At 41.5% G+C, this 57,671-nt stretch carries 53 protein-coding genes (1 of these 53 running past the window's edge); 18 read left to right on the top strand and 35 right to left on the bottom strand.

What is annotated here, in order from left to right:
- From metH to D0T84_RS04225, 7 genes are all read right to left on the bottom strand, one after another.
- Nucleotides 1-2,595, bottom strand: partial view of a methionine synthase gene (gene metH, locus D0T84_RS04250; protein WP_163306360.1) — the 5' portion only. Its footprint begins 1,098 nt before the window's first position; the window shows 2,595 of its 3,693 coding nt (coding positions 1-2,595); it begins with the start codon at nucleotides 2,593-2,595; the stop codon falls past the left edge of the window.
- 105 nt (nucleotides 2,596-2,700) lie between these two features.
- Complete coding sequence (gene smpB, locus D0T84_RS04245) at nucleotides 2,701-3,153, bottom strand: SsrA-binding protein (protein ID WP_163306358.1); 453 nt, start codon at nucleotides 3,151-3,153, stop codon at nucleotides 2,701-2,703.
- Between the two features lie 140 nt (nucleotides 3,154-3,293).
- Nucleotides 3,294-4,607 carry a ribosome biogenesis GTPase Der gene (der, locus tag D0T84_RS04240; protein WP_163306356.1) on the bottom strand — a complete coding sequence of 438 codons (1,314 nt, stop codon included), beginning with the start codon at nucleotides 4,605-4,607 and terminating at the stop codon, nucleotides 3,294-3,296.
- 116 nt (nucleotides 4,608-4,723) lie between these two features.
- Entirely contained in the window at nucleotides 4,724-5,317 is a 594-nt protein-coding gene (locus D0T84_RS04235) for a hypothetical protein (RefSeq protein WP_163306354.1), read from the bottom strand.
- 736 nt (nucleotides 5,318-6,053) lie between these two features.
- Complete coding sequence (locus D0T84_RS22805; protein ID WP_255495182.1) at nucleotides 6,054-6,422, bottom strand: hypothetical protein; 369 nt, start codon at nucleotides 6,420-6,422, stop codon at nucleotides 6,054-6,056.
- Between the two features lie 54 nt (nucleotides 6,423-6,476).
- Nucleotides 6,477-7,667: an alpha-L-fucosidase gene (locus D0T84_RS22800; protein WP_255495181.1), complete on the bottom strand. Its 1,191-nt coding sequence runs from the start codon at nucleotides 7,665-7,667 to the stop codon at nucleotides 6,477-6,479.
- Between the two features lie 94 nt (nucleotides 7,668-7,761).
- Entirely contained in the window at nucleotides 7,762-8,295 is a 534-nt protein-coding gene (locus D0T84_RS04225; protein ID WP_163306352.1) for a hypothetical protein, read from the bottom strand.
- A 157-nt stretch (nucleotides 8,296-8,452) separates the two neighbouring features.
- On the opposite strand from D0T84_RS04225, the gene D0T84_RS04220 reads away from it, so the two are divergent.
- The 8 genes from D0T84_RS04220 (at nucleotide 8,453) to D0T84_RS04185 (ending at nucleotide 18,172) form a co-directional block, all read left to right on the top strand.
- Entirely contained in the window at nucleotides 8,453-8,884 is a 432-nt protein-coding gene (locus tag D0T84_RS04220) for a hypothetical protein (protein WP_163306351.1), read from the top strand.
- An 8-nt stretch (nucleotides 8,885-8,892) separates the two neighbouring features.
- Entirely contained in the window at nucleotides 8,893-9,789 is an 897-nt protein-coding gene (locus tag D0T84_RS04215; protein WP_163306349.1) for an FAD:protein FMN transferase, read from the top strand.
- Between the two features lie 66 nt (nucleotides 9,790-9,855).
- Entirely contained in the window at nucleotides 9,856-11,142 is a 1,287-nt protein-coding gene (rsxC, locus tag D0T84_RS04210) for an electron transport complex subunit RsxC (RefSeq protein WP_255495180.1), read from the top strand.
- Nucleotides 11,129-12,199: an RnfABCDGE type electron transport complex subunit D gene (locus D0T84_RS04205; protein ID WP_163306347.1), complete on the top strand. Its 1,071-nt coding sequence runs from the start codon at nucleotides 11,129-11,131 to the stop codon at nucleotides 12,197-12,199. Before rsxC ends, D0T84_RS04205 begins: the two co-directional genes overlap by 14 nt.
- A gap of 300 nt (nucleotides 12,200-12,499) precedes the next feature.
- The gene (gene recO, locus D0T84_RS04200; protein WP_163306345.1) at nucleotides 12,500-13,252 is read left to right on the top strand and encodes a DNA repair protein RecO; all 753 of its coding nucleotides are present in this window, start codon (nucleotides 12,500-12,502) and stop codon (nucleotides 13,250-13,252) included.
- 342 nt (nucleotides 13,253-13,594) lie between these two features.
- On the top strand, nucleotides 13,595-15,382 hold the full coding sequence (locus D0T84_RS04195; RefSeq protein WP_163306343.1) for a hypothetical protein: 1,788 nt from the start codon (nucleotides 13,595-13,597) through the stop codon (nucleotides 15,380-15,382).
- A 166-nt stretch (nucleotides 15,383-15,548) separates the two neighbouring features.
- Nucleotides 15,549-16,811 (top strand): DUF2851 family protein, encoded by a 1,263-nt coding sequence (locus D0T84_RS04190; protein ID WP_163306341.1) that lies wholly within the window; start codon nucleotides 15,549-15,551, stop codon nucleotides 16,809-16,811.
- A 146-nt stretch (nucleotides 16,812-16,957) separates the two neighbouring features.
- A complete protein-coding gene (locus D0T84_RS04185; protein WP_163306339.1) occupies nucleotides 16,958-18,172 on the top strand; it encodes a DUF6051 family protein in 1,215 nt (404 codons plus the stop codon).
- On the opposite strand, the gene D0T84_RS04180 is transcribed toward D0T84_RS04185, so the two are convergent.
- On the bottom strand, nucleotides 18,150-19,166 hold the full coding sequence (locus D0T84_RS04180; protein WP_163306338.1) for a DUF4349 domain-containing protein: 1,017 nt from the start codon (nucleotides 19,164-19,166) through the stop codon (nucleotides 18,150-18,152). The two genes, D0T84_RS04185 and D0T84_RS04180, sit on opposite strands and share 23 nt — an antisense overlap.
- Before the next feature lie 383 nt (nucleotides 19,167-19,549).
- Between D0T84_RS04180 and ybaK the strand changes: the two genes are divergently transcribed.
- The 5 genes from ybaK to D0T84_RS04155 all read left to right on the top strand — a co-directional run bounded on the left by ybaK (nucleotide 19,550) and on the right by D0T84_RS04155 (nucleotide 23,162).
- Nucleotides 19,550-20,026: a Cys-tRNA(Pro) deacylase gene (ybaK, locus tag D0T84_RS04175; RefSeq protein ID WP_163306336.1), complete on the top strand. Its 477-nt coding sequence runs from the start codon at nucleotides 19,550-19,552 to the stop codon at nucleotides 20,024-20,026.
- 235 nt (nucleotides 20,027-20,261) lie between these two features.
- Nucleotides 20,262-20,492, top strand: coding sequence for a 4Fe-4S dicluster domain-containing protein (locus D0T84_RS04170; protein ID WP_163306334.1), 231 nt, complete (start codon nucleotides 20,262-20,264; stop codon nucleotides 20,490-20,492).
- 148 nt (nucleotides 20,493-20,640) lie between these two features.
- A complete protein-coding gene (locus D0T84_RS04165) occupies nucleotides 20,641-21,723 on the top strand; it encodes a 3-methyl-2-oxobutanoate dehydrogenase subunit VorB (RefSeq protein ID WP_163306332.1) in 1,083 nt (360 codons plus the stop codon).
- Nucleotides 21,724-21,784: 61 nt separating this feature from the next.
- Nucleotides 21,785-22,543 carry a thiamine pyrophosphate-dependent enzyme gene (locus D0T84_RS04160; RefSeq protein ID WP_163306330.1) on the top strand — a complete coding sequence of 253 codons (759 nt, stop codon included), beginning with the start codon at nucleotides 21,785-21,787 and terminating at the stop codon, nucleotides 22,541-22,543.
- 64 nt (nucleotides 22,544-22,607) lie between these two features.
- Nucleotides 22,608-23,162 carry a 2-oxoacid:acceptor oxidoreductase family protein gene (locus D0T84_RS04155; protein WP_163306329.1) on the top strand — a complete coding sequence of 185 codons (555 nt, stop codon included), beginning with the start codon at nucleotides 22,608-22,610 and terminating at the stop codon, nucleotides 23,160-23,162.
- Nucleotides 23,163-23,372: 210 nt separating this feature from the next.
- On the opposite strand, the gene D0T84_RS04150 is transcribed toward D0T84_RS04155, so the two are convergent.
- The 3 genes from D0T84_RS04150 to D0T84_RS04140 all read right to left on the bottom strand — a co-directional run bounded on the left by D0T84_RS04150 (nucleotide 23,373) and on the right by D0T84_RS04140 (nucleotide 25,264).
- On the bottom strand, nucleotides 23,373-24,353 hold the full coding sequence (locus D0T84_RS04150) for a beta-ketoacyl-ACP synthase III (protein ID WP_163306328.1): 981 nt from the start codon (nucleotides 24,351-24,353) through the stop codon (nucleotides 23,373-23,375).
- Between the two features lie 81 nt (nucleotides 24,354-24,434).
- Entirely contained in the window at nucleotides 24,435-24,620 is a 186-nt protein-coding gene (gene rpmF / locus D0T84_RS04145; RefSeq protein WP_163306327.1) for a 50S ribosomal protein L32, read from the bottom strand.
- A gap of 68 nt (nucleotides 24,621-24,688) precedes the next feature.
- Nucleotides 24,689-25,264 carry a DUF177 domain-containing protein gene (locus D0T84_RS04140; protein ID WP_163306326.1) on the bottom strand — a complete coding sequence of 192 codons (576 nt, stop codon included), beginning with the start codon at nucleotides 25,262-25,264 and terminating at the stop codon, nucleotides 24,689-24,691.
- Nucleotides 25,265-26,490: 1,226 nt separating this feature from the next.
- On the opposite strand from D0T84_RS04140, the gene D0T84_RS04135 reads away from it, so the two are divergent.
- Nucleotides 26,491-27,153 carry a hypothetical protein gene (locus D0T84_RS04135; protein ID WP_163306325.1) on the top strand — a complete coding sequence of 221 codons (663 nt, stop codon included), beginning with the start codon at nucleotides 26,491-26,493 and terminating at the stop codon, nucleotides 27,151-27,153.
- A gap of 221 nt (nucleotides 27,154-27,374) precedes the next feature.
- On the opposite strand, the gene D0T84_RS04130 is transcribed toward D0T84_RS04135, so the two are convergent.
- The 14 genes from D0T84_RS04130 to D0T84_RS04065 form a co-directional block, all read right to left on the bottom strand.
- The gene (locus tag D0T84_RS04130) at nucleotides 27,375-28,766 is read right to left on the bottom strand and encodes an NADH-quinone oxidoreductase subunit N (protein ID WP_163306324.1); all 1,392 of its coding nucleotides are present in this window, start codon (nucleotides 28,764-28,766) and stop codon (nucleotides 27,375-27,377) included.
- 85 nt (nucleotides 28,767-28,851) lie between these two features.
- Nucleotides 28,852-30,285 carry a NuoM family protein gene (locus D0T84_RS04125; RefSeq protein ID WP_163306322.1) on the bottom strand — a complete coding sequence of 478 codons (1,434 nt, stop codon included), beginning with the start codon at nucleotides 30,283-30,285 and terminating at the stop codon, nucleotides 28,852-28,854.
- A 16-nt stretch (nucleotides 30,286-30,301) separates the two neighbouring features.
- Nucleotides 30,302-32,176, bottom strand: a complete 1,875-nt coding sequence (gene nuoL / locus D0T84_RS04120) for an NADH-quinone oxidoreductase subunit L (RefSeq protein ID WP_163306320.1) — start codon at nucleotides 32,174-32,176, stop codon at nucleotides 30,302-30,304.
- A gap of 6 nt (nucleotides 32,177-32,182) precedes the next feature.
- A complete protein-coding gene (gene nuoK, locus D0T84_RS04115; protein ID WP_163306319.1) occupies nucleotides 32,183-32,506 on the bottom strand; it encodes an NADH-quinone oxidoreductase subunit NuoK in 324 nt (107 codons plus the stop codon).
- A gap of 3 nt (nucleotides 32,507-32,509) precedes the next feature.
- Complete coding sequence (locus D0T84_RS04110) at nucleotides 32,510-33,013, bottom strand: NADH-quinone oxidoreductase subunit J (RefSeq protein WP_163306317.1); 504 nt, start codon at nucleotides 33,011-33,013, stop codon at nucleotides 32,510-32,512.
- Between the two features lie 109 nt (nucleotides 33,014-33,122).
- Nucleotides 33,123-33,716: an NADH-quinone oxidoreductase subunit I gene (locus D0T84_RS04105; RefSeq protein ID WP_255495179.1), complete on the bottom strand. Its 594-nt coding sequence runs from the start codon at nucleotides 33,714-33,716 to the stop codon at nucleotides 33,123-33,125.
- A gap of 79 nt (nucleotides 33,717-33,795) precedes the next feature.
- Nucleotides 33,796-34,839, bottom strand: a complete 1,044-nt coding sequence (gene nuoH / locus D0T84_RS04100) for an NADH-quinone oxidoreductase subunit NuoH (protein ID WP_163306315.1) — start codon at nucleotides 34,837-34,839, stop codon at nucleotides 33,796-33,798.
- Nucleotides 34,840-34,917: 78 nt separating this feature from the next.
- On the bottom strand, nucleotides 34,918-35,961 hold the full coding sequence (locus D0T84_RS04095) for a 2Fe-2S iron-sulfur cluster-binding protein (protein WP_163306313.1): 1,044 nt from the start codon (nucleotides 35,959-35,961) through the stop codon (nucleotides 34,918-34,920).
- Nucleotides 35,962-36,080: 119 nt separating this feature from the next.
- Nucleotides 36,081-37,439 carry an NADH-quinone oxidoreductase subunit NuoF gene (gene nuoF / locus D0T84_RS04090; RefSeq protein ID WP_163306311.1) on the bottom strand — a complete coding sequence of 453 codons (1,359 nt, stop codon included), beginning with the start codon at nucleotides 37,437-37,439 and terminating at the stop codon, nucleotides 36,081-36,083.
- Nucleotides 37,440-37,444: 5 nt separating this feature from the next.
- A complete protein-coding gene (gene nuoE / locus D0T84_RS04085; protein ID WP_163306309.1) occupies nucleotides 37,445-37,954 on the bottom strand; it encodes an NAD(P)H-dependent oxidoreductase subunit E in 510 nt (169 codons plus the stop codon).
- 162 nt (nucleotides 37,955-38,116) lie between these two features.
- Entirely contained in the window at nucleotides 38,117-39,352 is a 1,236-nt protein-coding gene (gene nuoD / locus D0T84_RS04080) for an NADH dehydrogenase (quinone) subunit D (protein ID WP_163306307.1), read from the bottom strand.
- 15 nt (nucleotides 39,353-39,367) lie between these two features.
- Entirely contained in the window at nucleotides 39,368-39,901 is a 534-nt protein-coding gene (locus D0T84_RS04075; RefSeq protein WP_163306306.1) for an NADH-quinone oxidoreductase subunit C, read from the bottom strand.
- Complete coding sequence (locus D0T84_RS04070; protein WP_163306304.1) at nucleotides 39,901-40,449, bottom strand: NADH-quinone oxidoreductase subunit B; 549 nt, start codon at nucleotides 40,447-40,449, stop codon at nucleotides 39,901-39,903. Before D0T84_RS04070 ends, D0T84_RS04075 begins: the two co-directional genes overlap by 1 nt.
- Before the next feature lie 34 nt (nucleotides 40,450-40,483).
- A complete protein-coding gene (locus tag D0T84_RS04065) occupies nucleotides 40,484-40,852 on the bottom strand; it encodes an NADH-quinone oxidoreductase subunit A (protein WP_163306302.1) in 369 nt (122 codons plus the stop codon).
- A gap of 1,000 nt (nucleotides 40,853-41,852) precedes the next feature.
- Here D0T84_RS04065 and D0T84_RS04060 point away from each other — a divergent pair.
- A complete protein-coding gene (locus tag D0T84_RS04060) occupies nucleotides 41,853-43,835 on the top strand; it encodes a DUF3857 domain-containing protein (RefSeq protein ID WP_163306300.1) in 1,983 nt (660 codons plus the stop codon).
- An 11-nt stretch (nucleotides 43,836-43,846) separates the two neighbouring features.
- The gene (locus D0T84_RS04055) at nucleotides 43,847-45,739 is read left to right on the top strand and encodes a DUF3857 domain-containing protein (RefSeq protein ID WP_163306298.1); all 1,893 of its coding nucleotides are present in this window, start codon (nucleotides 43,847-43,849) and stop codon (nucleotides 45,737-45,739) included.
- 21 nt (nucleotides 45,740-45,760) lie between these two features.
- Here the strand turns inward: D0T84_RS04055 and dnaA are convergent, their stop codons facing one another.
- The 8 genes from dnaA to D0T84_RS04015 form a co-directional block, all read right to left on the bottom strand.
- Nucleotides 45,761-47,161 carry a chromosomal replication initiator protein DnaA gene (gene dnaA, locus D0T84_RS04050; RefSeq protein ID WP_163306296.1) on the bottom strand — a complete coding sequence of 467 codons (1,401 nt, stop codon included), beginning with the start codon at nucleotides 47,159-47,161 and terminating at the stop codon, nucleotides 45,761-45,763.
- 326 nt (nucleotides 47,162-47,487) lie between these two features.
- Entirely contained in the window at nucleotides 47,488-48,372 is an 885-nt protein-coding gene (locus D0T84_RS04045) for an MlaD family protein (protein WP_163306294.1), read from the bottom strand.
- A 44-nt stretch (nucleotides 48,373-48,416) separates the two neighbouring features.
- Entirely contained in the window at nucleotides 48,417-49,607 is a 1,191-nt protein-coding gene (locus D0T84_RS04040) for an N-acetylmuramoyl-L-alanine amidase (RefSeq protein WP_163306292.1), read from the bottom strand.
- 17 nt (nucleotides 49,608-49,624) lie between these two features.
- Nucleotides 49,625-50,632 (bottom strand): 2-hydroxyacid dehydrogenase, encoded by a 1,008-nt coding sequence (locus D0T84_RS04035; protein WP_163306290.1) that lies wholly within the window; start codon nucleotides 50,630-50,632, stop codon nucleotides 49,625-49,627.
- 495 nt (nucleotides 50,633-51,127) lie between these two features.
- A complete protein-coding gene (gene rny / locus D0T84_RS04030) occupies nucleotides 51,128-52,657 on the bottom strand; it encodes a ribonuclease Y (RefSeq protein ID WP_163306288.1) in 1,530 nt (509 codons plus the stop codon).
- Between the two features lie 112 nt (nucleotides 52,658-52,769).
- Nucleotides 52,770-53,075, bottom strand: a complete 306-nt coding sequence (locus D0T84_RS04025; protein WP_163306286.1) for a cell division protein ZapA — start codon at nucleotides 53,073-53,075, stop codon at nucleotides 52,770-52,772.
- 17 nt (nucleotides 53,076-53,092) lie between these two features.
- Nucleotides 53,093-53,389 carry a hypothetical protein gene (locus tag D0T84_RS04020; RefSeq protein ID WP_163306284.1) on the bottom strand — a complete coding sequence of 99 codons (297 nt, stop codon included), beginning with the start codon at nucleotides 53,387-53,389 and terminating at the stop codon, nucleotides 53,093-53,095.
- 175 nt (nucleotides 53,390-53,564) lie between these two features.
- A complete protein-coding gene (locus tag D0T84_RS04015) occupies nucleotides 53,565-53,762 on the bottom strand; it encodes a winged helix-turn-helix domain-containing protein (RefSeq protein ID WP_163306282.1) in 198 nt (65 codons plus the stop codon).
- A gap of 186 nt (nucleotides 53,763-53,948) precedes the next feature.
- Between D0T84_RS04015 and D0T84_RS04010 the strand changes: the two genes are divergently transcribed.
- On the top strand, nucleotides 53,949-54,524 hold the full coding sequence (locus D0T84_RS04010; protein WP_163306280.1) for an RNA polymerase sigma factor: 576 nt from the start codon (nucleotides 53,949-53,951) through the stop codon (nucleotides 54,522-54,524).
- Nucleotides 54,521-55,348, top strand: coding sequence for an energy transducer TonB (locus D0T84_RS04005; protein ID WP_163306278.1), 828 nt, complete (start codon nucleotides 54,521-54,523; stop codon nucleotides 55,346-55,348). Before D0T84_RS04010 ends, D0T84_RS04005 begins: the two co-directional genes overlap by 4 nt.
- On the opposite strand, the gene trmD is transcribed toward D0T84_RS04005, so the two are convergent.
- A complete protein-coding gene (gene trmD, locus D0T84_RS04000) occupies nucleotides 55,345-56,028 on the bottom strand; it encodes a tRNA (guanosine(37)-N1)-methyltransferase TrmD (protein ID WP_163306276.1) in 684 nt (227 codons plus the stop codon). The genes D0T84_RS04005 and trmD overlap by 4 nt on opposite strands.
- Nucleotides 56,029-56,467: 439 nt before the next feature.
- Nucleotides 56,468-57,214 carry a CPBP family intramembrane glutamic endopeptidase gene (locus D0T84_RS03995; RefSeq protein ID WP_163306274.1) on the bottom strand — a complete coding sequence of 249 codons (747 nt, stop codon included), beginning with the start codon at nucleotides 57,212-57,214 and terminating at the stop codon, nucleotides 56,468-56,470.
- Nucleotides 57,215-57,671 lie beyond the last annotated feature (457 nt).

Raw genomic sequence — 57,671 nt, 5'->3', positions numbered from 1 at the left:
GACTGCAGCAGGCGCTTGCGAGGCATCTTTTACATATATTACCGATCCGTTATTATATTTCGGGTCTATCTTTATAGCAGTGTGCAGCTTCGATGTAGTAGCGCCGCCAATCATCAATGGGATGGTAAATCCTGCCTTTTCCATCTCATGTGCCACAATGCTCATTTCTTCCAGAGATGGCGTAATCAGTCCGCTCAGGCAGAGGATATCCGGTTGTTCTTCTTTCACTTTCTGAATAATCACCTCCGGTGGAGTCATTACCCCGAGGTCGATAACCTCATAGTTGTTGCAGGCAAGGATAATGGATACAATGTTTTTGCCAATATCATGCACATCGCCTTTTACGGTGGCTATCACAAGTTTTCCGGCTTTATTGCTTCCTGCCGAGGATGCTTTCTGAGCTTCTAATGTAGGTTGCAGGATAGCTACGGCACGTTTCATCGTGCGGGCTGTTTTTACCACCTGCGGCAGGAACATTTTGCCCGAACCAAACAGGTCGCCAACCTTGTTCATACCATCCATCAGCGGCTTGTCGATAATATCTACAGCCTTCGGATACACTTTGAGCGCTTCTGCCAAGTCTTCTTCCAGATAGTCGCTTATACCTTTAATCAGGGCATACTGAATACGTTCATCCAAGGGGTATGAACGCCATTCTTCTACTTTTTCTTCAGTCTGTCCCGATTTTTCATTTTTAATCCTTTCGGCATATTCTATCAGTTCGTCCGTAGCTTCCGGCCTGCGGTTGAAGATTACATCTTCTACAAGGTTCCTCAATTCCAAAGGGATATCATCGTACACTACAGATTGTCCCGGATTGACAATCCCCATATCCATACCACGCTGAATGGCATAATACAGGAATACGGCATGCATCGCCTCGCGCACGTAGTCGTTGCCGCGGAAAGAGAAAGACAGATTACTTACCCCTCCGCTTATTTTGGCATGCGGCAGGTTTTCTTTTATCCATGTAATGGTTTCCAGAAAGTCTACAGCGTAGTTGCGGTGTTCTTCAATGCCTGTGGCAATAGCCAATATATTAGGGTCGAAGATTATATCCAGAGGATTAAATCCATCATTCACAAGGATTTTATATGCCCTTTCGCATATTTCGATCCGGCGTTGGAAAGTATCAGCCTGTCCTGTTTCGTCAAAAGCCATGACAATGACAGCCGCGCCATATTGGCGGATAAGCCGTGCCTGACGCAGAAATTCCTCCTCTCCGCCTTTCAGGGATATAGAGTTCACGATAGGCTTGCCTTGTACGCATTTCAACCCGGCTTCGAGCACTTCCCATTTGGATGAGTCTATCATTACCGGTACGCGCGATACATCGGGGTCGGATGCCATCAGGTTGAGAAAAGTAGTCATTTCCTTTACTCCATCCAGCAGGCCTTCGTCCATATTCACATCCAGTACCTGCGCCCCGTCTTCCACCTGCTTGTGTGCAATGGTCAGGGCTTCTTCATAGTTTTCCTCTTTAATCAGACGGAGGAATTTGCGGGAGCCCGCCACATTCAGGCGTTCCCCTATATTGATAAAGTTGATTTCGGGTTTAGCTTCCAACAGTTCCAAGCCCGAAAGCCACATATATTTTGGTTTTCCGGTAGACCTGTGAGGCATAGCGCCTTTCACCAAATCAGCATATTTAGCTATGTGGGCAGGTGTAGTACCACAGCAGCCGCCTACTATATTCACCAAGCCTTCGTCTACAAACTCCTTAATCTGACTTGCCATTATCTCAGGTGTCTGGTCGTATTCTCCAAACTGGTTTGGCAGACCTGCATTCGGATGAGCGGAAATAAGGCCCGGAGCTGTCCGTGCTATTTCTTTCAGGAACGGCTTCATCTCTGATGCGCCGAAAGAGCAGTTCAGCCCTACAGAAAGATAATCGATATGGCTTATAGATGCCAGAAAGCCGCCGATTGTCTGTCCCGACAGTGTGCGCCCGGCTTTATCGGACAATGTTACCGATATCATTATCGGCAGATCTATATTCCTTTCTTTGCGCACCTCATCGGCAGCAAAAAGAGCCGCTTTTGCATTCAGCGTATCGAAGATAGTTTCGATCAGCAACAGATCGACTCCGCCATCGGCTAGTCCTTCTATCTGCTCCTTATACGCAGCATGTAAATCATCGAAAGTGACGGCACGGTAGATGGGATTTTCCACCTTCGGGCTCATGGATGCCGTTTTGTTTGTAGGCCCTACAGAACCAGCCACAAAGCGAGGCTTGTCGGGGTTTTGCTTTGTAAATTCCTCAGCCGCCTTTTTTGCGATACGGGCTGCTTCACGGTTTACCTCTTTTACCAGATGGGCTATACCATAATCTTCCATCGATATGGCAGTCCCATTGAATGTATTGGTTTCGATAATATCCGCGCCTGCATCCAGATATTTGCGGTGAATTTCTTCTATTACATCCGGGCGGGTTAGGTTAAGCAATTCGTTATTTCCTTTTTGCAAAATGGTTACATCCCTGAACCGTTCGCCCCGGAATCCTTCTTCGGTTAGTTTATATTGTTGTATAAGACTACCCATTGCCCCATCGAGGACAAGGATTCGTTGTTTTAATATATCTTGTATTTTTTGCATCTACTACCTGTTTCTGTATTGGAAATTCTCTCTGGGTTTTTAAAGACAAGAGCCTGTATATTCCCTGTCGAATGTGAAATCTTTATTGTGTGTGTTTTGATAGAACTAATTCTTCATCGCACGATCCATCGCACGTTTGTCGTCTTTTTCGCGTAGCGACTGGCGTTTATCGTACTGCTTCTTACCACGGGCTACAGCAATGTTGACTTTAGCTAATCCACGCTCGTTCATGAAAATACGTGTGGGAACGATTGTATATCCGGTCTCCTTTACCAGACGTTGTATCTTCTTCAGTTCCTTTTTGTTCAGTAAGAGCTTGCGGTCGCGGCGTGCAGCATGATTGTTGTACGAACCATAAAAATACTCGGCAATATACATATTGCGTACCCATAGTTCGTTTTTCTCAAACATACAGAATGTGTCTACCAGACTGGCTTTGCCCAGTCGAATGGATTTTATTTCCGTCCCGGTAAGGACAATCCCGGCAGTATATGTCTCGATAAATTCGTAATCGAAACTGGCTCTTTTATTCTTTATATTGATATTTGGTTGAGTCATAATTTATAATGTTCTTATCCGAACCTACAAAAATACTAAAATATTGGGTTTATTCTGTTTATCGTCCTCAATATTATAGGAATTTTAAACCGAAAAGGATTCCAAATATTTGGAATCCTTTTATTTTATGTTGAGACAGACTATTTCTCCCTTATTATAATATTAATCGGAGTGCCCGACAAATCCCAGTTGTCACGGATGCGGTTTTCCAGAAAACGTTTGTAAGGGTCTTTAACCCACTGAGGCAGATTACAGAAAAACACAAACGAAGGAACTTGTGTGTTCGGCAACTGAGTGATATATTTAATTTTAATATATTTCCCTTTGTTTGCAGGCGGCGGCGTATGTTCTATAATCGGCAATAATACCTCATTTAGCTTATGTGTAGGTATTTTTGTCTTTCTCCGTCCATACACTTCTTTAGCTGTTTCCAGCACCTTCAATATGCGTTGCTTTGTAAGCGCGGAAGCAAAGATTATCGGGAAATCGGTAAAAGGCGCCAGACGTTGGCGGATAGCATTCTCGAATGTTTTGATAACGATCTGCTCTTTATTCTCTACCAAATCCCATTTATTCACGCATACGACAAGCCCTTTCCGGTTTTTCTGGATAAGAGAAAATATATTCAGGTCCTGGCTTTCGATACCTTGTGTGGCGTCAAGCATCAGCACACATACATCCGAATTTTCGATAGCCTTGATAGAGCGGATTACGGAATAATATTCCAGATCTTCCGTCACTTTTCCCTTCTTGCGTATACCTGCCGTATCCACAAGGTAGAAATCCATATTGAACTTATTGAAACGGGTATATATCGAATCGCGTGTTGTGCCTGCTATATTGGTCACAATGTTGCGTTCCTCGTCCATCAGCGCGTTTACCATAGACGATTTTCCGGCATTGGGGCGACCGACAATAGCGATACGCGGTATTTCTTCCAGCACCTCATCCTCTCCTTTTTTAGAGAATTTTGTGATAATCAGGTCGAGCAGATCACCTGTACCGCCTCCGTTTATTGCCGATATATTGACAGGGTCGCCCAGCCCCAGCGCGTAAAACTCCGCCGACTGATGATGCAGGCTAAAGTTATCAGCCTTGTTCGACACCAGTATGATCGGCTTTTTGGAACGGCGAAGCATATTACCTACTGCCGAATCCAGATCTGTAAGGCCATTCATCACATCTACCATAAATAGAATGACATCGGCCTCTTCTATCGCGATGGATACCTGTTTGTTTATTTCACTTTCGAAAACATCATCCGAATTGACAACCCATCCGCCGGTATCTACAAGCGAGAATTCCTGTCCTCCCCACTCTACTTTCCCGTATTGGCGGTCACGCGTTGTTCCCGATGTCTCATCGACTATAGCCTGACGACTTTCAGTCAATCGATTGAATAAGGTCGACTTGCCTACATTAGGGCGTCCGACTATAGCTACTAAATTTCCCATAATTGTATACTACACTGTAATTTTGTGCAAAGGTACGTATTTTTATTGAAAACGTATTTACATAAAAGGGCTTGCTATAAGAATGCAAGCCCATATTTTGAGAAGATTATATAAATTTATTTATTGAAAACATATTTCACGTTACACCACATCACTGTGTCCGAGATGTCCTTCATATCCTGCAATCCGGAATATCCGGCATATTGAAGGACTTTGTCCAAAGTCTGAACATCGGTATGAACACGCACAGTATCTTTTTCCCTCTGCGAATCCCAGTAACGGGAGATATACCGTGTCCGGTACAGGCTATCCATACTTCCTACGGCAACAAAGCGGGGAACTCCTCCCGTTTTGAATATAAACAGTGAATCTCCCTTAAATTCGTAGGTAGATACAATCTTTGTATACCCGGTAGAATCTGTATAGGTAAGCATACCATCGTTAAATTCCGCCTTGAAATCATTATACAGGTTTGCATTATAAGCACTGCTCATATATCCACTAAGCGCGACACTCTTCGCACTGTCAGCCGAACCATTTTGGTCTAACGGGAACACGTATTCCTTACCTCCCTGCGAAGAACCTATATAGATTTTAAAATCGGCAATATCAGTCTTTGAATATCTTATTACATTATTTTCTCCATCGCCACTACAAGCTGTATAAGCCAGAACAAAACAAATAAGAAAAGCAACTATTATTTTTTTCATTTTCCAGTTCTTTTTTCAGAGTGTAAAGATAATTAAAACACCTGTATTCCGGTAATAAAATAGGTATCACTTGAATCCGCGATCTCCACGGCTTCCATTTTTATATAACGTATTTTTACCGTATTATTATCAAACAAGGTAATATCCTGCCGTACGGGATTATTCGCGATATTATTAGAGCCTGTTTAAATTTTACCGAAAATTTTTATTATAGGCTCTTGTAATTCATTCTTAGCAACTTTTTTATGCTCTTTCTTAGCGTCTTTTCCCCTTTTTACTCTTGGTTTAGCCCGCTAAACCAAGAGTAAAAATGATAAAATCCATCTAAAAATAGCTATAAAAAAGATTTGCTATAAAATTTAAACAGACTCTTAAAGATCGCGTTCTTTTTTACCTGTGTCCAATCTTTGCCATCAGTACTTACATAGAAGTTATGCGAATCAAGGGTTAAATGTGCCGTTAGGCACATCATATTGGTAGAAACATGAATGAAATTCGTTTTTTTGTGCCGTCAGGTACAAAATGTGAATTGTTCTGTAGATATTGCGTACCTGACGGCACGCAATTAACCGGTTAAAGCTTCTTTCTACCAACATCCAGTCCCTAAAGGGACAAAAAATAGCACATTTAACCCTTGATTCGCATAAGTTATATCTCAATATATTTGACGATTGCACTTTATTTAGGGGCATATAAGAGAAGCCTTTCACGGATACGGTTTCTCCCATATCTATCATTAAAGGTATATTTTGTTTATCTCCAGATATGTATTGTTGTCTCCATCTGTTATTTTTGACAGGTCTGCTTCCGGTACTGTCAATTTCCATTTTGAAGTAGATCGTACCGTTTTATTTCCTGCACTCACGTTTTCCGATACGGAAAATTGTTCGGGGGCATTATAGATACTGACCTTACTGATAAGAGGGCAAGCCAACGCGTCGAACTCTATCTTTATCTTGCGGGTTGCAATCCACGGAAAGCGCAATATCCGTTTATAACCTATCGTTGTAGCCTGTGCAAACTCAGTCCAGTCGCCTTCCTTATTGTTCCAGTATTTTACACGGAAGGAAGAAACGCGCTGTCCCAAAGGGATATATTCTTGCAACAGCAGCCTGTTAAATTTCTTTATCTCATTAAAGTCTATTTCTATAGAGGGATTTTATTCACTGTCGTCCGTTGCCCAATACGTATTGTAATCGTCATCTGATAAATTCAGGACAGAAAAGTCAACAGAGTTTCCCCTTGTATTACTCGCCTTGATTTCAGCGCCTGCTATCAAATCCTCTTTAAAAGAATCACTTACCGCATCACGGAATTCCATTAACCGGATTGAATCGTTTTTATGAATACGTCCCCTCCTGTCAGGAGGCACATTCAGCAGCAGATTTGAATTCCTACCCACAGAGGTGTAATATATATCCATCAATTTATCTACCGATTTTACTTTATCATCGGTAGAAGGGCTGTAAAACCATCCCGGACGGATAGAGACATCTGTCTCCGCGGGAACCCATGCTTCCCCGCCTTGTACCCCGGTGTTTAAGACCTCTACAGGCGGAGCGCCATGTCCCGGTTCAAAGCCTTTTATATTTAGAGTTGACCAGTTTGTCTCACCTGCCACACCCTGCTCGTTACCCATCCAGCGGCAACCAGGGCCTACATCACTGAATATGATAGCATGAGGCTGATTACGGTACACTACACTGTGAAACAGTTCCCAGTCGTAAACCTGCTTTTTCCCATCCTTTTCTCCACCGTTAGCGCCATCGAACCACTGTTCGAAAACCTCGCCGTAATTGGATAGCACTTCCTCGAGCGTATGCGCAAATATCTGATTATACTGCAACTCCGGAATAAATATGGACATACTGGGATTGGTTCCGTAAGCCGGATGATTCTGATCCCAAGGAGAAAGATATACGCCAAATTTCAGTCCATACTCACGGCAGGCATCGGACAACTCCCTGAGCAAATCGCCCTTACCATCTTTCCATAAACTCTCTCTTACCGTATGGGTACTGTAGTTGCTTGGCCACAGGCAAAATCCGTCATGATGCTTCGCCGTAATGATAATTCCTTTCATCCCCGCGGCTTTGGCTGTAGCTGCCCACTGGCGGCAATCCAAATCCGTAGGGTTAAATACCTTCGGGTCTTCCTTTCCGTCTCCCCATTCTACATCGGTAAATGTATTAGGCCCGAAATGGACAAACATATAGTATTCCATTTGTTGCCAGCTAACCTGATCTTCGGTCGGAACTACACCATACGGTTTAGGTGGGTTTACCTGAGCATGTAGAAACTGGGCTATAGAAAAGAAAAGGAGAATGAAGAAATTGAATGTGGATTTCATGGGCATCAAGGTTAAACAATATAGGTTGAAGAAAAATAAAATATTCATCTGCCTCTGTGAGACAGATGAATAGGAAATATGACCGACAGTTGTATTAGCGGCCTAAAGCCTCTATATTTACAGCTTGTAACTGCTTAGGGAATGTAGAGTCTGAATCTATTTCATAGACCCACCTTGGATTTTTTATTACTTTTTTCGATTCGGAACAGCCAAAAGTGCGCTGACTGTCTTCCTCCGGTTCTGAATAGAAATATTCTGAAAAATCAAAATCATCTCCTTCTTTTGTCGACATAATAAAAATACGGTTACTCATCACAAAATAACCATAGGTTTTTTCTCCGGGTTCTACAAGTTTGTGCCACTCGTTATCGATGGCTGTGATATCCATTTTCAACACACCTTTTTCTTTGTCTTTCGAGAAAAGTATTTTTGTTACAGGCCAGAGATAGCCGTTTTTACGACGGAATATAAAATTACTTATATCGGATGTCAAATGCCCTATTTTGGCATCTTTCAGTAAAAAACACGACAAAACCAGCTTGTTTGGTTCATCTTTAGGTTGTGTAAGGGCAAACGTTTCGGAAAAGAAACAAATGAGGAAGATTGATAGAATTGCAATTTTTTTCATAAATGGATAAATAATTTTAAGCGTCACAAAAGTACAATTTTTTTCTAAGTTTCAGTTCTTATATGATAAATGCTATAAATAGTTAATCTTTTTTATTAGATGAGACTTATATTTTACATTTGTATGTAGTTCATAATGTTTATAATCACTTAAAGATATGAAGAATATTATAAAGATATTAAAGAAAGCAGGCCTTTTTTTATTCGGTATAGTGTTAATTATATGGGGCTATAGGGTAAATGCTGCCAATATAGAAGAAAAAGCCGAAGAAGAAAAAAAGAATAAAGAAGCTGAACAATCCATCGTTACCCCTCAGGCAGAGGCAGTCCCTGTTGAAAAAGCAGAAGCATCCACAGCGCCGGAAACCAAGAAGGAACCTACAACCCCTAAAGTTGCAAACAAGCAAAAAGAGGTTCAACAAACCAAGCCTAAAACTCCGGCTGCCACTCCTGCAAAGACTCCGCCGACAACCCCTGTAGCCGAAAAGAAAACAGAGAGTAAAGCTCCAGAAGAGCCGGCAAAAGTAGAGGAGCCAAAGCAAACAGTGATAGAAAAAGCGACTCCGGAAGAATCTTCAGGAACCGAATAATCAGCCAGATGGACTTACTGTACAAAGCCCAGACGCGTTTCTTATTCCACGCGCATATAAAGATCAAGCTATCTGCCTTTTACGAAGACAGCATATTCGATGAGCTATTTGCGGTACTGGCAGATGTTGACAAAAAGCACAACTCCTATCAGCCAGACTCATACATCGACAAAATCAACAGGAACAGTGGCAGCTTTGTAGAGGTAGATGATGAGACTATCAACATACTGAAACAGGTAATCCGCATATCGGATATCTTTGACGGAACATACGATATAACCGTTATGCCGCTCATCAGGCTATGGGGTTTCTATAAAGATGAACAGAAACGGATACCGTCTGTAGAGGAAATAGTGGAAGCACAAAAGCTCATCGATTACAAAAAGATAGAGATAAAAGGCAATCAGGTAAAAATAGGGAAAGGGCAGGAAATCATTACAGGTTCGTTTATTAAAGCCTACGCTGTGGACAGGCTAGCCGATAAAATGGCAGAAATAGGAATAACGGACGCTATCATAAATGCGGGAGGCAGTACGATCAGGGCTATTAACAACGAATCGCACCCTTCGTGGCAAGTTATGGTAAGGCATCCGCAGAGTGAAGAACTTCTGTTCAGGCTGAATATAGCAAATGAAACCTACTCCACGTCATCCCAAGCCAAAACCTTTGTGAGCATTGACGGAAAAGAATACGGACATATACTAAATCCCATAAGCGGTTTTCCTTCCGGAAATAAGCAAGTCGGAATAATCAGCGATAACTGCATGATTGGCGATATCGTTTCCACGGCCTTATTCAATGAATCGCCTGAAGGATTTCTTAGAAAGACGGAACTATTGTCGAAAGACTTTAACATAAAAGGATTTATGATAGACAATAATAATAAAATAATAGCAGCCCCCTAAATCCCCCAAGGGGGACTCAAGCCTTCCTTCCGGGGAAGTTGGAGGGGCTCTAACTCATTATATCTTATGATGCATATATTCTCCATGAAAGGAAAGACCAAAAAGAAAAGCATCCGGACAATCGAAGATGCTCCTTTCCTATACATTCCCATATCGCAGTATCTGGGCGAAACGCCTGTACCCGGGGTAAAAGCCGGGGACAAAGTCATGAAATACCAGCAAATCGCGGTTTCGGAGAAAGGTCTTTCGTCAAATGTACATGCTCCGGTTTCGGGTCAGGTACTCGAAATAAAGGACATTGAGTTTCCGGACGGGACATCGACCCCATGCATTGTTATCCAGAACGATTTTCAGGAAACAACAGAGAAGCTCCTTTATTTTAATACCGATGACCTCAGCCCTGAGCAACTATTAAATATCATACGGACAAACGGTATTGTAGGAGAAGGAGGCGCTCAGTTCCCCACCGCGGTAAAATATACCCTCGACGGGCATAAAATAGACATCTTCATCGTAAACGGTACGGAATGTGAGCCATACCTAACTTCCGACTATGCAGTAATGGCTGAACGGACTCAGGAGTTGTTTGAGGGAATAGGCTTTATCAACCGGATACTGAATGCCGATAGCATCGTTATCTCGATAGAAGAACAGAATAAAGAGTTGCAAAAAGCCTTTGCCCCATACCTACAGCAAGCTGAATATCGGAATGTACGTGTAGCCATTCTTCCTAACGAATATCCTCAGGGAGGCGAATTACAGCTTATAAAATCCGTAACAGGCAAAGAGTTAGGCAGATTCCAACGCCCGCGTGAAGCCGGGATAATAGTCAGCAATGTAGGAACGGTACATGCCATATACGAAGCCGTAAAGAACGGCAGGCCGCTCATTAGCCGCATTATTACCATATCGGGCGAAGAAGCGGCGCATTACGGGAACTATGAGGTAAAAATAGGTACGCCTGTCGAACATATCACTAAATCGCTCGGACTGGATTCCGGCAACATCAGGATCGTACTGGGTGGCCCGATGATGGGAAAAGCCGTGAACGACCCTTCGGTGCCAATAACAAAAGGCTCATCCGGAATACTGTTTTTAAAGAAAGAGGCAGTAAAACGCAGTAACTGCATTTCGTGCGGATATTGTGTAGATGTATGCCCCATGCACCTGATGCCGATGAAGTTTGAAGAAAACTACAGGAAAGGCAAGTATTTCAACCTTGAAAAATACAGCATCAGCAGTTGTATCGAATGTGCTGCCTGTGAATATATCTGCCCGAGCAACGTACCACTCATAGAAAGTATAAAGGAAGGAAAACTCAAACTTAAAGAATTAGCTAATGCAATCCAATAAAACTACATTCGCGCCTTTTATAAGAAAAGATAACAGTACCAGTGAAGTTATGTCAGACGTCATACTGGCATTACTGCCCTGCATTGTGATGTCATACCTGGCCTTCGGATTCGTTCCGGTCATGGTGGTACTGGTAGCCGTGGGCAGCGCGCTGGTTACGGAGTTCATCTTCTCCGCTATCTTTTTCAGGAATACGGATTCCATTGCCGATGGCTCAGCCATTATCTCAGGCATCCTGCTATCCTTTACTATCGCCCCCTTCACCCCGCTTTATGTGGCCGCGTTCGGGGGAAGTATGGCTGTGCTGTTCGGTAAACTCCTTTGGGGCGGACTGGGACGTAATATGTTCAATCCGGCTCTGGTAGGCCGTGAATTTATGACTGTATTCTTTCCCGCTGTGATGGCTTCACGTACTATCTGGTACGACAAAACGGCTGTGAACATAAGCGAAATAGATATATTCAGCAATGAATTTATCAACCATCTGTTTTACAAAGCATCGGGAGCCATCGGAGAATATTCCATCTTCTTTCTGGTACTCGGAGGCTTGTTCCTGATTATCAGGCGCAGGATATCGTGGCATATACCTTTTGCCCTGCTGGCTGCATTTACGATATTACTCTTAGTGTTCTCCAATCTGACGGATTACAAGATACAATTCTCTCTGGGAGGACTATTGCTGGGCACCATCTTTATGGCAACCGATATGCCGACCAGCGCAACCACAAATTACGGAAAGCTATACTATGGCGCCATGATAGGCATAGTAGCTATTATCTGCATCGTCAATGATGTGAAATACGAATATATGTCTTATTCGATACTGCTCTTAAATGCCTTTGTTGCTCCGGTCAACTGGGTATTCCGCCCAAAAGTATGGGGACAGAAGCTTGATATAATGACCCGTTCGTGGCAGGGGCTTTCCCTTACCGCATGCGTTCTGATAGCGACATTTGCTATTATATACCTGCATCATGCGGAATTGGTAATGTACCTGGTGTTTATTTATATCGCATACTGTATTATTCGGTTTATAGCTAAAGGAACGAATTATTAATGCGAATCAAGGGTTAAATGTGCCGTTAGGCACATCATATTGGTAGAAACATGAATGAAATTCGTTTTTTGTGCCGTCAGGTACAAAATGTGAATTGTTCTGTAGATATTGCGTACCTGACGGCACGCAATTAACCGGTTAAAGCTTCTTTCTACCAACATTCAGTCCCTAAAGGGACAAAAAATAGCACATTTGACCCTTGATTCGCATTATTAAGAGCCTGTTTACTCACATCTTTATCTCAATAAAAATCCTCCTCCGATATAATTTTGTATTTTTGTTAAATAAAAAATTACGAAAGTGCTTTATAAAACAAGAGGACTGGTCTTAAATACCATAAACTATAATGACAAGTATGTGCTTGCCCAGATATTTACCGAATCGTTCGGCAGGGTAACTTATATGGTATCCAAGGCAAAAGGGAAGAACTCTAAAGCTCCCAAGTCGCTCTTTTCCCCGTTGGCTATGCTCGATATGGAAGTGGAGCATCAGGTAAACAGGGATATACAGCGGATACGTGAAGCCCGTTCAGACTTTTACCTGTACGATATCGCTGGGGATATGGGCAAAACATCTATGGCATTTTTCCTTTCGGAATTTCTGACGAGGGTTTTGAGGGATGCCGACGACAGCCGCTTGCTGTTTGGTTTCCTTGAACAGTCGGTACGGATACTGGAAATGACAGATAACAGCATCGCAAATTACCATCTGGTATTTATGCTTAAACTCAGCCATTTTATGGGCTTCTACCCCAATCTGGAAGAGTACAAGGAGAATAGCCTGTTTGATATGATAAACGGGGAGTTTGTCGCCTTGCAGCCGCTGCATAAGCATTTCCTGAACAGATACGACAGCAAGGCGTTATCCATGCTTGCCCGTATCTCTTATGAAAATATGCATCATTTTGTATTCAGCCGGCAGGACAGGATAAATATAATAAACAGGATATTAGAATATTATCGTTTACATCTGTATGATTTTCCGGCATTGAAATCGCTGGATGTATTACATGAATTATACACCACTCCCGACCTCCCCAAAAGGGAGGAGTAGACAGAAGTCCCGGAAGCCTTGATTATTTAGAGCCTTAGAATTATTAAATCTTTTATAAGTACATGACAAAAAATATTGACACTGGCTTGAAAAGCCTGATTTTCATAACCGTAGGTCATCGACCTGCGGAGATTGCAACATACAGAAACTACTGTCTGAAAGACAGGACAACACATTGTCTTGCCTTTCAGGCAAGTAGCTTTTTGCCTTTTCGTCCGCATGTTGCGCTACGCTTACATACGGTTATGAAAATATTGCCTTTCAGGCAATCTGTTTATTATCAACAATTTTCATATTGAATATTATTTTTTGTCATGTACTAAAAAATCTTTTAATTAAAATATGGACGAAGTCAGAGAATCGTACAAAAGCCTTATAACGAAAGAAAATACTAAATTGTCGAAATTGAAAACGGCAATATTCCAGATCGGTACACTGCGCCTTGCAATAGTACTGGGCTGCATCGCGCTGTGCTGGATTGTGTGGGGGCATAGCCTGATTGTTGCGGGAGTAATCATTGCTTCGGTAATTCTTTTTCTTTTCCTGATGAAATATCATAACAGGCTTTTCCTGAAACGGAGATATTGCGAACTGCTGATACAGAACGCGGAGAATGAGCTAAAGGGGATCGAATACGATTTCTCTGCTTTTGACGGAGCACCCGAAAAAGCGGATGCCAATCATAGCTACAGTGTCGATTTAGACCTGTTTGGCAACCATTCTTTCTTTCAGTCGGTAAACCGCACAGTGACGTCTTTCGGCAAAAACAGGCTAGCAGATACGCTCTTGGAGCCATTTGAGAAAAAGGAAGATATAGTGGCACAACAGGAGGCGATAAAAGAACTGTCGGGCAATCCGCGCTTGCTGAATCATTTCAGGGCTGTGGGGCAAATGAGCGAAACCGAAGACCTCAATATCCATTATTTCTCCCAGCAGTTTATGCAGACGAAGTTACTGTCGAAAAGCTTCTGGCGGTATTTTATCTATATCGCTCCGGCTGCGTTTATCATATCCGGCATATTGTCTGCTTTGGGGCTGGTACCTGTTTCTGTGCTGGGGCTGTGCTGGACGTTGTTTTTTGCGATAAGCCTTGTGCCGCTGAAGGATATCCGCTCGAAGATGAATCTTTTTGAGAAAAAGATAGAAACGCTGCAAACATATTCAAGTATCTTTGAAATCATAGAGTCGGAAGAGTTTAAATCTCCGATGCTCGTTGCATTGCAAAGTAAAATCAGGGATGGGGAGCGCGCTTCACTGGCTATTCATCATCTGAGGTCGTATAGTAATAATCTCGACCAGTCTTCAAATATATTGGGTTTACTCATTCTCAACCCTGCTTTTTTTTGGAATGTGATCTATTCCATAAAGATAGAAAAGTGGATAATGCAGCATAAAGGGAATATCATCAGCTGGCTGAAAGTTCTGGCTAAGTTCGACAGCCTTGTTTCCTTAGCTGTCTATGCTTACAATCATCCTGACTATATCTATCCGGAGGTATCCGATACATATATATTGGAAGGCAAGGAGCTTGGGCATCCGATGTTGAACCGTAAGGTCTGCGTGCGTAACGATGTCACTATCGGCAGGCATCCCTTCTTCCTGGTGGTTACAGGCGCTAATATGGCAGGCAAAAGCACGTACCTGCGCACTGTAGGTATAAACCTGATGCTTGCCTGCGCGGGAGCTCCGGTATGTGCCGCTTCATTAAAGTTTTATCCGTATAAATTAGTGACAAACCTACGTACATCCGATTCATTGGCAGATAACGAATCTTACTTCTTTGCAGAGCTGAAACGCCTGAAAATGATTATCGACCGCCTGCAATCGGGAGAACAACTATTCATCATACTGGACGAAATACTGAAAGGCACTAACTCCGAAGATAAGCAAAAAGGCTCTATTGCCCTGATGAAGCAGCTGGTTTCTCTTGATGGGAACGGTATAATAGCTACACACGACCTTGTATTGGGTAATCTGGAAAAGGAATTTCCCGACGCTATAAAGAACTATCGTTTCGAAGCTGATATCAAAGACGACCACCTGTCATTCACTTACAAGATACGGGAAGGCATTGCCCAGAATATGAACGCCAGCTTCCTGATGAAAAGAATGGGTATTACGGGACTGTAACGTCCCTCCCGACCTCCCCAAAAGGGAGGTGTGGGCAAAGCCCTGTGAGAGTTTTGAATGTTAATAAATTGAACTATGAATATTGTACCTGTTTCCTTGTCGCGGCCTGCGGCTTCTTCTCCTTTAGAGAAGGCGGAGGGATGAGGTGTTTAACTGCTAACTGAACATGGAAGACATATTACACTACATCTGGAAATTTCGCCTTTTTCAAAAAGACCTGAAAACCGTTGACGGGCAGCCAATCGAAGTTATTGATGTGGGGTTGCCGAATACAAATTCAGGTCCCGATTTCTTTAATGCCAAAATCAAGATAGGAGATAAAGTCTGGGCGGGGAATATCGAGATTCATACCAGTTCGGACGAATGGAAAAGACACAACCATCATACCGATAAGAGTTATAACTCCGTGATACTCCATATAGCGGAACGGGTAAATTGTGAGGTGTTTAACGAATCGGGGCAACCTGTCACACAGTGTGAAATGCCCTGCCCGCCACATATAAGGGAGAACTATGACTTCCTGATACATTCCAATACTGATATTCCTTGCTGTAACTATATTGGTTCAATGCCTTCTATCCACCTTAATTCGTGGATGAATACGCTACTGATAGAACGGATGGAACGGAAAGCCAACCACATACAAAGCTTGCTCGAGCGTTTTAATAATTCGTGGGAGGATGTTTTTTATGTCCTTCTTTCGCGAAACTTCGGCTTCGGGTTGAACTCCGACTCCTTCGAACGTCTGGCGCTGAGCCTGCCACTGAAATGTATACAAAAGCAGGGCGATAACCTGATACAGATAGAAGCGCTCCTGTTTGGCCAGGCAGGAATGCTCGATAATGTGAAAGTTGAAGATGATTACCACTCCTTGTTGAAGAAAGAATATGACTTCCTGAAAAATAAATATGAATTGAAACCGTTAGATTCATATATATTCAGAAGTATGAGAACGCGGCCTACGGCTTTTCCCCAGATCAGAATCGCTCAACTGGCTGCATTGTTGCACAGTTCACATGGATTATTCTCTAAGATCACAGCGTGTGACGATGCCGGGCGCATCCGGTTGATGTTCCATGTCAATGCTTCCGAATATTGGCAGACACATTATGCTTTTGGGGTAACGTCTGAGCGTAAATCGAAATATCTGGGAGATTCGTCACTGGATATTATATTGATTAACACAGTGGCTCCTATATTATTCATATATGGAAAGAATATCGATAACGAAGTACTTTGCGAACGTGCATTAAAATATCTTGAGATGCTGAAGCCCGAGCTTAACAGTATCACAAAACGTTTCTCAAAACTGAAGATGCCATTGAATAATGCTGCCGACTCACAGGCGATGATACAGCTCAAACGCGAATACTGTGAACAACGCAAATGCCTGTTTTGCAGGATAGGACATCAGTTATTAATCAGTTAGCAGCAGTAAGCAGTAAGCAGTGAATAATTCATAACTCATGGCTCATTATTTTTAACTAAAATACACTTTTACCGGGCTTTGTCCACTCCTCCCTTTGGGGGAGGTCGGGAGGGGTGTCATAACTCATAATTCTTAATTTATAACTCATGAAGTACATAGACTTATTTGAACATCTCAAAAAGATTGAAAATTACACGGATAATGAGATTGAAATAGACCAAAATCTTGTAATGCGCAATTTTACGTTCGAATCCAATTACCGCTTTATTCTTCCCGGCGGGTTGGGGAATAATGATGATTATGAATTCATTCCGAGTGAACCGCAGGACTACGAGCCTGATGTTATTCAGCAAATGCTGAATAAGAAAGACTCGGAGATACAAGAGAATATCAAGTTCAGGTACCACATGATTATGCCTAAAAAAGAGGTCAAGTCCAAAGGTATCATCTTCTTGTTTCATGGCTTTAATGAGAAGACATGGTATAAGTACCTGCCTTGGGCAAAATATATAGTAGACAAAACGGGCAAATCGATTGTCATGTTCCCAATCGCTTTCCACATGAACCGTGCTCCGGCAGTATGGAGTAGTACACGCGAAATGTACAGGGTAAGCGAGCAGCGTAAGGTACGCCATCCCGCCGTGATTTGTTCCAGCCTGTCCAATGTGGCTATCAGTACGCGGTTGCATAATAAGCCGCAACGCTTTTTGTGGTCGGGACTGCAAACCTATTACGATGTAATCGACTTTGTAGAACATTTTAAAGAAGGACTGCATCCGGCAATAGACAAAGATGCCTCCATCGATTTCTTTTCTTATTCCATCGGTACATTTCTGGGAGAAATACTGATGATGAGTAACAAGGATGGCTTTTTCACGAATTCGAAATATGCGACGTTCTGCGGTGGAGCCGTGTTTAACCGCCTGTCTCCGGTTTCTAAGTTTATACTCGATAGCGAAGCCAATGTGAGCCTTTACTCGTATGTAGTAGAGCATCTCGAAAGCCATATGAAGCGCGATGAGGTACTTCGCCATTATATGCATACACACCCCGAAGGAAACAATTTCAGGAGTATGCTCAACTATAAGATATTGACCTCCAGCAGAGAAGAAACACTCAGGAAAATGAGCCATCAGTTCTACGCTATTACGCTGGCGAAAGATGAGGTGGTTCCGCCTTACGAAGTAGTCAATACATTACAAGGTTCACGCAGGGATATTCCGATCAACATCGAAATATTGGATTATCCGTATAAATATATACATGAAGACCCGTTCCCTGCACTTACCAAGATCGCTGATGAAGTAGATGAGCAATTCAGGTTTACGTTCGATAAGATCAGTGCTTTTCTTCAATCTTAGCATTTCCCCTGTGTTTCCTGAATCTCAGGAATACGATGACAGCTCCGGTGAGTAATATCAGAATCGGCCATATTGTAATGAGAGCAAGGAATATAGCGCATATTACATCCCATCCGTCGCTTAAGGCGTCTATTATTTTTGAGCCGAATCCCGGTTCATAGTGTTTAATATTCTCTGTATCGCGCGCTACTTTCTCTTTGTATTCGGTTCTGTCCTGATAGAGGTTAATGTAGATAGTGCTGTAGGCTATCCGGTCGTTTGTCTTATATTCGGTCAGAAGGGCTTCGTCAGCCTGCTCCAACGCGTTGTTCAATGCGTCTTCGGCATCCATCGCGTCATTTAGCTTTCCGCTTCGGGTGCCAATAGCCTGCGACATCCGTTGCTGTTTCTTTGCCAGGCGCTGCTGCTTCATCTTGTCCCACATCAGGTCGAAGGTTACATCCCGTGCTTCTACCGTACGGTAGTCTATTACGACTGCCAGCGGGGCTATCTGTCTCAGCGTAGAATCCAGTATCTGGTGTGGCACACGCAATTCGAGGCTTGCAGACAGGTCGTTGTAGCAGATCAGATAAGCCGAATCTTTCGAGATATTTACAGTACTGGTACGCGGATCGTTACTAATAGTGGAATTTATAATGAAGCCTTTATTACTTATTGTAATATCCTCTATTCTTTGAGCAGCCTGCGGTATATCCTTTACCTTGAATTTCATCTTGGCGGTACGTATAAATTTGTGAATACCATCATCGTATTGTGCAGAAGCGGCTTTGGTCGCTATAAAGTTCGGCATTGGCGATGGTACAATTTGCGGCGGTACAAATCTGAGTACGGAGTTTTCGTCGCTGGCAGATGCATAACTCTTTTCTTCTTCTACAGGGATAGATGAGAGTGCGTATGCCTCGTCCATTGTTGCCATCTTGGTATTGTTACCACATGATATAAAGCCTATCAGGATAAGCATGGTAATTAATTGGATATTCTTTGCATGTTTCATAATATTATTTTTTAATTTCACGTTTTAGTAACTGTTTAAATTTTATTCGTTCAAATTTTTAGAGATGTTTTAGAGATGTTATTTTCTTCCTCGAAACGATAATAGTGGGCTATTTGAGTTGAGAGAAAGGAAAAAACAGCCGAAAACAGACTAAAAATGAACGAAGAAAAAGGTATAATAAAATATTCGTATAAAATTTAAACAGTTACTTAGTTAATAGATAGCTATAAATGGTTAATTCCATAAACTTCTGTCAGAAATAATTGTTTTTAAGGTCACTGAACTCTTTATTGTTTTGTTGTTATAACAACAGAAAGAAGTTATGATTCGAAACACTTCATCAAATTCTATCTATTACTTTATTAGCGAAAAAGTAAGTTATAATGAAAATTGACAAAACAAACGCTGTCCGGCTTTTGGATAAAGAAAAAATCGAATATAAACTTATCACGTATCAAGTTGACGAATCAGACCTTAGTGCCGTCCATGTAGCGGAACAGTTGAACGAACCTGTGGAGCAGGTATTCAAAACACTGGTACTGAAGGGGGATAAGTCGGGCTATTTTGTGTGCATCATACCCGGAGCTGAGGAGTTGGACTTGAAGGTTGCCGCAAAAATATCAGGAAACAAAAATTGCGATATGATTCCCATGAAAGACTTACTCGGAATCACAGGCTATATCAGAGGCGCCTGCTCGCCCATCGGTATGAAAAAACAGTTCGCCACTTATATCGATAGTTCGTGCCAAAACTTCAATTATATCTATATTAGTGCCGGAAAACGAGGTTTGCAAATACAATTAAATCCGGCGGATTTAATACAAATAGTCAATATTAATACAGGTAAACTTATTAAATAATGTACTAGCGTTTCGGGCGTAAACTCTAAGCGTTGATACATGTATCAAAATGTCAGATTCGTATGTTTAAAGACATCTTTTTTTTTAACATCTTTATTGTTTAAAAAGGGAAATATAATAAGAATAACCTATACCTTTGTGTGTGGAATAAAAATAATTATGAGTTGTAAGTGATGGATTATGAGTTGTAAACTCTAAACCTTGCACTTTAGACTTTAAACTTATATATAAAGAAATGGCCAAAATAAAAGGAACAGTAGTCGTAAACGAAGAGCGCTGCAAAGGCTGTAACCTCTGCGTAGTTTCATGCCCTTGCGACGTTTTGGAATTACAGCCGCGGAATGTAAATAACAGAGGCTACCACTATGTTTACATGAAAAACCCCGACTCTTGTATAGGTTGTGCAAACTGCGGATATGTATGCCCTGACGGATGTCTTACCATCTACAAGAAAAAATTTGAATAAACGGTAACGGATCATTATGGCATTTTGCCTGATAGGTTCGTTTTTTTAATTAATCAACAGTAAGTAATACAGCAATCCTGCTATGACACAAGGTGGCTGTACTGCTTAAAAGTAATAAAATAGGTCCTGCGACCTGAATAAAAAGCTTATGTCAGAAGAAATAGTTTTAATGAAAGGCAATGAAGCCATTGCCCATGCTGCGATAAGGTATGGAGCAGACGGCTACTTCGGCTATCCGATTACTCCACAGTCGGAGATAATGGAAACATTGATGGTCGAAGCGCCGTGGAAGACTACCGGTATGGTTGTCCTTCAGGCTGAGAGTGAAATTGCATCTATAAATATGGTATATGGCGGAGCCGGATGTGGAAAAGCCGTTATGACCTCTTCTTCGAGCCCGGGTATGAGCCTTATGCTCGAAGGTGTTTCTTATCTTGCCGGAGCAGAGCTGCCTTGCCTGATGGTAAACGTGATGCGCGGCGGACCGGGACTGGGAACAATACAACCATCACAGGCCGATTACTTCCAGACTGTAAAGGGAGGGGGACATGGCGACTATAACCTGATAACCCTTGCACCCGCATCGGTACAGGAAATGGTCGATTTCGTAGCTTTGGGCTTCGACCTCGCATTCAAATACCAGACTCCAGCGATGATACTTACCGATGGTGTCATAGGACAGATGATGGAAAAGGTAAAACTGCCCGCGTTTAAACGCAGAAGAACCGAAAAAGAAATACGGGAGCAATGTCCTTGGGCGACATTAGGTAAGCCCGCCGACAGAAAGCCGAATATAATCACATCGCTCGAACTCGATCCTTACAAAATGGAGATAAACAACCTCCGTTTTCAGGCAAAATACAAGAAGATACAAAGCGAGCTCTGTATGCATCAGGAAGTTAATTGCGAAGACGCCGATTACATCCTTGTAGCGTTCGGCTCGGCCGCGCGTATCTGCCAGAAAGCTATGGAACTGGCACGGGCGCAAGGCATAAAGGTAGGTCTGATAAGGCCGATTACCTTATGGCCTTTCCCATCGAAGGAGATAGATAAATATTCGACCAAGGTAAAAGGAATGCTTACAGTGGAAATGAACGCCGGACAAATGGTGGAAGACGTTCGTTTGGCTGTGAACGGGAAAGTAAAGGTAGAGCATTACGGACGTTTGGGCGGCATCGTTCCTACCCCTAGCGAAGTGGTGGATGCTTTACAGAACAAATTCGATTGTTGAAAGACAGTTGATTGATTGAAAGTTAATTAATAGGTCTGTGACCTTTAAAGTTTAAAACATTATGGATACAAATATTATAGATCCGGCTAACTTGGTATATGCCAAGCCCGCGTTGATGAACGATACGGATATGCACTATTGCCCGGGGTGTTCACATGGTGTGGTTCATAAGGTGATAGCCGAGGTTATCGATGAGATGGGATTGCGTGAAAATACAGTGGGTATAGCACCCGTAGGCTGTGCCGTGTTTGCATACAGCTATCTGGACATAGACTGGCAGGAAGCAGCACACGGACGCGCGCCTGCACTGGCTACGGCTGTGAAGCGCCTCAACCCCGATAAGATGGTGTTTACCTATCAGGGCGACGGAGACCTAGCCGCCATTGGTACGGGCGAGACTATACATGCCGCCAACAGAGGCGAAAATATAGCGATCATCTTTATCAATAACGGCATATATGGTATGACCGGAGGGCAGATGGCTCCGACAACGCTAAATCACATGAAAACGTCTACCACACCTAACGGGAGGGATATAAATGAAAACGGTTATCCGTTGAAGATTCTTGATTTGCTGGCTCAGCTGGAGGGTGTATGCCTGGCTACACGCCAGAGCGTACATACAGCGGCATCGGTAAAGAAGGCGAAACGTATGATACGCAAAGCATTCGAAAATTCGATGGAAAATAAAGGTACATCCATCGTTGAGATTGTATCTACATGTAATGCAGGTTGGAAAATGACACCGGAGGCTGCAAACGAGTGGATGGTGGAAAATATGTTCCCTGCATATCCGTTAGGCGATTTGAAGAACCTTTAAGTAACAGTGAGGTTTTATACATATAAAAGTAATAATATAGGTCAGCGACCTTAAACCGATAAGCATGACACAGGAAATTATAATAGCAGGTTTTGGAGGACAAGGAGTGTTGTCGATGGGCAAAATACTTGCTTATTCAGGATTGATGGAAAACAAGGAAGTATCATGGTTCCCGTCCTACGGGCCGGAACAACGTGGTGGTACGGCAAACGTGACCGTTATCCTGAGCGATAATCCTATCAGTTCGCCCATAGTAAACGAATATGATATTGCCATTATACTGAACCAGCCTTCTTTAGATAAGTTTGAGTCGTCAGTGAAGCCGGGAGGAATATTGATTTATGACCCCAGCGGATTTCAGCATCCGCCTACACGCAAAGATATCTATGTGTACAAAATAGAGGCGGTAGACACAGCGGCATTGATGAAGAATACAAAAGCCTTCAATATGATTGTATTAGGCGGATTGTTAAAGGTTTCACCAATGGTGCAGCTGGAAAATGTAATGTTGGGCTTAAAGAAGTCCCTGCCCGAAAGGCATCACGGGCTGCTGCCTATGAACGAGCAGGCTATACTGAAAGGGATGGAAGAGATACAGGAGGTACAGAGACCGGGTTGATATTACAGGGTGCTGCCCCTAAAAGCCTGTCGTCCCGTGCTTGATACGGGGAATCGTCCAAAACATTTATTGTGAGGGGATGCGGATCAAGTCTGCAATGACAATAACCCTTTATTGGCTTTCGAAACAGTCCTCAATACATACGAGAAAAAAGGATAACCCACTGATGAGTTATCCTTTTTCTCGTTATATAATGTATAATTCAGGTGCTTAATATGCCCACTTGAGATATACCGCTCCCCATGTAAATCCACCACCAAACGCAGTAAGGATAAGGTTATCGCCTTTCTTTAGTTGCGATTCCCATTCATACAGGCAAACCGGAATTGTTCCAGCGCTTGTATTTCCGTATTTCTGTATGTTGACCATCACCTTATCGGGAGAAAGCCCCATACGGTTGCCCACAGCCTCTATGATGCGTATATTTGCCTGATGAGGCACCAGCCAGTCTACAGTTTCATTATTCAGGTGGTTACGCTCCATTATTTCAACGGAAACATCCGCCATTTTCGATACAGCGTGTTTGAATACAACTTGTCCTTCCTGATATACATAGTGCATATCTTTGTCTACAGTTTCATGCGAAGCCGGATGAATAGAACCACCGCCATACATGTGCAGATGAGCCGTAAATGCCCCATCAATATGTAGTATCGAATCCATCACACCTACTTCTTCTTCGGTAGGCTCCAGCATAACAGCACCGGCGGCGTCTCCGAACAGAGGGCAGGTAGTGCGGTCTTTATAGTTGGTAATGGAGGTCATTTTATCTCCTGCGGCTACTATAACTTTCTTGTATTTCCCTGATTTGATAAAATTGGAACCTACTTCCAGAGCATAAATAAAGCCGGAACATGCAGCTTGTATGTCAAATCCCAACGCATTTTTTATACCGCATTTTTCCGCAGTCATCGCGGCTGTAGACGGAAATATATAATCGGGAGTTGTTGTCGCAAAAATAATTACTTCTACGTCTTCAGGCTTGGTGTTTGTTTTTTCCAGCACCAGCTTTACGGCTTCCGCCCCCATATCCGACGTGCCTTTCTCCTTAGCCAATACATGTCGCTCTTTGATGCCTACACGAGTCATAATCCATTCGTCGCTAGTATCTACTATTTTAGACAGGTCTTCGTTTGTCAGTATAGCTTCCGGAATATATGCACCGATGCCAGTAATTGCAGCTCGAATCATTATCTTTATCCTGGTTTTGTGAGTAATAGTAAAAAAAATGCCCTATTTAGTGGTAGGGCTTAAAAGTTTTGGCTTAAGAACTTAAACTTCAACTCCTTTTTCAATTGCCAATTTGCCTCTGTAATATCCGCACTCAGGGCATACTGTATGAAATACATGCCATGAACCGCAGTTAGAGCATACGGCTAATGTTGGAGCTACTGCTTTATCGTGAGTTCTTCTTTTAGCTGTTCTAGACTTTGACTGTCTTCGTTTCGGATGTGCCATTTTCTTGTTTTATTTAGTTATTTTTATTTATTCTGATTAGAAAAACCAAATTTTCTATTTGCATTTATTTAATCTTCGTCTACCGAAACATCTTTCAGGCTATCCCAACGGGGATCGGAGAATGATGAATCATCTTCCAGGTCTGCATCATCGTCTAATTCATCATCAGAATCATCGTCAGAACTCTTGGCCCTATGTTTATTTAACTTGGAAGACATCGCTTTATTGCATGTGCCTGCCGGATGTACACGTTTTGTAGGAAGACTGAGTACTATAAACTCGTACAGGAACCATGCAATGTTAATTTCCCCGTCATCTTCCGGTATGATAACTATTTCGTCACTTTCTTCGGAATATTCTTTACCGAATTTGACGATAAGTTTATTCTTCGTATCTACCTCCATGCCGATGTCGTCGAGGCATCTGTCGCAAGGGACATGTACTGTACCTTTTGTTTCAAAATTAAGTTCGAAAGTAACACTTGTCTTTTTCAATGATAAAGCCACTTTCAAATCCCCCTTTTTTATGTCGGCCGTACCGTCATCTATAAGGGCAAAATACTTATTGTCCAAGTCGTACCCGAACTCATGTTTCCCTTCCGATAAACTTCTTAAAGGGATATTGTATAAGCTAAACTTTCCCACGTATTGTATTTATATACCAAAAGAACGGCGCAAAGGTATAAAGTTTTTTTGGAATAAATAAATATTTTAAGTCTAATATTGAAACAAAGTCCATAGGTAAACAATTGGAAACTGTTTAAATTTTATACGAATATTTTATTAATGTGAATCAAGGGTTGCTTTGGGTTAAAGTATACTATTATAAATCAATCTTTTGTTTTGCAGTCAGGGTTCTAAGTCCTCGAAGTGGGCTAATATGGATAACTACGGGTAAAACCCGTGGAAAAAGCGGATAGGGAGAGGCCGTCTCCGTAGGAGGCGAATGGCATTTGTTTTTGCTGTTTGCCTCCTACGGAGACATGTTTTCCAGCCAGTCCCTGCCACGGGTTTTACCAGTGGTTATCCACCTTCAGTCCCTTCGGGACAATAAGTTACTGTGCTTTTTAACCCTTGATTCGCCTTATTATATCTTTTTCATAGCTATTTTTAGATGGAATTTTACATTTTTGCTTGCGGTTTTAGCAGGCTAAATCTAATCGACTCTGCATGTAGGTTCTTAAAAAAAGTGACAAAAGTGCATAGTACATGACAAAAAACATTGAAACTGACTTAAAAAAACTGATTTTGGCTCCGCCGATTTTAGCTCCGCTGATTTTCAATTCAATTCATAACCGGAGGTTATCGTATCAATGTCATCAACTTAAGGATTATGGTATCAAAAGCTAGGGCTGAAAGCCCGTCTTATTTCAGCCCAAGGCAACGCCTTGGGGCAGAATGTCCAAATATAGAGCGTGCGCGCTGAAAGCGCAGGTAAATGATTTGGCCTTGTTCTTTAAATTTGACCTGCACTTTCAGCGCGCAGTTTCTGTTAAATGCTCTTTACCCAAGGCGACGCTTCGCTTGCCATTGGGCTGAAATAATAAAGGCTTTCAGCCTTAACTTAATGACATTGGGGCATCGGTTTGTGGAAATTGCAATGCTTAGGAATTACTGTCTGAAAGACAGGACAGCATATATTTTATTTTTAGACAATTTACTAACTATCAATGCTTTATGTATTGAATATTATTTTTTGTCATGTACTTAGCAAAAGTGACTCTTTTTTCACACTTTTCTCCTTCTTATAGGAGTCTTCTTCATAATAATTTCAAAGAACTCTTCTATATAAGACAAATTTTTCATATTTTCACAACGGATAAGGGTTCGTTAAAAAAATTATAGTTAAACCTGATAATCAATACACAAACATGGCAAATCGAAGTTACTTGTATTCAATAGATTTTGACGTTACGCAACAAAAGAGGACTGAACAAGACAAGGTCTTATCAATATCCGAATGGAATTACGACATTCCTATATCATACAAGATATTGCTCTCGGTAAACACCCGTAAAAGCCATTCACTTATATGGAATTACGAGCATCCGATAGCACTTACCGGCGACTACGAAGCTGGCAAGAATAAGTTGTATGAGTTTTTGCAGCGGGTATATGACCTAAATCTGTACGACAAGGAGGAATTGCAGGAAATCATAAAACAGACAAAAGAATTCCTTGACAGGGAAGACCGTAAGCAAAAGTACTTCTTTCTGGAATGCGGAGAGATTTATGAAATGGAGGATACGCCTCTGGAAGAACAGAATGACGACCTTCTGGAAGCGATACTGGATGTAGAAGCCGATATAAACGAATTTATCAACGTAGTAGAGGAACTCAATAATGAAATTAAGGTACGCGAGGAAATGTTGGAAGAAGCCAAAAACGCGTCATGGATAAAAAAGTTGTTTTCAAAAAAGGTAGGTATCCCTTCCCTTGAGAAGGATATAAATTACCTGAAACAGCAGAAAATAATCGAACTGGGAATTGATAATTGGACAGATGTACTTTACTTCGATTTTGAAGTGGAATAATAGACAAGCAAAAAGAGGGTGTCTCAAAAGTATTTTTTCATATCTTTTTGTCATGTTGAACGGAGTGAAACATCTCGTATCTGGTGGGTCGAGATTCTTCGTTGCACTCAGAAACAACGTTCGCCGAAGCGAAGGCGAGGCAATGACAAAGAGAGTAATAATTTGATAGAGATGTTTTACTTTTGAGACACCCTCTTTCTATATATTATCAATTTCGATTATTACAGACTTAACCCCATTATTACAGAAGGGAAAACTCCCAGTAATAAATTCAGGCAGATAGCGATGACGGCTACCGCTTTATATTCGAAAGGAACATGCAGCCGTTCTGTTGTTTCAGGCTCTTTTGTAATCATTACATTGGCTACTCCCAGATAGTAGAACACCGCTATAACAGAGTTTATAATACCGAATATAACAAGTATCAGATGATCGGTCTGCAACATCTGTCCAAATACGAAGAACTTGGCAAAGAAGCCCGCAAAAATCGGAATACCGCTTAACGACAACAGCGCGCAAGTCAATATTGCAGTCATTACAGGCTGACGTTTCACAAGGCCGAAGAAGTTCGACATATCTTCGTTATCCTTGCCTCTGCAAACGCCCATAATAACGGCAAATGCGGCTATGCCAGCAAAGCTGTACGCGGCAGCATAATACAGCACCGTATTTGCTGACGTACCTAGCGCCAGCAATGTCATCATCATAAATCCGGCATGTGAAATACCCGAATAGGCCATCATACGCTTTATATTCTTCTGCCTCATGGCTGTGACGTTACCCACAGTCATAGTCAGTATAGACAACACTATCAGTCCAATCTGGTATGCAGGCGTAATGGCGGCGGCTAATATAGCCACTACTTTAAATAAGGCTCCTATCGCGGCCACTTTTACCAATGTACTCATCAGTGCTGTTACCAACGTTGGCGAACCTTCGTATACATCCGGCGCCCAGAAATGGAACGGTACGATTGATGCCTTGAACATCATACCTACTGTTATCATTACAAACCCAAGGCTAAACCAAACAGGTAAAGAACCTGCCTGTGCAGTGGAAGCTATTGTAACTGTAGCTATATCAAAAGACCCTACAGTACCATATACTAATGCGATACCGAATAGTATAAAACTGGAAGCAAAGGCCCCCATGATGAAATACTTCATACCGGCCTCATTGCTTCTCAGGTTCTTCGGGTCGCTGGCAGCCAATACATATCCGGCAATGGATAACACCTCAAGCCCGATAAAGAACATGGCAAAATTGCCGAAAGAAACCATAGCCACAGCTCCTGCCAGTAAGAATACTTTCAGGGCGACATAGTCTGCTATCTTCGTTATTTTCTCCTGATAGAATTTAGGGCTCATAGCGATAATAAGAACCGCAAGGATAATAAACAGGACTGAGAATCCCTGCGAAAACCCTGTGGATACCACCATATTATACTTATCGGCACCAAGGAAAGATTGTCCTAAGTAAAATTCCGTAGCAGTCAATCCCAATGCAGCTATCAGCCCGACAAGCGTAACAGGTATAAGGATCTTTCTTAAATTGAATATCTCCAATATGAGGCATATTATACCTAATGCTGAGATGGCTATCAATGTACTCATTATATATTTTTTAATTTAATGTTTAAAAATTTAAAGATTAAAGATTTTCCGAATATTTGAATCTTCAAATTTTTAAATCCTCGAATTATCTGTTAATATACATCACTATTTCTGTCAGGCTGGTAGAAACCAGGTCTGTCACAGGCTTTACATATACCCCGAAGAAAATAAGGATTCCCACAAGCAGGGCAAAGACAGTCACTTCTGTTTTGGATAAATCCCTGAACGGCTTTTTATAAGGCTCGCCCAGCATTACACGCTGATACATCCTCAACATGAACAGGGCGCCGAGGAATAGTGAAGTTCCTATCGTCAGGGCATACCAGAGGTTTACCTGATAAAGCCCGAACATAATCGTAAATTCCCCGATAAAGTTGAACGTCAAGGGTATGCCAATAGAAGAAAGGATGCTGAGGAAGAATGCAACCGAAAATTTAGGCGCGTGTTCCTTTATACCACCCAACTGGCTTATAGTCAATGTATGTGTGCGGGTCTGAATAACGTCTGCCGAGTAAAACATGGCTACTATACCAAAACCATGAGCAAGGATAAGCACTACTGCTCCCTGCAACCCATCGTAAGTAAGGGCGTAAGCTCCTGCCGCCACAAATCCCACATGCGACAAAGACGCGTAGGCAAGGAAACGTTTCAGGTCGTCCTGACGAAGCGCCATAATAGCCCCATATACCACACCGATGATACAAAGTATCAGTATAACCGTCCTGAATTCGTGCGAAGCGTACGGCGTTATAGGCAACTGCCAGCGAATCACACTATATGCCCCCATCTTAGACATGATACCGGCCAAAAGCATCGTACCGATTGCCGGAGCTTTCTGGTACACATTCGCCTGCCATGTATGGAATGGGAAAACAGGAATCTTAATAGCATAGGCAAGGAAGAACGCGAGGAATATCCAGATCTGTTCCATCTGGGTCAGGTTCGCGTTATAAAACGCTTCGAGCTGGAAACTTCCTGTTTTGGTATATAAATATATAATAGCGGCGAGCATAAATAACGACCCGGCAAATGTGAACAGGAAGAATGTCATAGCGGCTTTGCGCCTCTTGGCTATTTCGCCGTTACCCCAAAGCACGATGATGAAATAGATAGGGATTAACGACATTTCCCAGAATACATAATACAACAGGGCATTGCTGCTCAGGAAAGCGCCTGTCATGGCAAAAGCCATAAATACGACCAGGCTGTACAACAGCTTTTCGTTCTTAAACTCCCTCGATTGTGTTCCCAATATTATAATCGGCAATAAAACAGTTGTCAACAATATCATTGCTATCGACAAACCATCGGCCTTTAACGAAAATGAAATATTAGGGTTGGTAATCCAGTCGATACTGTAGCTTGCTCCCGCCGCGCCGTATTTGAGGCACAGAGCCACCGAAAAAATAGCTCCGGCAACACCGAACAGCATGGCTACTTTAGAGGCAAATCTATTTCCTGATAAATAAGTAAGAATTGCACCTACTAATAATATGATTAATATAATAGCGATATTCATGTTTCTTTAAAAATTTTTATACAAGAAATAAACAGATAATTAGTGCACTGAATCCTAATACAAAGAAGAATAAGTAAAAGCCGAGACTTCCATTCTGTAATCTTCTGGCAGGGATTGATAGCATTTCAACCAAGCCTCCAAAGCTTTTTAATATATTCTTTAGAAGTTTTTCAACTACATTTTCGAAGAAGCCGGCCAATACATAAAGCGGTTTTACAAATAAAGCATCATATATTTCATCTACATAATATTTATTGTAAAGCACTTTAGCAAATCCGGTAATCTTACTATCCTCGGCAGGGACTTCCGATTTTTTGATATATTTGAAATAAGCCAGTATGATACCGATAACAGCTATCGCTGTAGAAATAACCATCGTAGTTACCATTTGCGCTGTTTCGGGATGATGGCCTGCAATACCCGGAAGTATCGGCTCAAGGTATCCGTTCAGCCAACTGAGGTTGCCAAATGGGATACTGATTGCACCTCCGAAGAATGCAAGGAACGCCAATATGACAAGCGGCATAGTCATACTACCTGGCGACTCATGCAAATGATGTTTCTGTTCTTCTGTACCTCTGAATTCGCCAAAGAATGTTAGATACAGCAGGCGGAACATGTAGAATGCTGTAAGCAGGGAAGCTAAAGCACCAATCACCCACAATGCCTTATTATGCTCAAAAGCTGTCAGCATGATTTCATCTTTGGAGAAGAAACCTGCCAGTGGTGGAATACCCGCAATAGACAGCGTAGAGATCAGGAATGTGTAATAGGTAGTCTTCATCTTATTTTTCAGACCACCCATTTTGCGCATGTCTTGCTCGCCACCCATCGCATGGATAACCGAACCCGAACCCAAGAACAGGCAAGCCTTGAAGAAAGCATGCGTGATAACGTGGAACACAGCCACATGATATGCACCCAAGCCTAAGGCAAGGAACATCAGACCCAGCTGCGATACGGTGGAGTATGCCAGTACTTTCTTTATATCCGTTTGGGTTAAAGCTATTGTAGCGGCAAACAGAGCAGTGATGGCACCTATTATAGCAATCAACGTCTGAATATCAGGTGTAAGGTCGAATATGAAATTTAACCGGGTTACCATAAATATACCCGCAGTAACCATTGTTGCGGCATGTATCAGTGCCGAAACCGGAGTTGGCCCTGCCATAGCGTCGGGCAACCATGTGTATAATGGTATCTGCGCACTTTTACCTGTTGCACCGATAAACAGTGCCAAGGTAGCAACACCCAGCAGCGGGTCGGGACTGGTAACCACATCTCTTAACGAAGCGTAATCAACAGTCTTGAATAAATATCCTAATGTGAAGATGCCGATAAGGAAGCCCAGGTCGCCGATACGGTTCATAATAAAGGCTTTCTTAGCTGCATCGTTATTCTTGTGGTCTTTCGACCAGAAACCGATCAACAGGTAAGAACATAATCCTACACCTTCCCATCCGATAAACATTACCAAAAGATTGCTTCCGGCAACGAGTACTGCCATAAAGAAGATAAACAGATTAAGATAGGAAAAGTAACGGTCTACGTTTTCATCATCGTGCATATATCCCATCGAATAGATGTGGATCAATGCACCGATACCTGTCACAAAGAGTAACCAGATAAGTGACAACTGGTCGAGTGTGAAGGCCAGATTGGTAGAGAATCCACCTAAAGCAATCCACTCATACAGGTTTACATGTATAACTTCTCCCGTAGACAGGTTACGTATGAAGAAATAAAGTGAAATTGCAAAGCTAATTATTACTGCAGTAGTAGCAATAATCCCGGGTAGTGTGCGCCCCGTTAATTTTTTACCAACCAGCAGATTGATCGAAAAACCGATAAACGGACTAAGCAAGAGTATTAATACGAGTATTGTTTCCATCCAAAATTATCCTTTTAAGTTTTTCAATTCATCAATATCTATAGTGCCTATATTCCTGTAGATAGCTACCAGAATAGCAAGCCCTACAGCGACCTCGGCAGCAGCTACCGCCAACGAGAAAATCACAAACACCTGTCCGCTGGTATCCTGATGATACACAGAGAAAACGGCCAGTAACATATTGGCTGCAGCCAGCATCAGTTCTACCGACATCAACATGACTATCGTACTGCGACGATACAATAATCCAATCGCACCCACACTAAACAGCAATATGCAGAGGTAGATGTAATTGTCAATTCCTACTTGTTCTAATATATTATTCAGCATAGCTTAAGCTTTTTTATCTTTTTTAGATATCAGTACTGCACCAATCATAGCCGTAATCAACAATATAGATGCAAACTCGAATGGCACCAGATATTCATCGAGCAATACCTGCCCGATAATACTAACCGACTGATAATCGAACCCTTCGGTTTTATAATTTTCAATTACTGGAGTAGATTTCAGCAATGCAGCCAACAGAACAACACCCATCAGACATCCTGATATAGTGGCTGCAACACGGCTTATTACCTTTTTCTTTGGCTCACTTTGATCTCCCAGATTCATAAGCATTAAGGTAAAGAGTAGCAGTACCATAATGGCTCCGGCATAAACTACTATATTTATTACTGCCAGAAACAAAGCATTCAACAAAAGGAAATGCCCCGATATGGAGAAGAAACAGATAATCATATACACTGCACTATGTATCGGATTTTTGGAAAGTACCGTCAAAATCCCCGTGCCGAGTGTTATGGCTGCCAGAATGTAAAAAATTATAGATATCATATATTTTAAATTTAGGCCCCTCCAACCTCCCCAAGGGGAGACTATGGCAAAGCCATCTGTATTTTATTTATCCTTCTTATAGAAGTCCCCCTCCGGGGGATTTAGGGGGCTAATACTTCCCCGCTTTCGCATCTTCTACCGAAATCACCAGCTTGTCTTTTCCATAGATAAAAGCTTCGCGTTCGAGATTAGGTTTTACCAGCAGTTTTGATTTTGTCAGGAAAATAGCTTCCTTCGGGCAAGCATCTTCACACAATCCGCAAAATATACAGCGTAGCATATTTATCTCATATACCGCGGCATATTTCTCTTCCCGATAAAGATGTTCTTCCCCTTTTTTACGTTCTGCCGCTACCATTGTTATAGCTTCTGCCGGACATGCCAATGCACATAATCCACAGGCAGTACAACGTTCCCGCCCCTGGTCGTCACGCATCAACACATGTTGTCCCCGGTATACAGGACTAAATTCGCGTTGTTGTTCAGGATACTGGATCGTAGCTTTTTTCTTAAAAAAGTGCTTAATTGTAATTATAAGCCCTTTTACCACAGCAGGCAGATAGATCCTTTCAGAGAATGTCATTGTTTTATCGACAACCTCTGTTTTCTTTCCTGATAATGATATTTTTGATATCACCACCTCCCCAACCCCTCCAACAGAGGGGCTCTCAGTTTCTCTTATATTATTAATATTACTATTCATATTGTATACAAGTAAACTTGTTTATTCGTTTTGCGTCACATCCTGTCTCCCCTCCTTTGGGAGGGGCAGGGGGAGGTGCTTATTTAAAAATCAGGATACAAATCCCCACAAGGAATATGTTAACTATCGCCAGCGGGAACAGCATTTTCCATCCCAGTTTCATCAGCTGGTCGTATCTGAATCTTGGAATTGTCCAACGTACCCACATATAGAAGAAGATAAAGAATGATGTTTTGGCAAGAAGTGACAAAACGCCTAATCCACTAGCTATATTGATACCCCAGTTTTCTGTTACCCAGTCTATCCCCGGATAGTTGTATCCTCCGAAGAAAAGAACAGAGATGAATGCAGATGAGAAGAACATACTCGCATACTCGGAGAACATAAAGAATCCCATTCCTAATGAAGAATATTCTACATGGTGACCGTTTACCAGCTCAGATTCGCACTCGGCGAGGTCGAACGGTGTACGGTTGCATTCTGCAAACGAGCATACAAGGAATATAATAAACGTCAATGGCTGATAAATCACATTCCATTGCATTCCATGCCAGCCGCTTTGTTGTTGTGTAATATCTACCAAACTAAGTGAGCCGGTCATCATAATCAATGCTATAAGCGAAAGCCCCATCGCTATTTCGTAAGAAATCATCTGAGCACCTGCACGGATACTTCCCATCAGGGAATATTTATTGTTGGACGCCCATCCACCGATCACAATGCCATATACGCTTGTAGACAGGATAGCCACGATATAAATAATTGCAACATTTACATCTCCTATATAAGGCAAGAAATCTCCGTAACCAGGGATCTCAAACTTTGCTCCCCAAGGAATCAATGCGACTCCCAGCAGAGAGACAATCATGGCTACAGCCGGCCCAACAACGAAAAGGATTTTGTTTGGCGTATTCGGCATAAACTCCTCTTTAGAAAAAAGCTTCGCTCCATCGCAGATAGGTTGTAACAGCCCAAAGATACCTGCACGGTTAGGGCCTAACCGGTCTTGCAAAAAACCGGCTACTTTACGTTCCGCATACGTAGCATACAATGCAAAAAGCATTGTGACTGCAAATACAAGAACAATAAGGATTAATTTCTCTAAAATAAATGCTAATTCCATGTTTTTATAGTTAAGCTTCCCCAACTCCTCCAAAGGAGGGGCTTAAAACCTCCCCTCGGGGGAGGCTGGGAGGGGCGTCTATTCTTTTGTTTTCTTTATTGCTTCAAGCTCTTCTGCATCATAAGGGGATGCTGCCATACTTATTTTTTTGTGGTCTTGCTCACGGCCTTCCAGTACAAGATCATCGGTATTTATCTTAACCTTATGGATAGGTTCTGTATAATTATTAACATTGATTACAGACGGTTTCTCAAATTTGCGTGGGCCTTCTATAGTCCAATCTTCTACATTTTTATGTTCGAAACGACATTCGTTGCAGATAAATTCCTCCACTTCGTGCCATTGGTCTTTGCGTGCAGTTACACGCTGAATTGTATCGCCGAACATCCACAATGTCACCTTACCCGAACATTTTGTACAATGACGGTGCGCGTTGAATGGCTTGTTGAACCATACACGGGATTTGAAACGGAATGTCTTATCGGTAAGTGCTCCTACCGGGCAAACATCAATCACATTACCCGAAAAATCATTGTCAATTGCCCGTTCGATATAAGTCGAAATCTGAGCATGGTCACCTCTGCCTACTACACCATGCACACGTTCGGGAGTAAGCTGGTCAGCCAGTTTCACACAACGGTAACAGAGTATGCACCTGTTCATATGCAACTGAATGTAAGGTCCTATATTCTCAGGTTCGAATGTTCTTTTCTGTTCTATAAAACGGGACTTAAAATTTTCGTTTCCATACGCCAGATTCTGCAAGTCACACTCTCCGGCCTGGTCACACACAGGACAGTCTAAAGGGTGATTGATCAGCAGAAACTCTGTAACAGCCTTCCTTGCTTCCAGAGCTCTTTCAGACGTAGCACTTTTTACTTCCATGCCCTCCTGAACAGCTGTTACGCATGATGGTTGAAGTTTTGGCATCGGACGAGGGTCTCTTTCACTACCTTTGCTTATCTCAACCAAGCAGCAACGGCATTTCCCTCCACAGTCCTCCAACTTGGAGTAATAGCACATGGTAGGAGGTACGCTGGGCCCGCCAATCATACGTGCTGCCTGCAACACGGTGGTTCCGGGTTCAACCTCTATAGTATGTCCATCTATTGTAATTTTCATAAGGCCTCCCCAACCCCTCCTAATGAGGGGCTAATATTATAGTTGTTTATACTGTTCTTAGTCATATTCATCATTTTCAAAAAATTATTGGTCTCCTTTAAAGTCCCTCTCCGGGGGATTTAGGGGGCCAATAAGTGCCTTACTTTTTCCATTGGCTCGTTCACAAAGTGATTCCTGTCTTTTACCTTTTCAGGGAAACGTACATGATATTCAAACTCTTCGCGGAAATGGCGTATAGCAGCTGCTACAGGCCACGATGCCGCATCTCCCAGAGGGCATATTGTATTCCCTTCAATTTTACTCTGAATGCTCCACAGCAGGTCGATATCTTCTTCCCTGCCCTCTCCTGTTTCTATACGATGAAGGATTTTGTCCATCCAGCCTGTACCTTCGCGGCAAGGAGAGCATTGTCCGCAACTTTCGTGATGAAAGAAACGTGAAAAGTTCCATGTATTGCGCACAATACAAGCTGTATCGTTGTATACTATAAAACCTCCTGACCCTAATGACGAACCGGTGACAAAACCTCCGTCAGCCAGCGATTCATATGTAATCAGGCGGTCATCGCCATTTGCTGTTTTAAATAAATATTGAGGCGGTAAAATAGGCACGGAACATCCACCCGGAATACATGCTTTGAGAGGACGGTCATCCATCATTCCGCCACAGTATTCGTCCGAATTAAAGAATTCGTCAACTGTCAGTCCCAGTTCAATTTCGTATACTCCCGGATTCTTAATATGGCCGGAGGCCGACATCAGCTTAGTCCCTGTAGACTTACCGACACCGATCTTTGCATATTCTGCTCCACCATTATTTACAATCCAGGAAACGGTAGAAATGGATTCTACATTGTTTACCACAGTAGGTTCTCCCCACAGCCCGCTCACGGCAGGAAATGGCGGCTTGATGCGTGGATTACCGCGTTTACCTTCCAGTGATTCTATCAGGGCGGTTTCTTCTCCGCACACGTATGCACCTGCACCACAGTGTACATACAGGTCGAGATTGTAACCTGTACCCAGTATGTTTTTACCCAGCCAACCATTGGCATAGGCTTCTTTTATCGCTTTCTCCAATATCTTGAATATCCACATGTATTCGCCACGGATATAGATATAGGACAGATTGGCTTCCAGTGCATAGCTGGAAACAATAGCTCCTTCTATCAGTAGATGCGGGATATGGTGCATCAGGAAACGGTCTTTGAACGTGCCCGGCTCCGACTCATCGGCATTTACAACCAAGTGACGGGGTTTTCCTGATTTTTTATCAATAAAACTCCATTTGAGCCCCATAGGGAAACCCGCTCCCCCACGGCCACGCATACCGGAAGTCTTCACCTCTTCCACCACCTCATCAGGTGTCATGGTTTTCAGTGCTTTCTCCACAGACGCGTACCCGCCATTCTTGCGATAAACCTCGTATTCCTGTATTCCCGGAATATCTAATTTCTCAAATAATACTTTTCTAGCCATCGCAATTAATATAGGTTTACTTTTCCTAGTTTACAATCTTCTATCAGCGTGTCTATTTTTTCTTTGGTAAGATTTTCATGATAGTTATCTCCCAACTGAAGCATAGGCCCGTAGCCACAAGCTCCCAGACACTCTACACCGACTACGCTGAACAGTCCGTCAGGCGTTATTTCCCCGGGTTTTACGCCCAGTTTCCGGCAGGTATAATCCATCAGGTCTTCGCCTCCACGCAGTCCACAACATGCTGTACGGCAAAACTCGAACATATATTTTGCTACCGGTTTCTGATTGAACATGGTATAGAATGTTACCACCTCATACACTTCGATAGGTGTTATCTCTAATATTTCGGCAACCTTATCCATCAGTTCAAGGCTCAGCCAGTTGTCATGAGCATCCTGTACTGCATGAAGAACCGGCAGCAATGCGGATTTCTTTTTATCGGCAGGATAATGGCTCAGCAGTTCGTTGATCCGTGCCATCAGGCTTTCCGACATATTTATTATTTGTTTCATATTTCGAGCCCCCTAAATCCCCCAAGGGGGACTTACCGAGAGGGTATTTAGCTCTCTTAACCTCGCCAAGAGGAGGTTGCAAAGAGGATATTAGTTAATAATTTATATTTCATTCTCTTTTCGTTACTTTGTTCTAAGTCCCACCTTCGGGGGATTAGAGGGCTACGCGTCCAATTCTCCGGCAATAACATTAATACTCGAAAGTGTAGCTACTGCATCCGAAAACATCCCGCCTTTTATCATCTCAGGGAATGCCTGATAATACACAAAACATGGCCGGCGGAAATGCACCCTGAACGGTGCACGCGAGCCGTCCGTTATCAGGTATATCCCCAACTCGCCATTTGCACCTTCTACAGAATGATATACTTCCGCAATAGGAACAGGCACTTCACCCATCACTATTTTGAAGTGCTGGATCAGTTGTTCCATCTTGGTGTATACTTCTTCTTTAGGAGGAAGGTAATAATCGGGTACATCGGCATGAAAACTGCCATCAGGCATATTGTCGCGAGCCTGACGTATAATCTTCAAGCTCTCTTTTATTTCGGCTGCACGTACACACCAGCGATCATACGTATCACCGGCAGAACCTACAGGTACAACAAAATCAAAATCTTCGTATGAACTGTACGGGCTTGCGATACGTACATCGTAGTCTACTCCGGTAGCACGCAGGTTAGGCCCTGTGAATCCATAATTAATCGCCTTTTCGGCAGATATGGCTCCTACCCCGACAATACGGTCCATAAAGATACGGTTGCGCACGAACAGTTTTTCCAACTGGTCCCACGCTTTAGGGAATCCTTCGATAAACTGATCCAGCTTACGCCATGCGGCCTCACTCCAGTCTCTTTCGAACCCGCCTATACGCCCCATATTGGTTGTCATGCGTGCCCCACAGATTTCTTCGTAGATTTCGTATGCCAACTCCCTGTATTGCATTACATACAGGAAAGGTGTATAAGCACCCAGGTCGACCCCAAGTATTGAGTTACAGATCAGGTGATCGGTGATACGTGCAAGCTCCATCACAATGACACGCATATACTGCGCACGTTTTGGAACTTCTACACCAAGAGATTTTTCCACAGTCATCCACCATGCCATATTATTCAGTGGAGCAGAACAGTAATTAAGACGGTCTGTCAGTGTAGTTATCTGATAAAACGTCCTGTGTTCGGCAATTTTTTCAAAGGCACGATGAATGTATCCGATAGTGGTTTCAGCGTCTAAAATACGTTCGCCATCCATCAGCAGGATATTTTGAAACACACCATGAGTAGAGGGGTGGGTAGGCCCGAAGTTCAGTACCGACAACTCCCTGCCATCTTCAAAGGTTTGTTCTCTTACAATTTTCGCAAAGCGATGTTCCGGATTTATTAGTTGATCTGACATTTCCTGACTTTGCTATTATTTAGTTGGTTCATAATTATTGGGAGTACGGCCAAAGAAACGGTCGTCCTTATCGGTACGTCCGGCATCCTCGAGCGGATGATCTTTACGCATCGGGAACGAAACCATACCCTCATCATTCAATATACGTTTCAGGTTAGGATGCCCTTTGAATATCACTCCATAAAAGTCATACGTCTCACGTTCCATCCAATTGGCAGCTGCAAAAACTTCCACTAAGGTGTCCACTTCCGGCTTATCTCCGTTCTGGAATGTCTTTACACGCACGCGCACGTTATCTATCCAGTTGTGAAGCAAATAAACCACCGCAAACTGAGCACTCTTATCATTATCAGGATAATGTACCCCGCACAGGTCTGTCAAGAAATTAAACCGTAAAGTCTCATCTTCTTTCATGAAACGGATTACTTCCTTTATTGCTGCAGGTGTAGCTTCAAGGGTGAAGATATCGCGTTCCATCCTGAAATTCATCACTTCCGCTCCGAATCTTTCAGTTAGTTTACTTTCAATAATTGTAGTTTCGAGAGCCATTATTCAAATTTATATGATTCAAGAAGCTCCTGATACCTCTCCGAGCCTCTGCGATGAATAGATTCATGTTTAACCAATTCCTGCAACTGCATCACGCCATCCAGAATTTGTTCGGGACGGGGAGGGCAACCGGGAACATATACATCTACAGGGATAACCTTGTCGATACCTTGCAATACGGAGTAAGTATCGAAAATACCTCCCGACGAAGCACAGGCACCCACGGCAATCACCCATTTAGGTTCAGCCATCTGTTCATAGACATGGCGGAGTATAGGAGCCATCTTCTTAGAGATAGTGCCCATTACCAAGAGCATATCTGCCTGACGTGGCGAGAAACTGTTACGTTCGGCACCAAAGCGCCCCATGTCGTAAGTTGCAGCCATAGTAGCCATAAACTCGATGCCGCAGCATGATGTGGCAAATGGCAGAGGCCAGAGGGAGTTGGCGCGTGCCAATCCTATGGCGTAATCGAATTTTGTAGCGAAGAATCCGTGCCCTGTATATCCATCAGGAGCCGGCACTACATTTATATTTGATTTACTCATAACTTTTGTGTATATTAAGGTCGTTGACCTTTTATTATTTCTCCCATTCCAAAGCTTTACGCTTTACAATATAGAGGTAACCCACAAGTAACATTGCTATGAAGCCGCCCATTTTCAACAGGCCTTCCCAACCTATGGCTTTGAAGTTTACAGCCCAGGGATACATAAAGACAATCTCGATATCGAAAAGGACGAACAGAATAGCAACTAAAAAATATTTGATAGAAAAAGGCGAACGAGCGTTGCCTATCGGATCGAGGCCACATTCGAAATTAGCATCTTTACGTGCATTTTTTCTACTTGGCCCTAACATCTTTGATGCAAATACCGTAGCGAATACAAAAACCACCGAAAAGGCGACTTGCATCAGAATAGGTATAAAATCATATAAATTTGAGTTCATATCCTTGTTTTTAACACACTTTATTTTACAGACCACAAAGATACTTGTTTTATTTCTCAAAAAAGAACAAAATGACTCATATATTTTATCGATAACTTAATAAAAATTAGCATCAGAAGCCAAAATAGAGCATTTTGTCATGTGAACTTTACAATCTGATAACTTGCTAAAAATACGGGGTACCATCAAACATGAATTAAGAATAAATTAACAAATGAAAATTGGAAATAAGCGTTGCGAAAATTGGAAAATCATTCCTCTTTTATGAGAAACTGTTTAAATTTTATACGAATATTTTATTATACCTTTTCCTTCGTTCATTTTTAGTCTGTTTTCGGCTGTTTTTTCCTTTCTCTCAACTCAATTGTTAAATCGGCGGAGCCAAATAGCCCGCTATTATCGTTTCAAGAAAGAAAAAAAACATCTCTAAAACATCTCTAAAAATTTGAACGAATAAAATTTAAACAGTTTCTGAGTTTCACCCAATAAGTGTTTAGTATATGACAAAAAAATGATACTGGCTTGAAAAACCCTATTTTCATAACCGTAGGTCGGTGACCTAATACCATCTAATTAAGGCTGAAAGCCTTTATTATTTCAACCCAATGGCAAGCGAAGCGTTGCCTTGGGCTGAAATAATAAAGGCTTTCAGCCCTAATTTTTGACACCATAATCCTTAAATTGAGGACATTAGGTCACCGACCTACGGAGATTACAATACTTAGGAGCTATTACATGAAAGATAATCTGCTCATTATAAACAATTTACACATTAAATATATTTTTATATACTAAACAATAAGTGTTAACATATTCTATAAAGAGGGAAATACAAAGAAAACGACAAGGCCATCATAAGAAGAGATAGATTTTGGATATTTTCCACATACGAAATAAATGTTATAAGACATATAAAAAATTTACATTAATTAGCATTCCTTTTCATACATTTACATAAATTTACATAGGTTACTGTTTACCCACAAACTATCATACGATTATGAAAACACCTATCCTGCTGGCTATTATACTATGCCTGTCTTTCGTTTCGCAGAGAAATTACGCTCAATCGAAGTATGGAAATGCAACGATGGATGAACTAAAAATGACCGTATACCCCCTTGACACCACAGCTTCTGCTGTAATATTATTAAAAAAAGGGGATATCAGGTTTGTTTACAATGACTTGTACGGGTTTCAATTCGAATATTCGATACAGGTCAAAATGAAAATACTAAAGACCGAAGGTTTGGACTGGTGCAACCAGCAGATCGTATACAAAGAACAGAGCCGAACAGCCAAAGAACAGATAAACGGCCTTTCGGGAACGACATACAACCTCGAAAACGGGGAAGTGGTAAAAACTAAACTTTCGAAGGAGTTTATTACGGACGAGGATATAGACAACAAGATAAAAGTAAAGAAATTTACCATGCCGGCAACAAAGGTAGGCTCGGTAGTGGAATATAAATATACGCTGGTTTCTGATTTTTATTACGATTTAAGGGATTTCAGTTTCCAGGAATCTATACCTGTCGCATACACATATTTTGAAGCGAAGCTACCCGAGTATTTTAATTACAACTTTAATTTTCAAGGATATGTAAAGTTAAAGACCGAAAGGGAACCGGCTAATGAAATGTTTAATATACGGTACAAAGACAGCAACGGACGTCTCCAATCGGAAAACATTAGATGTACGGCAGAGCTTATAAAAAGTGAAGGACGTGATATCCCCGCTCTGAAAAAAGAGGCATATCTATGGACCGTTAACGATTTTATCTCCAAAATATCTTTTGAATTGAAATCGGTACAGATGCCGTACAGTATGACTCAAAACATGTCGAACTCATGGGAAAATATAGACAACGACATACTTTCCAGTTCCTTCGGAAGCAATATGAAAAAGGCTGACCTATTCAAAGAAGAAATAGCAAAAGGCGAAACAACAATAGAAAGAGCGAAAGAAATACAGAACATGGTGAAATACCGGGTAAAATGGAATGACAGGAGGGCTGCCAGCCCCGGAAACCTCAAAGACGCGCTCAAAAACGGAATGGGGAGCAGCGCCGATGTAAACTTTTTACTTGTCAACGCGCTCCAGGCGGGAGGTTTCGATGCATTCCCCGTCATCCTTAGCACAAGAGGAAATGGGCGATTGCCAATATCGCACCCAAGCATTACCGCTTTCAATTATACTATCACAGGTGTCAGGATAGATACAATGATGTACTTTACCGATGCTTCTGCTAAATACGGAGACTGGAACCTGCTACCTGAAAAATGTATGGTTCAGAGGGCGCGTATAATAAAGCAAAACGGCTGCAGATGGGTAGACCTTTCGACAATATCGGGCGGTTCGGTATTGAAAGCGGGAAAATTCAGTTTTGAAAACTCAAAGTATACCGGAAAGGTAACAGATAACAGAAGAGGAAGCGCCGCCCTGGATATGAAAGAAATATATTATGGACACAAGGATAAAGACGATTTCATAACAACACTGGCAAGACAAACAAATTGCGAAATAGACAGCTTTTCTATTTCGGGGACAGACGATACCAATGCACCGCTGAAAATAGAATATACACAGACCTCGGACATGAGCCTCGGAGACGATTTTTTATATATAAATCCAATGCTTAACAAACATATAGCAGAGAATCCATTCAAAGAAGAAAAGCGCGTTTATCCGGTAGAATTCGACTATTTGATTAATTACTTACAGATTTCGGATATTACTATCCCCGAAGGGTATGCCGTGGATGAACTGCCTCAGGCAGCAAAACTTGTATTGAACGACAATGATATTATACTGACATACAGGTTTGCCCAAAACGGGAATCAGATAAAGCTGCATTATCAATTTCAACTCAAGAAACTCATATTCCTGCCTGACGAATATGAGCATTTACGGGACTTCTATGCCAAGATTGTCGCTAAAAACTCCGAACAGATAGTTTTGAAAAAGATTAGTGAAATTTAACTGACACCAATATGAATACGCGATTATTTTGGAGTTGCATACTTTTATCTATCTCAACTTTGGCTTCCGCCTCCGCTCTGTCTACAGAACAGAGGGTCGACAGCCTGCGGGAGAACGCCTGTGCCATTGTTAACGATTATTCGGCGGTGTTTAGCCAGGCAGACCTGAACAATGCTACATTCACTGTAACCAAAGTAATTACCATTCTTAATAAACAGGGGGAAGGAAATGGCAATTTCTACGAAGTATATGATAAGTTTAAAGAACTTAAAGACTTTTCAGGGATAGTCAGAAATTCTTCGGGTACTATAGTAAAAAAGATAGGAAAGAAGGATTTAACTACGTCTTCCATATCTGAACATTTGAGTACCGATAGTTATACTATCTATTATGAATGCAAACAACCCACATTTCCATATATTGTAGAATATACTTATCAGGAGAAATGGAAAAACGGCATTCTCTATTATCCGCCTTTTTTCCCTGTATCAAGCAGAATGGTATCCGTAGAAAAAGCTGATTACAAACTGGAATTGCCAGAAGGGATGAATTTGCGTTATAATTCTAACTTCGACTGTGTAGTCAGTGACAATACTATAGGAAACAAGCACATATATTCGGTATCTACAGAAGGATTAAAAGCAATAGACCGCGAACCTCTTGAGCCGGCGTTTCTTGAACTTATGCCCAGAGTTTTATTCATGCCTACCGATTTCTGTTACGACTCTTCGTGTGGTAATCTTTCCGACTGGAAAAGTTACGGAATATGGATATCAAGCCTACTTAAAGGACGTGACGTACTCCCCGCTGAATACATAAATACAATAAAAGAGTTGACAAAAGATGCCAAAAGCGACAAGGAAAAGGTAAATATATTGTACCAATACCTGCAAAATAACTATCGGTATGTTAGTATCCAATTAGGTATTGGCGGTTTTCAACCTATCGATGCCGCCACGGTGGTCAGAAGTAAATTTGGTGATTGCAAAGGGCTTACCAACATAATGATGGCTATGCTTAAAGAAATAGATATACCGTCCAATTATTGTGTAATAGGGACCAGGACAAAGGATGTGTTACCTGATTTTCCGAATTTCAATCAACTAGATCATGTAATACTACTTGTACCACTGCAAAATGATAGTGTCTGGCTCGAATGTACAAATTCTAAAATTCCATTCGGATATATACATGATAATATTGCAGGCCACAACACCATAATTATCAACGAAAAAGGAGGGGAACTCTATCGATTGCCAACTTACAGTGATCAACTGAATAAAAAAGAATCAAAACTGGATATCAATATATCGGAAGATGGGAGCGCTAAAGGTAAAATATGCTTTGTAGAACATCTTCATCATTATGGAGATAATTTCTACAGAATGACATCCAAAGACAGGGAGAAGGAAATGCGTTATATCAACGAAAATATAAATATGCCTAAAGTGCAGGTTTCACAGATTGAAGTCTCGGAAAACAGGTCGGAACTACCTTCCTGCTCTTTATCCGCGAATTTCGAAGCTAGCGAATTTACGAATAAAACCGGAACACGCCTGTTCGCTTCTGCCTGCCCGCTCAGAAAAGGCAATTATAATATCTTCACGGCAGCAAGCCGGAAACAGGACATTGTGATAAACAACGGATATTCCGAATCGGACACTATCACATTCCATATACCGGAATCATATACTGTAGAATCCGCGCCTAAAGACATATCTGTAAAAACGCCATACGGAATATTTGAAACCCAGTGCAGCACAGAGGGAAATACAATCATATATACACAGAATATCGATATATATTCGGGGAGATACGACAAAGCGCAGTATAAAGATATTAAGGCATTTTACAATGAAATAAATTCGGCTATCAAACGAAGGCTGGTGTTGAAGAAGATATAATAGAAAAGGTTGAAATCACTTTCAACCTTTCAATTTTTTTTCTATTTCAGCTATTTCTTCCCTGAATGTTTTATCAACCTCCATCTGCTCTTTTACTATTTTGCAGGCATGGAGAACTGTAGCGTGGTTCTTCTTCCCTATCAGGGATCCGATCTGAGCCAAAGACATTTCCGTATAGCTCTTCGACAGATACATCGTCACTTGCCTTGCCTGAACGATCTGGCGCTTTCTGGATGCTGTATGAATCAGTTCGGTCTTGATGTTGTAAAAATCACAAACGACTGTCTCTATTGCATTTACAGTTATTTTTTTCGCTTCTATCTTCTTTATCGCCTGTCCGATAACCCGTCTGGCCAGAGGTAAGTCTATCTCTTTGTTGTAAACCAAAGAGTGAGCCATTATGGAAACAATGATACCTTCTAGGTCGCGAGCATTATCGGTAACATTTTCGGCGATATAGTCCACCACATCTTCAGGAATAGACAATCCGTCATGCAATATCTTATTTTGAAGGATCTTCAGTCTAAGAGCTTTATCAGGATGATCGACTTTCGTAGTCAGTCCCCATCTGAAACGCGTCAACAAACGTTCTTCAACACCCTGCAACTCGGAAGGAGCCTTATCGGATGTCAATATCAACTGCTTGTTATTCTGATGCAAATGATTGAATATATGAAATAATGTGTTTTGAGTTTTCTCTATTCCAGCCAGTTCGTGAATATCGTCAATAATCAAGACGTCTATCCCCTGATAAAAATTGATAAAGTCATTTGTCGTATTATAGCGCCCCGCGTCAGCATACTGCACTTTGAACAAGTGAGCCGAAACATACAATACACGTTTATCAGGATACAGCTCCTTTATCCTGTTGCCTATGGCATGGCACAGGTGAGTTTTACCTACTCCGGATGTTCCATGTACAAACAAAGGGTTAAATGCTGTCTTTCCGGGATTCTTCGTTATAGCGTCGCCGGCAGTACGGGTCAGTTTATTACTTTCGCCTTCAAAGAAGTTGTCGAATGTATATTTATTATTCAGTTGCGAATCAAAATCATCAGCGACAACTTTCTGAAACGGATTGGGAACCTTATTTACGTTCTTGCTAATAACTTTATCGGTTGTAGATCTGGCATCGCCACGATAGTCGACCACTGTATTTGTCGTATTCTCCATAAGGATACGGTACTGTAATATAGTGTCGCTTCCTATCTCCCGGTACAGGGTAGCTTTGAGTAGATCTACAAATTTATCTTCTAAATATTCATAAAAGAACTGACTTGGAACTTGTATTGTAAACACTTTATTTTCATAAGAAAGTGGTACAATCGGCAGAAACCATGTCTTGAAAGCGGCCTCAGTGACGTTGTCCTGAAAGATCCTCAAACAATTAGTCCATAATTTCCGGGTTGATTCTAGTTCCATTTACTTTTACTGTGAATAAAAAAATGAATATTTATTAATTATTTCCGAATGTAAATTTCCACATTATTTTCAAGAAAAAAAAGTGAGGTTAAATTTGGTTTTCTTGATAAAGAAATATCTGATTTAAACTCAACCAGTTAGAGGCTTTTCTATAAATCAGCCCCTATGCCGGCCACAAAAGCCATAAGAATCAACGTCTTACAAAGGCACTCTGTAACGCAAATTCTTTTTAACATTCTCAATATTTCTCCCCAAAAGTATTAGTGTTACACTTTTAAAAAAAATGAACATTTTTTCTTATTTAGAACAATTCTAAATAAGCCTTTTTAGAAGACCTTTACATTAATATAACGGGACGGATTATCTTTCACATCTTTGAGCAACAATGACGCATTACTCATCGTGTTCACAATACTGTCATATAGCTGACGATCGTTCAATAAAAGCCCCAAAGAACCATCCTTAGAGTTCATCTGGGCAGATAAATTCTCTAAGCTTTTCACAGTCGCGTCCACAGATTTGTAGGTAGAGACCATGTCTATCTGGTTAAACTGCTTCGATACCCCCGTCAGGTCTGTAGAAACCTGGCTGAGATTTCCGGTAATTGTAGGGACATCTTTATTTAAGGCTGCCATCATCGTATTCAGCTGTTTGGTTGTCTTAGCCAGATCGCCTGTAATCTGGTTCACATCAGATAGCGACTGAGCCATAGCCGGACTATTGATCACAGCATTCAGGCCTGATAGTATAGAGTCTATTTTAGGGATCAGCTGTTGCACGCTCGGCATAATATTACCTGCCGCGTCTATCATACCCTTATTGCGTATGCCCACTATCGTATCTGAAGGAGATATTACTTCCGCGCTGTTACTTGTTTCCATCATTATAGTCGCCGAGCCAAGCATCGAAACATCAAGGATCATTTTACTTCCTTTCGGAATTTTTATCCCTTTATTCATATCGAGATAAGTGATAACCTTATTTCCATGTTTTGTATCCAGGCTCATAGACGATACCAAACCTATCTGGTATCCGTTTAATGTAACCGGTGTAGCCTGAGTGAGGCCTTCCACATTGTCGAAAACAACCATGTATGAATTGGATGGTCTGAATATGTTTATTCCCTTAAGGAAACTAATTCCATAATACAATAAGAATATTGCAATTATAAAGGCCATGCCTATCTTCATTTCTTTTGATATCTTACCCATAATTTTCTCTACTCTATGTTAGTGTTTTTTTAAATATGCTTTAATTATTTAACCCGTTCTCCGTTTTTAAATTTAAGGATGAATGCATCTTTAAATTTTGCCCTTACCTGTCTCTGTATTTTCACAATTTCGTTCATATCGGTAGCCGAGCCGTAAGTATATTTGTATGAATTACCTTCTTTATAATATGTAACTGGCGACAGTCCTTTGAATGCAGATGAATTAGCAGGCAGTTTTTTAGGCGAAATAAGGAACTGCACCCGGTATTCAATCTGATTGCCTGTGCTCTTACTATTTGATTCCGGATTACTTTTATCCGTCTTACTTTCCGACTTCACCGCCTTTGCAGGGACTACGGGCACTTCTACTGTTGCTGCAACAGCTTCTTTCACATCCGGCTTCTTATTATCTGATGTATCGTAAGAGAATTCATCTTTATCTTTTGGCTCTACAACTAATTTGCCTTGTTTCTTGTCAAAATCACGCTTATACTTCTTAAAGCCCGAATAAATGGCCGAGGCCATAGACTGCTGACCGGCTTTTGATGAAAGGAAACTGGCTTCAGATTGATTGTTTATAAAACCTAATTCGATAAGTACACTTGGCGCGCTGGTCTTTCTCAATACAAGGAAGCCTGCCTGACGTACACCTCTGTCGGCTCGGTTTGCCACACTCTGGAAGTCTGCCTGAACAAAAGACGCGAAGTGCAGGCTTTGTTCCATAAACTTATTGGTCATAAACTCAAATATAATAGACGACTCCGGCGAATTAGGGTCGAAGCCTTCATATTTGGTTGTATAATTATCTTCAAGCAAAATAACCGAGTTCTCGCGTTTGGCTACTTCCAGATTCTCCTCGCTACGGGCTAACCCCAATATATATGTGTCGGCACCCGACACGGCCGTTCTTTTTGCCGCGGTAGAGTTTGTATGTATGGATATAAATAAATTAGCCTTTGCCATATTCGCTATATCCGCCCGCCTATCCAGATCGATAAAAACATCCGTCTTGCGGGTATATACAACTTTTACGTCTTTATAGTTCTTCTCGATAAGCTGCCCTAAGGCCAAAGCTACACTCAGGTTTATATTCTTTTCTTTATATATGCCACGGGTAGCTCCTGTATCCTTTCCTCCGTGGCCGGCATCTATCACTACTACAAACTTGGAGTTGACAGAGTAAACCGTGCAACAGGCGATAAGTAAAAAAAGAAAAAAACTCAGGATCCTCTTCATTCTGTTTCTTATATGAATTATGCCTTGTATATCACTTCATTCTTCAACTCTTTTCCGGCAAAGAAGTCCGAAATGCTATCCAAGGTTGTACCTGCTATATTTCCCATGGCCTCCTGTGTAAAAAATGCCTGATGTGAGGTCACGATAACATTATTGAATGAGAGCAGACGGGCAAGTACATCATCCGTCATCACCGCATCCGAATGGTCTTCATAGAAGTACGCGCCTTCTTCTTCATATACATCCAGTCCGGCATAGCCGACTTTCCTGCTGAGAAGGCCTTCTATCAGGTGCTTCGTATGAATCAATTTTCCGCGGCCTGTATTTACAATCATAACCCCATCTTTCATCTTACTGATGGATTCGTCACAGATAAGGTATTCTGTTTCCTTTGTCAAAGGGCAATGTAGCGTGATTATATCCGAATTAGCATACAATTCATCCAACGTTACATACTTTATATTCGCCGATTCGGCAAAAGCAGTATCAGGATACAGGTCGTAAGCCAGGACGTTCATCCCCAAACCTTTAAACAAACCGATAGCTACTTTACCTATCTTACCTGTACCTATTACGCCCACGGTCTTCTGATACATATCGAATCCTTCGAACCCGACAAGTGAAAAATTACCGTCGCGGGTACGCAAAAAGGCGCGGTGTACTTTACGGTTCAGGCATAGCATCAACGCTAATGTATGTTCGGCAATGGCATGAGGAGAATAATCAGGCACACGCACTACCCGAACACCTTGCTTGGCCGCCGCCGCAATATCTACATTGTTGAAACCGGCACAGCGAAGCGCTATCAAATTCACGCCATAAGATTTCAACTTCGACACTACTTCCGCGTCAACCAGCGCGTTAACAAAAATACAAACGGCATCGGCGCCATTGGCCAGAATAACATTATTTATATCAAGATGTTCTTTGTGATATATTAATTCGAAACCATATTTTTCATTTACTTTGTCAAAAGTAGCCCTATCGTACGGTTTTGCATCAAAAACAGCTATTTTGTATGCCATAATCTTTGTTTTATTATTTCTATACTTTGGTTGCAAAAGTAAACAAAATAACTTTTATCCTCAAAACTATAAGAAAGCTATTTGTTTCGCAATGATATATTTAAAAGAATTTTCACATAAAAGTGTGATTTCAGGCTGTCTGTAGCGACTAATTATATAAGGAAATCAAATGAGGATATAGCAACCTGTTTATATCACTTCTTTATAAAAAACTCCGGAAGTCTTATTTTATAAGACACGGAATTCACTACTTCATACAAACAATAAAGGGAGCTTGTGAAAGCTCCCTTTGTTTAGTAACTGTTTAAATTTTATACGAATATTTTATTATACCTTTTTCTTCGTTCATTTTTAGGTTGTTTTAGGTTGTTTTTTCCTTTCACTCAACTCAAATAGCCCGCTATTATCGTTTCGTGGAAGAAAAAAAGCATCTCTAAAACATCTCTAAAAATTTGAACGAATAAAATTTAAACAGTTTCTATATTTGACGCAGTATTATTTTGCGTAACTTACTGCTCTTGTCTCGCGGATAACTGTGATTTTCACCTGACCCGGATAGGTCATTTCGTCCTGAATCTTTTTGGCTATATCTGCCGAAAGCTTTTCCGTTTCAATATCGTCGATCTTATCGGCACCTACAATAACCCTCAGTTCGCGGCCTGCCTGTATCGCGTATGTTTTTAATACACCAGGATATGACAATGCCAGTTGTTCCAAGTCGTTTAGTCGCTTAATATAAGCCTCCACGATTTCGCGGCGCGCTCCCGGACGTGCCCCCGAAATAGCGTCACAAACCTGCACAATCGGCGCTAACAAGCTTGCCATCTCCACTTCGTCGTGGTGAGCCCCGATTGCATTACATACATCCGGTTTCTCCTTATATTTTTCGGCAAGCTTCATACCTAATAAAGCATGTGGCAATTCCGGCTCATCGTCAGGCACCTTACCTATATCGTGCAACAGACCTGCTCTTTTGGCCTTCTTCACATTCAGCCCTAGTTCGGCAGCCATAATCGCGCAAAGGTTTGCAGTCTCACGGGCATGCTGCAACAGGTTCTGCCCATAAGAAGAACGGTATTTCATTTTCCCTACCAAACGTATCAGTTCGGGATGCAGGCCATGTATGCCCAAATCTATAGTCGTACGCTTTCCGGTTTCAATGATCTCTTCCTCTATCTGCTTCTTCACTTTAGCTACGACTTCCTCTATACGCGCCGGATGGATACGTCCGTCAGCAACAAGCTGATGCAATGCTAAACGGGCAACCTCACGCCTCACAGGGTCAAAGCCTGAGAGCACGATTGCTTCCGGCGTATCGTCTACCACGATTTCAATTCCCGTAGCAGCTTCCAATGCACGGATATTACGGCCTTCGCGTCCGATAATGCGTCCTTTTATCTCGTCCGATTCTATATGGAATACGGTTATCGCATTCTCTATGGCTGTCTCGGTAGCTACACGCTGTATCGATTGTACTACAATTTTCTTAGCCTCTTTGTTAGCAGTCATCTTGGCTTCTTCCATTATCTCATTGATATAGGATTGGGCATGTGTCTGTGCTTCGTCTTTCAGGGCTTCCACCAACTTCTCCTTCACTTCTTCGGCAGATAAGCCCGAAAGGGCCTCCAGCCTTTCTACTTCCTGCTTATGCAGTTTATCTAAATCCTGCTTTTTCTTCTCCACAACTTCTAGTTGCGCATCAAGATTCATCTTAATGGCATCTACTTCATTTCTCTTACGTTGAAGTTCTTCCTGCTTCTGATTTAGCCCTAACTCACGTTGCTTTATCTTACTTTCAGCAGCCTGCAACTTCGAGTTCCTGCTATTTACCTGCTTTTCAAATTCAGACTTCATTTGCAAAGCCTGCTCTTTTACTTCAAGCAACTTATTTTTCTTTATTACCTCTGCTTCCTGTTCAGCTTCTTTTACCTGACGCTTGAATTTCGAATTCGCCATAAAATTCAAAATTACCCACGTCAGAACAGCTCCGACAAGAAAGGCAATTACATACAATAATATATCCATATTCTATTTTTCTTTGATAAAAACTAATATTAATAAACTAAAAAACACTAATCCAAACATGGGATAACCCACATTTGAAATTAGTGCTCTAGATATTTTTCAATTTAAAATTTTACTTTACCTTATCTTTCAAATAAGCATCCAGTTCTTCCGTCAAACTTTTGATTTTAACCTCAAAAGATTCTGCACGCATCTGGTGTTCAACTTTCTCCACCACGGCCTGTATCGATGTCATTGCCATATAATCTATATCACGCAACGAACGATCGGAAGTTCCCGTAAAATAATTTTTATATTGTACTAACTTATAATCTATTTCTTCTGCAGCCCTGCGATAGGCCTCTTCTGCTTCGCGTTTGACCCGAAGAGGATATCTCATGTCAGCCACCCGTAGATTAATAATTAAATGTTCATCCATAACGTCATATTTATTTTTTAAGCTTTCAGCATGGTGATACATTTATCTACATCCCGCACTAATTTTGACAACTGTTTCTTTGCCTTGTCCCTTTCTTCTTCATTGCCCGATGAGAAAGATTTGGCAAATTTCAAATTATCATATTTTGTTCTCAGCCCATCTATTTCTGATGACAAAGCCTCAATCACAGCATTCTTTTGTGCAAGCTGCTGCCTTATCTGTGCATTTTCTTCTTTAAGCATATCACAGAGATACATCAATTGCCTCATTCTAATTTCGAATTCAGCAAGAAGCTTTTCATCATTTTTTGTCATAAAACGGCTAAAATGTTACACAAAAATAAATAATAGCAACGAATTAACAAAATTATTAACCTGCTTAATTCTTTAAAAAAAGATTTGCTATAAAATTTAAACAGACACTCAAACAAAAAGAGGTACTTATTCTATATGATAAATACCTCTTCCTTGTTAGTCTTTTTTGGGCTTTTTACAGTAAAACGACCTGCAAGTCGTCTTTTAGTTCGTTGAAGGCTATCTTACCTTCTCTTGCTAACCAACCAAGGGCTGCATACATGTCTTTTTCTGTTAATTTACATGCTTTCTTGATTTCCTTTAAAGATTTATTACCTTCTGCATCAAGATAAGTCCAAATAATACCTGCGTTTGTTCCAATTTTTTCTTTCATAATGGGTGCTAGTTAAAAAATTAAACTCGTTATTATTTTCGATACAAAAATACATAAAATAGACTAGTCAAACAATTTTATATTACATTTTTTAACCAAATCGCAGATTTATGACAAAACAGTTAAATATCGGTTTTATTTGGAGTTTAACCAAATTCTTGTAGTTTTGTGTAAAATTCATTGGTCTTGCGTTTTTTTAGCCTGCATAAGAAAAAAGAGTATGGCGACGAGGAACTCTTGTCGCTCTTTAAAGAAACGGGTGAAGCTGAATACTTTCAACAGCTTTACGAACGGTATATTCCCCTTATATACGGGTTATGCCTGAAGTACCTGCAAAACCCCGAAGAGTCGCAGGACGCCGTTATAGACATCTTCGAAAACCTTTCGCAGAAAATACATGGTTATGAAATTAAGGTTTTCAAGAACTGGCTTTATAGTGTTGTTAAAAATCATTGCTTTCACATCCTTAAAGAAAATAAAAGGGAAATTATAGTAAATTTCGACTCCCAATTTATGGAATCCGATAGCGTTTTGGATCTATTAAGTGAGGATGTGGATGAAGAAAAGGAGAATGCGCTGAACAAGTGCCTCGAGAAACTTCCCGAGCCTCAGCGTATATCTGTGGAAAAGTTCTTCTATGAAGACAAGTCTTATGCAGAAATAGTAGACGAGACCGGTTTTCATCTGAAAAGCGTGAAGAGTTATATACAAAACGGAAAACGGAATTTAAAAATTTGTATTGAGAAAAACCTGAAAGAATGAATTTTTTAGATTACATAAAAGGACAAAGAAAGGGCTCTGATGCTCATCGGATAGAAAAAGATTCGATGAAAGATCCGTTTATGTATGAAGCGATAGAGGGATTCGACAGCATTGACGACGACCATATAGCACGGATAAACAATATACAGAGACGCCTTGTAACCAAGACGAAAGCCGTCAGGAAAAAGCAGCACTCCATCTGGCAAAGTGTGGCCGCGTGCGCGGTTGTCATTTTCGCGGTAGGCGGATATATGGTCATAGGGTATCACAAATCCAACGACCTGCAAGCTCAGGATAAGGGAGTAAACTCCATTATCAATATATATGTACCCGAAGAGTATTATACGGAAAACATCGCTGTAATAGCCATGCATAATACTGAAGTGGCAAAGATACATAAGCCGAACATCAGCAAATTCAGGATAGACCAGAAGGCGATAGCTGTCAGCGAAAGGGAACTTACCGTATTAGCCGAACAGCAGGATGAAGCCCTCGTGGAAGTCTACGCCCCCGAAAACTTCAAGGATGAAGCCGGCATCTCCTCGCTCAGCATGAAACAAGGCAAGCCAGAACCCATGGGCGGATATGAGAAATACAACCTGTACCTGAAATACTCGATGCGCCGTCCTACCGATGACTCCTGCAAAGACAGGGAAGGAATGGTCGCCGTAGAGTTCTCTGTGGATGAGCAGGGCAAGCCATACCTGTTTGAAGTAAGGCAAAGCCTCTGCGGAACATGCGACAACGAGGCTATCCGCCTGATACAAAACGGCCCTAAATGGATGCCGGGCACTGAACGCGTAATGGTAAGGGTTGTATTCTAATCTTTCTTTTCGAACAGGTCGGGACGTAGTCGCTGAGTACGCTCTATGGCCTGCTGAAGTTTCCATTCATCTATCTTAGCCTGATGTCCCGACAGTAAGATATCGGGAACCTGCCAGCCCTTATACTTAGCCGGACGGGTATAGACGGGTGGTGCCAACAGGTTATCCTGAAAAGAATCGGATAAGGCCGATTGTTCATCCCCTATCGCTCCGGGCAGAAGCCGCACAATGGCATCCGCCATAACGGCTGCCGCCAGTTCTCCTCCTGTGAGTACATAATCGCCTATGGATATTTCGCGCGTGATAAGGTGTTCGCGTATCCTGTAATCAATCCCCTTATAGTGGCCGCACAGGATTATTATATTTTCATACGAAGACATCTGGTTGGCTATCTGCTGATTGAAGACCTCGCCATCGGGCGATGTATATATTACTTCATCATACTCCCTTTGTAGTTTTAAAGCAGCAATAACATTATCTACAGGTTCTATCTGAATAACCATCCCCGCTTCTCCGCCAAAAGGGTAATCATCCACCCTGCGATGTTTATTGGTAGTATAATCCCGCAGGTTATGGACGGCAAATTCAACCAGCTTCTTATCCTGTGCCCTCTTCAGTATGGAACAATCGAGTAGCCCGGTAAACATTTCCGGCAACACACTTATTATATCTATGCGCATAATCTCAAATAATATAACGCAAAGGTAAGCCTTTCAATTAATAATTGACAGTGAATAATTAATAATTGGGATACATAAAAGCATTGACACCTAATTTACAGATATTTACATACAAAAAGTGACAAAGGTGACACTATTTTGAATGTTCTACGATGTTACTTTTTCCTTACGGGATAAAAGCACGGCTTAGAGTCTGTTTAAATTTTATAGCAAATCTTTTTTATAGCTATTTTTAGATGGATTTTATCATTTTTGCCAGCAGGTTTAGCGGGCTAAACCAAGAGTAAAAAGGGAATTGAAAATCGGCGGAGCCAAAAAGACGCTAAAAAGAGCATAAAAAAAATTGCTAAGAACTATTGACCTGAACCTGTAATAAAAATTTTCGCTAAAATTTAAACAGGCTCTATGTCAAAGACCTTTTATATAAGATAATTATTTTCTAATTTAATCCGTAAAAAATCCAGAAGATCATTCCGAAATTGAATCCGGCATGGGATAATACTGCACCCAGTATAGAGCCGCTTTTTTTCCGGCAGAGGAAGAAGAAAAGGCTAAGGACAAACATTCCGGCAACCCACAACAGAGCCGGAACAGGCAGGAACTTCCAGACGCCTGATATATATACAATTCCAAAATGGGAGAGGTGCGTTACGGCAAAAGCCAGACTGTCGATAACAGACGCTTTTTTATCGCCAAAAGACTTCGAAAAACTTCCGTGTACAATACCCCTGAAAAACAATTCCTCCCCTATAGGACTAAAAATCATCCCGCTTATCGCCATTATCAGAAAATAGACCAACTTATCCTTCCCGGCAATCCCCACAGGTATATTATAGGAATTACCGATGTAGACATACCAGTTGCTATAGCTGGTGGAGTACAGGAAATAACCTAACAGGAATAACAATGACGCTATGATGAACCCGATAAACAAGGAATAAAGCAACCACATATAACTATCCGGCTTCGTCATCCCTATTTGCCTCCTCCCCTTCTTCGACAAGAAAATGAAAGGGGTAAGAGCCGAAAAAATCATTACATAAGAAACGACAGAATAGCTCCCTGTAACATTCGCCTCCAGTACTATTATAAACCTGATGGTACAAACAATAATAAGGAGAGCCAATCCGAATCTCCAATCGAATTTCAAAAATCTATTCCAGATGCGATTAAATTCCTGTGTCATTGCTTTTTTAGATATGAGAAACTGTAAAGATAGGAATACCTGAGAACCCTTGTCTTATTTTAACTAAAAATTGCACAGTACATGACAAAAAATATTTCATATACTTTCGAAGAGCTTGCTATGTTACCCTTACAGACAGGGTACTCAGAGAAAAGATTTGCTATAAAATTTAAACAGGCTCTTAATGCTAATACACACTTATTTTTTATATTTGCAACAAACACATTGCTATGAAACACATTCCTTTACTTATCTGCATTTTACTCCTGTCCTTTTCTTGCAACAAAAATACTCACTACAACAATATACTGACTCATGCCGAGCAGGTTACCCCTCTCTTCCCCGACAGTGCATTAAAGATACTAGTGTCATGTCAATTTGATAATGTCTGACAAATATCGTATATTTGCCACAAAAGCAACTATGGCAATACGATACAAAGTGACATTAACTGAGG

Source organism: Dysgonomonas sp. 521, assembly GCF_010501055.1.
Classification (GTDB): domain Bacteria; phylum Bacteroidota; class Bacteroidia; order Bacteroidales; family Dysgonomonadaceae; genus Dysgonomonas.
The sequence above is the reverse complement of the archived record's forward strand: the minus strand, read 5'-3'. Positions and strand labels throughout refer to the sequence as shown.

Bases quoted from the DNA above. Each gene is read 5' to 3' on its own strand.
- D0T84_RS04155 (WP_163306329.1), top strand. From the start codon at position 22,608: ATGACACAGGAAATTATAATAGCAGGTTTTGGAGGACAAGGAGTGTTG.
- rny (WP_163306288.1), bottom strand. From the start codon at position 52,657: ATGGATATATTATTGTATGTAATTGCCTTTCTTGTCGGAGCTGTTCTG.
- D0T84_RS04105 (WP_255495179.1), bottom strand. From the start codon at position 33,716: ATGAATAGTAATATTAATAATATAAGAGAAACTGAGAGCCCCTCTGTT.
- D0T84_RS04125 (WP_163306322.1), bottom strand. From the start codon at position 30,285: ATGAATATCGCTATTATATTAATCATATTATTAGTAGGTGCAATTCTT.
- nuoD (WP_163306307.1), bottom strand. From the start codon at position 39,352: ATGTCAGATCAACTAATAAATCCGGAACATCGCTTTGCGAAAATTGTA.
- der (WP_163306356.1), bottom strand. From the start codon at position 4,607: ATGGGAAATTTAGTAGCTATAGTCGGACGCCCTAATGTAGGCAAGTCG.
- D0T84_RS04070 (WP_163306304.1), bottom strand. From the start codon at position 40,449: ATGAGTAAATCAAATATAAATGTAGTGCCGGCTCCTGATGGATATACA.
- D0T84_RS04015 (WP_163306282.1), bottom strand. From the start codon at position 53,762: ATGAAAGAAAAAATTGGAACAAACGCAGGTATTATTTGGACTTATCTT.
- D0T84_RS04130 (WP_163306324.1), bottom strand. From the start codon at position 28,766: ATGAGTACATTGATAGCCATCTCAGCATTAGGTATAATATGCCTCATA.
- trmD (WP_163306276.1), bottom strand. From the start codon at position 56,028: ATGCGCATAGATATAATAAGTGTGTTGCCGGAAATGTTTACCGGGCTA.
- D0T84_RS04225 (WP_163306352.1), bottom strand. From the start codon at position 8,295: ATGAAAAAAATTGCAATTCTATCAATCTTCCTCATTTGTTTCTTTTCC.
- D0T84_RS04185 (WP_163306339.1), top strand. From the start codon at position 16,958: ATGAAGTACATAGACTTATTTGAACATCTCAAAAAGATTGAAAATTAC.
- D0T84_RS04215 (WP_163306349.1), top strand. From the start codon at position 8,893: ATGGACTTACTGTACAAAGCCCAGACGCGTTTCTTATTCCACGCGCAT.
- D0T84_RS04135 (WP_163306325.1), top strand. From the start codon at position 26,491: ATGGCAAATCGAAGTTACTTGTATTCAATAGATTTTGACGTTACGCAA.
- dnaA (WP_163306296.1), bottom strand. From the start codon at position 47,161: ATGGAACTAGAATCAACCCGGAAATTATGGACTAATTGTTTGAGGATC.
- D0T84_RS04220 (WP_163306351.1), top strand. From the start codon at position 8,453: ATGAAGAATATTATAAAGATATTAAAGAAAGCAGGCCTTTTTTTATTC.
- D0T84_RS04020 (WP_163306284.1), bottom strand. From the start codon at position 53,389: ATGACAAAAAATGATGAAAAGCTTCTTGCTGAATTCGAAATTAGAATG.
- D0T84_RS04190 (WP_163306341.1), top strand. From the start codon at position 15,549: ATGGAAGACATATTACACTACATCTGGAAATTTCGCCTTTTTCAAAAA.
- D0T84_RS04025 (WP_163306286.1), bottom strand. From the start codon at position 53,075: ATGGATGAACATTTAATTATTAATCTACGGGTGGCTGACATGAGATAT.
- D0T84_RS04205 (WP_163306347.1), top strand. From the start codon at position 11,129: ATGCAATCCAATAAAACTACATTCGCGCCTTTTATAAGAAAAGATAAC.
- D0T84_RS04180 (WP_163306338.1), bottom strand. From the start codon at position 19,166: ATGAAACATGCAAAGAATATCCAATTAATTACCATGCTTATCCTGATA.
- D0T84_RS04235 (WP_163306354.1), bottom strand. From the start codon at position 5,317: ATGAAAAAAATAATAGTTGCTTTTCTTATTTGTTTTGTTCTGGCTTAT.
- rsxC (WP_255495180.1), top strand. From the start codon at position 9,856: ATGATGCATATATTCTCCATGAAAGGAAAGACCAAAAAGAAAAGCATC.
- D0T84_RS04160 (WP_163306330.1), top strand. From the start codon at position 21,785: ATGGATACAAATATTATAGATCCGGCTAACTTGGTATATGCCAAGCCC.
- D0T84_RS04040 (WP_163306292.1), bottom strand. From the start codon at position 49,607: ATGAAGAGGATCCTGAGTTTTTTTCTTTTTTTACTTATCGCCTGTTGC.
- nuoK (WP_163306319.1), bottom strand. From the start codon at position 32,506: ATGCTGAATAATATATTAGAACAAGTAGGAATTGACAATTACATCTAC.
- smpB (WP_163306358.1), bottom strand. From the start codon at position 3,153: ATGACTCAACCAAATATCAATATAAAGAATAAAAGAGCCAGTTTCGAT.
- D0T84_RS04035 (WP_163306290.1), bottom strand. From the start codon at position 50,632: ATGGCATACAAAATAGCTGTTTTTGATGCAAAACCGTACGATAGGGCT.
- D0T84_RS22800 (WP_255495181.1), bottom strand. From the start codon at position 7,667: ATGAAATCCACATTCAATTTCTTCATTCTCCTTTTCTTTTCTATAGCC.
- rpmF (WP_163306327.1), bottom strand. From the start codon at position 24,620: ATGGCACATCCGAAACGAAGACAGTCAAAGTCTAGAACAGCTAAAAGA.
- ybaK (WP_163306336.1), top strand. From the start codon at position 19,550: ATGAAAATTGACAAAACAAACGCTGTCCGGCTTTTGGATAAAGAAAAA.
- D0T84_RS04060 (WP_163306300.1), top strand. From the start codon at position 41,853: ATGAAAACACCTATCCTGCTGGCTATTATACTATGCCTGTCTTTCGTT.
- D0T84_RS04075 (WP_163306306.1), bottom strand. From the start codon at position 39,901: ATGGCTCTCGAAACTACAATTATTGAAAGTAAACTAACTGAAAGATTC.
- D0T84_RS04065 (WP_163306302.1), bottom strand. From the start codon at position 40,852: ATGAACTCAAATTTATATGATTTTATACCTATTCTGATGCAAGTCGCC.
- nuoE (WP_163306309.1), bottom strand. From the start codon at position 37,954: ATGAAACAAATAATAAATATGTCGGAAAGCCTGATGGCACGGATCAAC.
- D0T84_RS04005 (WP_163306278.1), top strand. From the start codon at position 54,521: ATGAATTTTTTAGATTACATAAAAGGACAAAGAAAGGGCTCTGATGCT.
- D0T84_RS04195 (WP_163306343.1), top strand. From the start codon at position 13,595: ATGGACGAAGTCAGAGAATCGTACAAAAGCCTTATAACGAAAGAAAAT.
- D0T84_RS04095 (WP_163306313.1), bottom strand. From the start codon at position 35,961: ATGAAAATTACAATAGATGGACATACTATAGAGGTTGAACCCGGAACC.
- D0T84_RS04045 (WP_163306294.1), bottom strand. From the start codon at position 48,372: ATGGGTAAGATATCAAAAGAAATGAAGATAGGCATGGCCTTTATAATT.
- D0T84_RS04150 (WP_163306328.1), bottom strand. From the start codon at position 24,353: ATGATTCGAGCTGCAATTACTGGCATCGGTGCATATATTCCGGAAGCT.
- nuoL (WP_163306320.1), bottom strand. From the start codon at position 32,176: ATGGAAACAATACTCGTATTAATACTCTTGCTTAGTCCGTTTATCGGT.
- D0T84_RS04170 (WP_163306334.1), top strand. From the start codon at position 20,262: ATGGCCAAAATAAAAGGAACAGTAGTCGTAAACGAAGAGCGCTGCAAA.
- nuoF (WP_163306311.1), bottom strand. From the start codon at position 37,439: ATGGCTAGAAAAGTATTATTTGAGAAATTAGATATTCCGGGAATACAG.
- D0T84_RS04055 (WP_163306298.1), top strand. From the start codon at position 43,847: ATGAATACGCGATTATTTTGGAGTTGCATACTTTTATCTATCTCAACT.
- D0T84_RS04110 (WP_163306317.1), bottom strand. From the start codon at position 33,013: ATGATATCTATAATTTTTTACATTCTGGCAGCCATAACACTCGGCACG.
- D0T84_RS03995 (WP_163306274.1), bottom strand. From the start codon at position 57,214: ATGACACAGGAATTTAATCGCATCTGGAATAGATTTTTGAAATTCGAT.
- D0T84_RS04165 (WP_163306332.1), top strand. From the start codon at position 20,641: ATGTCAGAAGAAATAGTTTTAATGAAAGGCAATGAAGCCATTGCCCAT.
- nuoH (WP_163306315.1), bottom strand. From the start codon at position 34,839: ATGGAATTAGCATTTATTTTAGAGAAATTAATCCTTATTGTTCTTGTA.